The sequence below is a fragment of the Corynebacterium pseudogenitalium genome, assembly GCF_024453815.1.
Classification (GTDB): Bacteria; Actinomycetota; Actinomycetes; order Mycobacteriales; family Mycobacteriaceae; genus Corynebacterium; species Corynebacterium pseudogenitalium.
Genome location: NZ_CP072934.1, coordinates 631143 through 686686, shown reverse-complemented (window position 1 = coordinate 686686; position 55544 = coordinate 631143). Strand labels below are relative to the sequence as shown.

Sequence of the window (55544 nt, the reverse complement as noted above, 5' to 3'; positions counted from 1 at the left end):
GCTCACTGACGTGAAGGAACACGCGCGGACGCTGTGGATTTGGGTAGCGGTGGCCGTCGCTGTCGTTGTTGCGATCGGCATCCCACTTGGGCTTGCACAGCTGGGTATCCTGCCTGCGTCGACAGCGGCATTTTGGTCAATTTTGAACCAGAGCTTCGGGATGCTCACCGGACCAGGCATCTTGGCTGCGTTCGCGCTGGCAACGCAGCACTGGAACCAGCAGCCACCGCGCTGGACGTTGCCGATGATCGCCCTGGGCAAGCGCTCCATGTCCGGCTACCTTCTGCAGACGTTCGTGTTGCTTCCGACCGCGGTACTGATCGGCTACTCGTGGCTGCCGGGCCTCGGGGAGCTCCGCCCGATATTGCTCGGGACCGCGGTGTGGCTGTTGTCGGTGGCGCTCGCGGCCCTGCTTGAGCGCATGGGCAAGCAGGGCCCGTTCGAGTCGCTGCACCGCCGCCTCTCATACGGCCCGACGCGCCGCATCGAACCATACTCAGGCCCTGCGACCGGAAAGGCCCTCCCGCAATGAGCGCACACCGAATCCAAGTAGCACCGCTTTCGGAGCTCACCTCGCTCGAGGCGTTCGAACTATTCAAGCTCCGCGTCGACGTCTTCGTCGCCGAGCAGCACTGCCCTTACCGTGAGCTCGACGAGCAGGACACGTACCCGGACACGCTGCACCTGCTCGCGTGGAACGGTGCGGTGTTGGAGGGCTGCGCCCGCGTCTTTCCCACCGCAACGGGTTCCCAGTTTGGCCGTTTCGTCGTCGCCCCGGCCGCTCGCGGCACAGGCCTGGGCGCGCAGATCGCGCGAACGGGCATCCAGCTCACCGAGCGCTGGCCGGGCGACCTCATCGTCGAGGCACAGTCTGGCCTGGTCCCCTACTACGAGCAGTTCGGCCTTGTCGCCGAGGGCGAGGAGTTCCTTGACACTGGAGTTCCGCATCGTGTGATGCGTCTTCGTCGCTCATAAATATTTTTCTAGCTTTTCCTAAGGTTTCGCGCTAGTCTCATTCTGTCAGATCATTGATTATTTGAAAGGAAGCTCCATGCGCGCAATCTCTGCAGCTCTTGGTTCTGTTCTCGTCGCAGGGCTGGCTCTGGCCGGCTGCAGCTCCACGGATGAGCAAACCCCACAGGCACAGTCCGACTCCGCCATCACCATCGATAACTGTGGCACCGAGGTCACCGTTCAGGGACCGGTCCAGCGTGCGACCACGCTCGAGCAGGGCGCAACGGACACGCTGCTGCTGCTCGGCGCCAAGGACCAGATTGCAGGCTACGGCCACCAGAAGGACCTGCCCCCAGCAGGCTTCTCCCTCGACGGCCTGAAGGAAATCAGCCCGTCGGTCCCGAACTCTGAGCAGCTGCGTGACGCTGACACGGACTTCATCTTCTCCCCGTTCGAGCTGAACTGGCGCGCTGACGCCGCAGGTACCCGCGAGGAGTGGGCAAAGCTGGGCGTCGCCACCTTCAACCCGAACAGCGAGTGCCCGTCCTACGGCGACAACAAGGGCAAGGACTCCTTCCAGCTGATCGCGAAGGACCTCGAGGACCTGGGCAAGCTCTTCGGCCGCGAAGAAGAGGCGAAGAAGCTCATCGAGAAGCAGAACTCCGAGCTGGAGAACGCGAAGCAGGCGCCTGAGGGCACCACGTTCATGCTGCTCTACTCCTCTGTTGGCGGTTCCCCGTACGTCGCTGGTGGCCCGTCGATCGTGACCAACATGGGAGAGCGCACCGGCATGACCAACGTCTTCGCCAACCTGGATGAAGAGTGGCCGCAGGTGTCGTGGGAGGCTGTCGCTGAGGCTGACCCGGACGTGATTATCCTCGCGGACCTGCCTGGTCGCGGCGAGCCTGGCGACAAGTGGGAGGAGAAGGTCGCTGACCTCGAAGCCACCCCTGGCACCAAGGAGATGAAGGCAGTCAAGAACAACATGTACATTGTGGTTCCTGGCGTCGCCGCCTCGGCTTCCGCTCGTTCCTACGAGGTAGTGCAGAACATCTCCAAGGCAATTGACGACGGCCTCTTCGACGGAGCAACCAAGTAGCTGTGAAGAAAACCGTCACTGTTTCAGCCATCGCGTTAGTACTGCTGGTACTCGCGATGGTTTGTTCTATTCCGATTGGTTCAAGCTCCCTGAGCTTTACTGAGCTGCGCGGCATTTTCGATCCGGCCTTCCCGGCCCCTTCCCCACTGCGCATGTCCATCCTGACGGAACTTCGTATCCCGCGCATCCTGATGGCTGCGATGGTGGGCGGCATCCTCGCGGTCTCCGGTGTGGCGATGCAGGCCATCACGCATAATGACCTCGCCGAGCCGTACCTGCTGGGTATTTCCTCGGGCGCGTCAACAGGTGCCGTGGTGGCGATCCTGTTTTCCACCTGGCAGTACGGCATCATCGCCGGTGCTGCGGTGGGCGCACTCGTGTCCTTCGGCATGTTGATGCTGCTGCTGCGCAACAGCGCTGCCGATGCCGCGCGTGTGGTGCTCACCGGTGTGCTGATTGGGTTCCTGTTCCAGTCGCTGACCTCGCTGATTGTCACCGCGTCCGGTAACGCTGAGTCGACCCGCGGCATCATGTTCTGGCTGCTTGGCGTGCTTAGCGCCGCGCGCTGGTACACCGTGATTGCGGTGTTCATCGTCGGCACCATCGGCACGGTGGCGTTGTGGATGATGTCACGCTACCTGGATGCGCTCTCCCTCGGTGATGCGACCGCGTCCACGATGGGGATTCCCGTTGTGGCGCTGCGCTACGCGGTGCTGGTTGCGGTGTCGCTGATGACGGCGGCCACGGTCGCGTCCGTCGGCGCGATCGGGTTTGTGGGCTTGATTGTTCCGCACGCCGTGCGCATGATTTCCGGGCCGCGGCACGCCAGCTTGATCCCGATTTCCGCGGTGGTCGGCGCGATCACCCTCGTAGTTGCCGACGCCATCGCCCGCGCGCTGTTCGCCCCGCAGGAACTGCCTGTCGGCGTGATCACCGCGCTCATCGGTGTCCCGGCATTCTTCTTGATCCTGCGGAGGAAGCACTGATGTTAGAAGTCAAGAACCTCGAAACGGGCTTCCCAGGCACGACTATCCTGAGCGGCATCTCGTTTGAGCTCGACGCCCCGTCGGTCATTGGGCTCGTGGGCCCGAACGGCTGCGGCAAATCGACGTTGCTCAAATCCATCGCCGGGGTGCACCCATTCACTGGCGATGTGCTCTTCGACGGCAAACCGCTCCGCGACTACCCTCGCACCGAGCGCGTCCACGTACTGTCCTACGTTGCGCAGCACTCTGGCGACAAGATTCCACTGACCGTGCGCGAGGTGATCCAGCTGGGCCGCAGCGCCGGCCGTGGACCGTTCGCGCAAGCCCAGCCGGAGGACGAGGAGATTATCCTTCACGCCCTGCGTCACGCGGACCTCGAGGGCATCGTGGACCAGAAGATGTCGGAGCTCTCCGGCGGCCAGATCCAACGCGCCATGGTTGCGCGCGCGATGGCGCAGCGTTCAAAGGTGATGCTGCTGGACGAGCCGACAAACCACCTCGACCTGCATCACCAGTACAAGCTCATGAACATGCTTCGCCACCTGTCCCGTGAGCACAACACGGTCATCGTGCTGGCGATTCATGACCTGGCGCTCGCCGCGCGCTACTGCGACCGCCTCCTGCTGCTGCACGATAAGCAGCTCAAGGGCAACGGTGCGCCAGACGATGTGCTTACTCCGGCGGTCCTTGAGAATGTTTTCGGTGTGAGCGGTAACCTAGACCGAGATAGCCAGGACATCCCGGTGCTGCATATTTCCCATCCGGTGTAGTGAATTTTAGGATTCCAGAAAGGTTTCAGTAGTGGCTCAGTCAGTAGATTTCCCCCATTGGGCCGGGATTTTCAAGATCCTCGGGGATCAAACCCGGTTGACGCTGCTTGCTGCGATCCACCACGCCGGCCAGCACAAGCTGACCGTGACCGAGCTCGCAGAGGTCACCGAGCTTCGTATCGCAACCGCGTCCGCCGCGCTGCGCGCGATGGAGAACAACGGCACGGTGTCCTCGAAACGAGACGGCCGCAGCATCTATTACGCCATCGCGGACAATGACATCCACGAGCTGTTGCACTGGATAGGTGCGGGCCATGCCCACGAACATGGACATGGCCCGGATTCGGCCGATAGCAAGTAACTAGTACTGGCGCAGGTCGATCGGCCCCTGGCCGCGCGTCTCGGCGCGAACGACGTTCGCCGCAGCCTTGATGATGCGCATCAGGTCCTCCGTCCAGTCAGCAACACCGCGAAGCACAAAGCCAGGAACTTCGGTCTCTGTGACCGAAGCGCTCGCAGTGCCCTTGCCCTCCAGGGAGTTGCGCACTGCATCCCGGACCTTCTCCAGCAGCTCCGGCGTCATGTTCGGGTCGATGCAGATCGCCATTGCGAAGTGGGTGTGCTGCCCCAGGAAGGACTCCTTCACGTCGTTGAAGAGTTCCTTCGTCGGCTCGATGCGCACGTTGTCCACGACGGCCAGCTTGCCGTCGACACGAACGACGTTACGCAGGTGCGCCTGCTCGTACAGGAACTGGCGACCATCCGGCGACCAGCCCGGCGTGACGATGTCCGACATGAACAGCTGCGACTCCGCGTCCATGTTGACGGTAATTTGCTGGCGGAAGTCCGCCTCCCGGTACAGGATCAGCTGATCCGGGATGTACTCCATCACGGCGTTGCCGTGCAGGGTGAACTCCACGTTCTGCACGACGTAGTCGTTCGGCGTGCGGTACACCTTCGCCGCGGACTGGTCCGTCAGGAGCACGGAGGCATCCGGCTCTACTTCAACGTCCATCCGGTACACGTCCCCACCGACGTAGCCCCCGCCGGGGTTCGCGATGGTGTAGTAGACCTGCCCGGAGTCATCCAAGTAGTGCGGGCGGATGATCTTGAACGCACCCTCGTGGTACTGCCGTTTCGCTACCGACTTGGTACCGCCAATGCCGATGCCGAGCTCCAGTACACCAGTTTCCTCATGCGGCGGTTCGTGGGTGAACACCGCGCGTGACTCGCCCCACATCAAGCTACGCCTTGGTGTCGAGATCTTGCATGAGCACATCTCGACGGATCCACTCGATGACCTGGTCAAGGCCCTCGTCGGTCTTGAGGTTGGTCAGCACGAACGGCTTGTCACCGCGGAACTTCTTCGAGTCATCCGCCATGACCTGCAGGTCAGCACCGACGTACGGGGCAAGGTCCGTCTTGTTGATCACGAACAGATCGGACTTGATCATGCCCTGGCCTGCCTTGCGCGGAATCTTCTCGCCCTGCGCAACGTCGATGATGTAAATCGAGAAGTCGACGAGCTCCGGGGAGAACGTCGCGGACAGGTTGTCGCCGCCGGACTCCATGAACACCAGCTCCAGGTCCGGGTGCCGGTTCAGAAGCTCCTCGTAGGCGGCCTCGTTCATCGAGGTGTCTTCGCGAATAGCGGTGTGCGGGCAGCCACCGGTCTCAACACCAATGATGCGGTCCTCCGGCAGCACGCCGTCGCGAGCCAGGATGCGGGCATCCTCGGTGGTGTAAATGTCGTTGGTAATCGCGGCCATGGAGATCTCTCCCTCCAGGGCGCGCGTAATACGCTCAATGAGCTGCGTCTTGCCGGAGCCGACAGGGCCACCGACGCCAATCTTGATTACTGACATACTTCTATCTTCCTTCCAAGTTTTAAGACATAAACATTCGCGAGTGCAGGAACTCGTGTTCCATCTGCGCAATTTCCATATCCGGCGCCGCCACACCCAAGTCGTGGATCGTGTGCTCCATGGTCACCGCGGCGTAGCGCGATACCCAGTCATACACTCCGACGAGCAGTCGCTGCCCAGCGTCCTGGCCGAGCGGGATCGCACGGATGGCGTTCTGCACCATCGAGGTCGCAAGCTGCATCAGGTACGCCTCAACGGCGGTGTACTCCTCCACACCAGCTGCGCCGAGCACCAGTCCGAACGCGATGCCGGGGTTGCCCTTGTACTCACGGGCAGCAAGCCCGCGGTCGTACTCGGTGACGAGCGCGTCGCTGGCGTCGACAATCTTGGCGACCTTCGACATACGCCGACCCATCGACTGCATCGCGGCGCGTAGCTCCTTCGGCGTCTGCGTCGCGTGCACCAGAGCATCGAGCTCTGCGAGCTTTTCGACGCGCTCCGCCTCCGACAGGCCAGACTGCTGCAGCTCGATGGCGAACCTGGCCGCCAGGGCGTCATTAAACGTGGCCTGGTACAGGTAGCCGCGCAGCCACGTCGCGAACGTGTCGGCGTCGCGGATGACGTCACGCTGCAGGTACGTTTCCATGCCCGCGGAGTGCGCAAAGCCACCAGTTGGCAGGGCGGAGTCGGTGAGGTGCCAGACGACGAGCTGGCTGCGATTAGTGGGTGTGCTCTGCATGACGGAACGCCTTTGGCATCACGTATTCACCGCGGTGGTAGGACACACCGGTGTGCTGGATATGGTGCTCGACGGTGTGGTCGTACCGCACAACCATAACGTCCTTGTCGAATGCATTCTCGCCTGCGGCGAAGAACTGTGCCTGGAGGTGGCGGTTACCGAGCGCGTGCGCAACCTCGAGCGCCTCGCGGATCGTTGCAGGTTCGATCACCAGGACATCGGAAGCCGCGATTTTCGCGACGATCAGCTTGTCCCCCTCGCGGGCAAGAATGTCACCGTCGACGAACTCGCGGAAGTCGTTGTCGAGACGGATGCCGAGCTCGGTGCCTTGCTCGGTGGTCAGGCGCTGAATGCGCTTGACGCGGGATTCGTTGTCGAACACGACGTAGTCGCAGTTCGACGCATCAATACCCTCGGTTGTATTCACGTTGCCGAGAATCTCAGTAACGATCATTTTACGATAAGTACCTTTCAATAGTTTTTGTCGCAGAAAGAGAAAAAGCGAGCGTAGGCAGCGTCTGCTGCCCCCGCTCGCTTCTGCTACACGTCCACCTTAGAACAGGAAGTAGCGCTGTGCCATAGCCAGTTCTTCAGCTGGCTCGGAGTGGATTTCCTCACCGTTGACGGTCAGCACGTAGGTCTCCGGATCGACCTTGATGTCAGGCGTCTCGGAGTTGTACTTCATGTCTGCCTTGGAGAGGTTGCGGATGCCCTTCGCCTCAACAAACCTGCGGTTCGTGTTCAGCTGATCCGGCACGCCGGCCTCGAATGCGGCCGTCGGCAGGAAGGTGACGCTGGTGCGACGAACTGCATCGCCGTATGCCGCGTAGGAGTAACGCATCGTACGTGGCTGTGGCGTCGGAATGGATGCGTTGGAGTCACCCATCTCTGCGCGTGCAACGTAGCCGGACTTGAGCACGAGCAGCGGCTTGACGCCGAAGTGTGCCGGCTCCCAGACCACCAGGTCAGCAAGCTTGCCCTCTTCAACGGAACCGACTGCGTGCGCGATACCGTGAGCGATCGCTGGGTTGATGGTGTACTTGGACACGTAACGCTTGATGCGCTCGTTGTCGTTGCCCTCGGAGTCACCCTCGAGCGGACCACGCTGCTGCTTCATACGGTCAGCGACCTGCCAGGTGCGCAGCACGACCTCGCCGACGCGGCCCATTGCCTGGGAGTCGGAGGAGGTGATGGAGAGGATGCCCATGTCGTGCAGGACGTCCTCCGCCGCGATGGTCTCCTTGCGGATACGGGAGTCTGCGAACGCCACGTCCTCCGGAAGATCCGGGTTCAGGTGGTGGCAGACCATGATCATGTCAAGGTGCTCTTCCAGCGTGTTGTGGGTGTACGGCAGCGTCGGGTTGGTCGACGCTGGCAGCACGTTGGAGTGGCCAGCCAGCTCAATGATGTCCGGCGCGTGACCGCCGCCAGCACCCTCGGTGTGGAAGGTGTGGATGACGCGGCCGTCAATTGCCTTGATGGTGTTGTCCACGAAGCCACCCTCGTTGAGGGTGTCGGTGTGGATCGCGATCTGGACGTCCATCTCGTCCGCGACCTTGAGCGCGTTGTCGATGGTGTTCGCGGTTGCGCCCCAGTCCTCGTGAATCTTCAGGCCGATAGCGCCGGCCTTGATCTGCTCACGCAGCGGGTTGAGCGCGGACGCGTGGCCCTTGCCCAGGAATCCAACGTTGACCGGGAAGTCAACCGAAGCCTCGATCATGTGCTTGATGTTGGTCGCACCAGCGGAGACGGTGGTTGCGTTGGTGGAATCAACCGGGCCAACGCCGCCACCGATGAGCGTGGTGGTGCCGTTGTCCAGCGCAGCCAGGACCTGCTCTGGGGAAATGAAGTGAATGTGGGTATCCACTGCACCAGCGGTGACGATCTTGCCCTCGCCGCCGATGACCTCGGTTGCGACGCCGACAACGATGTCGATGCCGTCCTGGATATCTGGGTTACCTGCACGGCCGATCTTGAGGATCTTGCCGTCCTTGATGCCGATGTCAGCAACGTAGATACCGGTGTAGTCAATAATGATCGGGCCGGTAATGACGAGGTCCGGAATCAGTTCTTCACCAGTAACACGGGAGTTCTGACCCATGCCGTCGCGGATAACCTTGCCGCCACCGAAGTTGACTTCTTCGCCTGGCTTCAGCAGGTTCTTCTCAACGCGTGCGATCAGCGAGGTGTCCGCGAGGCGGACGCCGTCACCGGTGTGTGGGCCGTAAAGCTCGGCGTACTGACGCCTATCCATCTCAAATGCCATTTTGTTCCCTTCCTTAAAGGTTTCGTAATCCGTTTACTTGACTGGGCCGTTGACCTGGCCGTTGAAGCCGTGAACTTCGCGCTTGCCGCCGAAGTCGATCAGCTCAACAGTGCGGGAATCGCCTGGCTCGAGACGGGCTGCGGTGCCCGACGGGATGTCGAGGCGCTTGCCCATCGCAGCTTCACGGTCGAACTCGAGGGCGCTGTTTGCCTCTGCGAAGTGGAAGTGGGAACCGACCTGGATCGGGCGGTCGCCGGTGTTCTTCACCTCAAGCGTGATTGGCTCGCTGCCTTCGTTCAGGATGACCTTGCCTTCAGTGATGAAGTACTCGCCTGGAATCATGGATAGTCTCCTTTTATCGGATTGGGTTGTGGACAGTGACAAGCTTGGTGCCGTCAGGGAAGGTTGCCTCAACCTGAACGTCAGAGATCATCTCTGGAACGCCTTCCATGACATCGTCACGGGTAAGCACCTGGATGCCCTCGGACATCAGCTGCGCTACCGTCTTGCCATCGCGGGCGCCTTCCATGAGGTAATCCGTGATGAGGGCTACCGACTCTGGGTAGTTCAGCTTCACGCCGCGTTCCTTGCGGCGACGTGCCACATCAGCAGCAACCACGATGAGCAGCTTTTCCTGTTCGCGTTGGGTCAGCTTCATTTCTTCTCCTTGCTCGTTGACGATTGATATTCGATTATTTGCCGACGCCCCGTCTGTGCCTTCTGGAACAGACGGGGTTCAGTTTTCACTCATTGTGTGAAATTTTTTCGGTTCGCCCCGAACCTACTCCGAATTAGTGGTGATGGTGATGCTTCTTCGGGTTATCCGAGGCTTCTTCCGGTGAGTGTCCGGGCGCTAATCCCTCTCTGATGAGTTGTTCATCGAGTGAGTGGTCCGGATTCTCATGGTCGGTTTTCATCTTCGATTTTGTAAACATTGAGAACAGTCCGTTCTGGTATGCCACTGTACCCAGAATCAGGAAGATACCGATGATCTGGAGTACCGATGGGATCTCGCCGAACAGCGGAGCTGCAATGATGACGGAGGTCACCGGCGAGAGCAGCAGGATACCTGCGGACAGGGTCGGGTCGAGCCAAACCGTGCCGTACTGGACGAAGGTCCATGCCAGCGCCTGGCCGAGGATAGCCAAGCAGATCAGGTTGAACCAGTTCCAAGTGGTCAGCGCGTCACCGACGGTGTGCTCAGGATCAACCAGCGGGAGCTGGCCGTCGATCAGAACACCGTTCACGAAGTCGAATCCCTTACGCGGGGAGATGAAGAATGCCACGATTGTTGGCGGGACTGCCTGCGCCATCATCGTGTACATCATCGGTTGGACGTACAGGTCCTTACGTGCGGAGGTACCAGCCTTACGGGAGAGGTACAGGTAGAACGAGTAGCACACGCCCGAGGTCAGGCCGAAGATGGTACCCAGGGTTGCAGTCTTAATGCCGTAGATGGACTCCGGTCCACCAGATGCCTCAGAGGCCTCGAAGACGCCACCGGTCAGCATCACACCGACGGCCATGATCGGGACAAGGATCAGGAAGACCGGCGGAATCTTGTACTTATCAAAGACTGCCGTAAGCATCGGCACGATGATGACCTGCAGGTTCAGCAGAATTGCGGCAATGCCGGCGCCTACGTAGAAAATGGAGTAGTTCCAGCAGGTAAAGTCCACGCCCAGGAAGAGGCCGGAGGCAATGGAGAGCATGATGCCCTTCTTGCTCAGCGACGCCTTCTTGCGGATTTCCATAACACCGAACGGGATCAACACGAGGCAACCGATCACGACGCGCAGGAAGGCCTGCGTCGCTGGATCCATGTTTGTCGCCTTTACCCACAGCGGGGTGCCGGCAAGGAATGCTGTACCAAGCGCAAGGAACAAAACCGCCTTGCCGTGGCTCACTGGTTTGATTGGCGGACCCTTGATGTCCGCTGCCGTAGTGGCGCTAGAAGTATTTGACATGCCAAACACAATACATTCCGAAACACATTTCAGAATTCCCTAAGGCACTATTTGCATAACTTTCAAACTATTGCATATATAATCCCCCTCCGAGCGACTTTATAAAAGCCCCATTCATATTTTTATACATTTCGACTACCCCCGTATTGGGGTGTGTTTAAACAGTACAAATGTACTGTCAGCTGCATTTTTCCCAAAAATGTCCCGAAAATTGTGCCAAAAATAGAAACCCTCTACCCCTTTATTGAATATCCGAGATTCGATGGTTCGATTGAATTACATACTGTTGTTTTTTCATTATTTTATAAATCAACATTCAAAAGTTTCCTGGGAGCTTTTTAAGGTCCAACTTTCAACCTTTCCCGGTTCGCCTGGTCCCATACCCCTCCCCGACCGCACTGTTAACATATTGCAGGTCAGATATAGGGAGGCGGAAAGCAGACATGCCTTTGTCCGAAATCAATGCTGAACGTAAACGAGAACAGCGGCTCCTCGAACGGTTTATGTGGCTCTCCATCACAGCGTCCGTCATCACCATTGCTTTGAAGATGGCAGCGGCCGGCATTACGGGATCAGTCGGTTTCCTCTCAGACGCCATCGAGTCCGTGATCAACCTGGTTGCTGCCCTCGTCGGCCTGTGGGCACTGAAACTTTCCGCTAAGCCCGCAGACGAAAACCACAACTTTGGCCACGCGAAGGCCGAGTACTTCTCCGCGCAGGTGGAGGGCTCGCTGATTCTGGTGGCGTCCGTGGCCATTATCTATACGTCCGTGCAGCGCATTATTCACCCGCAGCCCGTTGAGCAGATCGGTATCGGCCTGGCGTTCTCTGTTGCCGCCACGGCACTAAACCTCGCGGTGGGCGTCGCGCTGGTGAAGGCTGGGAAGAAGTACCGCTCTTCAACGCTGGACGCCGACGGCCACCACCTGCTCACTGACGTGTGGACGACGGTTGGCGTGATCGTGGGCATCGCGGCGGTCTGGATTACGGACTGGCAGCTGCTCGACCCGATCATCGCGCTGTGCGTCGGCTTCAACGTCCTGTTCACCGGCTACCGCCTGCTCAAAGGCGCCATTCTTGGGCTGCTCTCGGAAGCGCTGCCGCAAGATGAGCTGGAGAAGCTGCACGGCTTCCTTAATAGCTACGCCGCCGAGCACGGCGTCGAGTTCACGTCGGTGCGCACGGCTGCGTTTGGCCGCGATCGACTCATCAGCCTCGTGGTACAGGTGCCCGGCGGCTGGACAGTGGCGTACTCCCACGAACACGCCGACGCCATCGAGGACGGCATCACCGAAGCTATCGGCGAATCGGAAACCATCGTGCACGTGGAGCCCGCGGGGTACCACACGCGCACCGGCCCACTCTGGGCTTAAGACCCGTCTTCGGTTACGGACGCGTACTGCTCGCTGAGCTTGTCCGCCTCCGTGACGTAAAACATTGCGCGCTTCCCCATCGACTCGTCGCGCTTGTCGGTGCGGGCCTGTAAATCTTCGATCTCGGACTCGGGCACGCCGATGCCCCGCATCTCGTCTGTCTTTGACCAGATGGCAATGATGGCGTCTTCGAAGGCGGGCTCGTCCATCACGCCTGGATCGGCATCGGGCGCGGTCTCTGCTTCCTGCGAAGCCGGTGCGGCGGGTGTTTGCTCGAATGGGAGGGGCTGGGTGGTGCACGAAGTGGCCGTCGATACGCAGGCGGCGGCGAGTGCTGCGACGAAAAGCTTTGAGTGTTTCATTCTGCTTATTCTAACCACCGAAATTCGCTGGTCATACGATTAAGATACAGAGGTATGGCTGTACAGCATGGAACGATTCCACCACCGGCGCTCCAGCAGCGCGCCCCCTCCCTTTCGAAAAAGCAGTGGGCGGGCCTCATTCTTGGCGCCGTGCTCTTCGCGCTCCCCTTCTTTTTCAACATCCCTGGCCTCGAGGCGCCCGGCCAGCGGATGCTTTCTATTTTCCTGTTGGCGATTGTCTTCTGGATCCTCGAGCCGATTCCGCTGACCGCGACCGCGGTGCTAGTGATCTTCCTCGAGGTCATACTGCTTTCGAAGGGCGCCATCGTTGACCCGACGGGTGGCGTCGAGGCGCTGAAGGAGACGGTGCTGCCGGCGTCCGACTACTTTGCGGCGCTGGCGAACCCGGTGATCATCCTGTTCTTGGGCGGGTTCATGATTGCGCATGGCGCGGAGAAGTTCGGGCTGGACAAGAACCTGGCGGCGATTATGCTGCGGCCCTTCCCGGATAAGGCGCGGCTGACGGTGCTGGGGCTCATGCTGATTACTGCACTGCTGAGCATGTTTATGTCGAATACGGCGACGACGGCCACGATGTTCGCGGTGGTCATCCCGATTTTGCGCACGCTGCCGCCGGGTAAGGTGCGCGCGGGTGTGGCGCTGTCGATTCCGCTGGCAGCGAACGTAGGCGGCATAGGCACCCCGGTCGGGACACCACCAAACGCGATCGCGATTGGTGCGCTGGCGGAGTACGGCATCAAGGTGTCCTTCGCGCAGTGGATGCTGCTTGCCGTCCCGTTCATGCTGGTTGTGCTGGTGTTTGCGTGGCTGTTCCTGTGCATTGCGTTCATCCCCTCGGAGACGCGGATCTCGATTGCAATGGATGCGTCCTGGGATACGTCGTCGAACGCGAAGCTGTTTTACGCCGTCGCGGGGCTGACGATTGCGCTGTGGATGAGCGAGCCACTTCACGGGATCTCCTCGAATATTGTCGGTTTCTTCCCCGTCGTCGCGCTGCTGAGCCTGAAAGTGATGAAGGGCAAAGACGTCCAGGCGCTGGACTGGCCGGTGTTGTGGCTGGTCTCCGGCGGTATTGCGCTGGGCACGGGCGTGGGTGCGACGGGGCTCGATGACTGGTTGGTCGGCTCCGTGAACTGGAAGGTGCTCGGCCCGATGATGATCCTGGCGCTACTGGGCCTGATCGGGTTTGCCATGGCGAACGTCATTTCCCACTCGGCGGCGGCGAACCTGCTGGTGCCGCTGGCGGTCTCGCTGGCGATCACGCTGTCCGAGCCGAGCCCGATGCTCATCGCGGTGATTGTGGCAATCGCCTGCTCGCTGGGTATGGCGCTGCCGATCTCCACCCCGCCGAACGCGATTGCGTACGCCACGAAGGAGATCACCATCCCACAGATGGCGCAGGTCGGCCTGGTGGTGGGTACGGTGGCAACGCTGCTGCTGATCTTCGTGATGCCGTCAGTGTGGACGCTGTTGGGGTTGCTGTAGATGATTCCACACTCAACAATCGCGGTCATCGGTGCGTCGGAGGCGTCGCGCACCATCCAGACCATCGTGCGCGACGCGTTCGGCGGCACCCACACGGTGCTCACCTACCCGTCGCTGACGGACTTGCCGCGCACGGACGACCTCGCGCTCGTCACCGTCACGGTGCACGAGCACGGGCTCACCGCCGATCACCCGCTGGTCAAATTTCTTGACGACGCCCACTACGAACACACCCGCATCATCGTCTTGACCACGGCGCCCTCGGTGTCGGGCCTGGACCGACTCAGCGAGCTGGGCAGGCTCGACATGCTGGTGTACACGCCGGAGATCCACGACGAGGCCCTGGCACGGAACCTGCAGCAGCAGCTCACCCGCTATTGGGCGTCGCGCTACCACGACAACCCCGAGTTGGCGTCGAAGTACGACCAGCCGGCGGCGCCGGCGCTGGACGTGGAGCTCAGCGACGAGGAGATCATCAGGCACATTATTGACGCCGCCGACCGGCACCTCGGGCGCCAGCCCCGCCTGGTGTTCCCTCCCGGGGTGAACCTGACCACGGAGGGCAAGGAGGTTGAGGAGGTCATCTTGACTATCTCGGGCGAGGTGGTGCTGCAGCGCAACACGGACGCTGGCGACATCACGATGCACCGTGGATCGACGGGCCTTGTCATCGGGTTGTTGGCACTGGCGGGCACGCGCATCGGCTTCTTCACGGCGCGGACCACGACAGAGGTCACCGCGGTGCAGCTGCCGATGGACCAGCTCAACTACCTGCTCGACATCGCCCCTGGCCTGGACCGCATGCTCGCCGTGTTGCTGGTGCGTTCCTACGACCGGCGCCTACGGCGCTCCGAGGACAGCCAGGTGCACCAGCACGAGATGACCGTGGAGCTCGAGCAGGAGCGGGCGCGGCTGAGCACCGCCCTGCGCAATCTGGAGGAGGCCCGCCGCGAGTTGATGAGCCAGGCCCGGTTCGCCTCGCTCGGCGAGCTGGCCGCGGGGGTGGCGCATGAGCTGAACAACCCGATGGCCGCGATTGAGCGTACGGCGGCGCATCTCGGAGAGGACGTCGATACGCTGCTGGCGTCAAGCCCGAACCGGAAGTGGCGCGAGGGCGTCCTGAAAGCCCTTGAGCAGGCGAAACTAGCTCCCTCGGTGAGTACGAAGGAGGCACGCAGGTTGCGGCGTGAGCTCACGGAGGTCATCGGCGACCGGGCGCTTGCGCAGCGCTGGGTGCTCGCCGGGCTTCACGACGCCGCCTTTGCCAAGCAGGTGGCTCGCTCCCGCAGGCTCGACTTCGAAACCATTGAGCGTGCCGCGGCGATCGGCACTGGGGTGCGCAATCTCTCAACCGCGGCGACCCGTATTACGGAGCTCGTCGCCTCGCTGCGCTCGTACGCGCGCCCTGACGGCGACCCCGTCACCGACGTGAACATCCACGAAGGTGTCGACGACACCCTCCGCCTCATCTCACACCGACTCGACAACGTCGAGGTCATTCGCGATTATGCGGAGCTGCCCAACATCACGTGCATGCCTGGCCAGCTGGCCCAGGTGTGGACGAACCTGCTGACCAACGCCGCTGAAGCGATGCAGGACACGGGCGTTGGCGGCACAGTCACGATCCGCACGAGTGCGCCTGAGCCGGGCTGGATCGAAGTCGACATTATCGACGACGGCCCCGGCATCCCCGGCGAGCGCCTCGAGCGACTCTTCGAACCCCGATTCACCACGAAGAACGGCCAGGTGCGCTTCGGGATGGGCATCGGCCTGAGTGTGTGCCGAAGCATCATCAATAAGCACCACGGAACCATCACGCTGGAGTCCTCCCCGCGGGGCACCAAAGCCAGCGTTCGCCTACGTATCAACGGACCAAGGAGACACCATGAACCTCACCATTCTGATTCTTGAAGATGAAGCCGAAGTGCGCGCCGCCCTTGAGCGCGACCTCCTCTCGTTTGCGGACACCGTCCGCCTGGAGGTGGCCTCCAGCGCCGACGAAGCCTGGGAAGTGATCGACGAGCTCAGCGACGACGGCGACCTCCTCGCGCTCGCGCTGTGTGACCACCGCATGCCAGGCACCACCGGCGTGGAGTTTTTGGTGCAGATGGCGCAGGACCCGCGCACCGCAGCGACCCGCAAGGTGCTGGTTACCGGGCAGGCGCAGCTCAAGGACACCGTGCACGCGGTCAACGAAGCGAACCTGGATTACTACATTGCCAAGCCGTGGGACGTTGAGAACCTGCACGGGGTGGTGCGTGACATGTTGACGGACTACGTGGAGGCGCTAGACATCGACCCGCTGCCCTACTTCGAGGTGCTTGACCAGCAGCGGGCGCTGAAGCTTACCCGCCACCGGGACTAATGAATGGAGGTTGGGGTGTGCTCGGACGGGATCTTCGGGTGGTCTAACAGGTCGAACCCGAAGAGGATCCGGTCCTTGACTCCCGCCAGAATCGCCTCGACGGAGTAGACGTCACGGAACGTTTGCTTGGTAAACACCTCGGCGGGTGAGCCTTCGGCGTAGATTTTGCCTTCGTGGAGCACGATGATGTGGTCCGCGAAGCGCTCGATCAGGTCGATTTGGTGCAGGCTTACTACCGTCGTGATGTTTCGTTCAACCGTGAGCGCCTTGATTTGGTGCAGGATTCTGTACTGGTTTTCGATGTCGAGTGCGGACGTGGGTTCGTCGAAAAGCAGGATGTCTGGCCGTTTGACCATGGCCTGCCCGATGAAGACTTTTTGGCGCTGGCCACCGGACAAGTTGCGGATGGCGACGTCGCGCAGGGGCTGCAGCTCAAGCATGTCGAGCACCTCGTTGACATCGTCGACATCCTCTTGCGTGGTGCGGATCCCGAGCTTGGCTACTTTTCCGATCATCACCGTTTCAAACACGGTAAAGGGTAGGTCGCCTTCCGTGTGCTGGTTCAGGTAGGAAATGTTGCCGGTGGTTGTAACCTCGCCGGTGATTTTCTTGCCGCGCCCAGGCTTGCCTGAGCGGGCTATCGATGTCATCAGTGTGGTTTTGCCTGCGCCGTTTCGGCCCATCAACACGGTGACCTCGCCGGGTTTGGCTTGGAAGCTGATGTCCTTGATGATCTGACGCTCGCCGTAGTCGAACGAGAAGTTCGTGACGCGAATCATGCGCTACACCGTCCTTTGACGGCGCTGGCTGGTAAGCGCGTAGACCAGGAATGGGATACCGATGATCGAGCTGATGATGCCGATTGGCACCACAACCCCCGGGACGATCAGCTTCGAGAGGATCGAGGACACCAGCAGAATCATCGCACCAAGAATGGCGGAGCTGGTCAGGTAGAACCGTTGGTCCTCGGAGACCAGTCGGCGCGCCAGGTGCGGCGCGGCCAGGCCGATGAAGCCGATCTTGCCGCAGAAACTCACCGCCAGCGCAGTCAGGATCGAGGCCAGGACGAGGGAGAGGATCTTCACGCGCCCGACCTTGACGCCGAGCGCTTCTGCGCGTGCCTCGCCGAACTTCAGCGCAGTCAGGTTCCACGCGTTGCGCAGCAGCACCGCGAAGACTACGACGAACGTGGAGAGCAGAATCCACGCTTGCGGGTAGGAAGCGCGGGTCAGCCCGCCCATCGTCCAGAAGACGATGTACGACAGGCTCTCTTCTGACGCGCGGTACTGGATCAGGGACAGGAAGGCGTCGAAGAGGAAGTTCAGCGCGATGCCCGCAAGCACCAGTGAGGAGTTACTCATCTCGATGTACTTGCCCACCGCGAAGATCACCAGCACAGAGAGCAGTGCGAGCACCAGAGCACCGCCGGTAACAAATACCATCGGCAGCGCCATCACGAACACGATGGCAGCACCAAGGCTCGCCGCCGAGGACACGCCAAGCGTGAACGGGCTGGCAAGCGGGTTATTCAGGATCGTCTGCATCACGGCACCCGCCAACCCCAGACTCATCCCCACCCCAACTGCCATGAGGGCAGCCGGCATGCGCATGCGGAAGAACGCAACGTGCTCAACCGAATCAGGATCTAGCACGGCGGAGAAGTTCGAGAGCTTGATGTTGGCGGGGCCGACGCAAAGATCCACCACGAAAAGGACTACGACCGCCAAAATGGCAAATGCGACCAGTAGTCCTTTCGGGAGGCTTTTTGTTCTTGCCTTACTCATACTTGATGAACCAGGTTCCCTCGTATGGGATCGGCATGTACTTATCGAAGTACTCCTTGATCAGCGCTTCCGGATCCAGGTCCGCGAACTCCTCCGGGTGGAAAAGCTTGGCAAGCTGCGCGTAGGAGTAGAAGTCCAGCATTTCGCGGGTCATAGGGTGACCAATCGCGTACAGCTCGTTGTTCTGGATTGCCTTAAGCTTGTCCCAGCCCTCGCGCTGGCGGAACGGCTCCATCGAGGCCAGCGCCTCCTCATTGGAGACAGAGAAGCCCATCTTGACCGAGTCCGGCTGGTTCGCCCACAGGGAACCCGAGAGCACGATTTTGTCCGGGTTGCTGACCAAGACCTGTTCGGCGGAGAGCGCCTCGGCGTCGTCCGCAGCCATAAAGTGCGTCGCAATGTTGTCCGCGCCGACGGCGTCCAGGATGGCGCCCCACATGATGCCGGCGCCGTAGGTGTTGCCGAATTCGGTCGGGCCGTTCGAGGTCGTCTCAAAGTAGACCGACGTGGTGTGGTCCAGCTTCGAAGCGCGCTCCTCGATGTCGCCGACGACGTCCTCGTAGAACTTCGTGATCTCGTCGACGTTCTTCGTCAGCCCAGTGGCTTCAGCGATGATCTTGGTGGACTGAATATGGTTTTCCAGCTTTTGGCTGTGGTAATCGATGTAGATTACCGGGATGCCAGTCTGTTCAGCGATGACATCCATCTTTGCTTTCTGGCGAACCGGAGCAATGACTCCGTCGACACCCATCGTCAAAAGTTGTTCGGCGGAGATCTGATCCTTCGTCGCATCACCAATCTTCGGGATATCAGCAAGCTCCGGGTTCGCCTCAAGCAAAAGGTCCCACAGGTCCTGTCGGTTGGACTCGAGGCCCTTATCCATCGCAGCGATCTTAGACGTGTAGTTGTCCCGGTCAAGGGCCGCCATCGTCAAAAGCGGCCCGCCAGAACCAGAAAGCTGAATGGCTGCGTGCTCGAGTGGCTTCTCCAGCTGAATCGTGTTCCCGGTGATGTCCGTGATGGTCACTGCATGCGAGGCGTCTGCGGCAGTCTGGCTCGTTTCCGAGGCAGGCTCGTTGTCCGCAGGGCTGCTGCATCCAGTCACTGTCCACATCATCGCGGCACAGAGCACTACAGCTGGGAGGGATTTCTTCGCGGAGAAGGCCATGATTATCGACTTTCACTGTGGTTTGGTTGCACCGATTCCGAGCAAGGAATGTGAAGGCGCAAGGGTGGATGGCTCCACCCCACTAGCAAATGTTCAATTAATGAATTGAACAATCAAATTACAGCACATGTGAAAGCGATACGTCAAGCCTGTCAAATTATTGTGAGACCTCTTCTGAGGCCTCCGCAATCGCGGCCGCGAGGCGCCGGGCCGCCTGTGCGATCTCCTCGTCGCTGATCACCAGTGGCGGCGTCAGGCGAATCACGTCATCCGCCGGCGCGTTCAGGATCACGCCCTGCTCAAGTCCCAGCGTGACGACGCGCTTCGCCACCGGCTGCTCCAAGACCACGCCGAGCATGAGCCCACGCCCGCGGACTTCCTTCACACCCGGGATCTTCGAGGTGGCGTCGTAAAGCACCTGGCCTTTGCGACGCACCTCCGCGAGGAAGGCGTCGTCGATGGTGGCCAGCACTGCCGTGGCCGCCGCGCACGAGACGGGGTTGCCGCCGAACGTGGTGCCGTGGCTGCCCGGCGTAAATAGCTTCGCTGCCTCGCCGCGGGCTATGGTCGCGCCGATTGGCATGCCGCCGCCGAGGCCCTTGGCCATGGTGATCACGTCCGGGAGCACGCCCTCGTGCTGGAAGGCGAAGAAGTCGCCGGTGCGGCCGACGCCGGTCTGTACCTCGTCGGCGATGAAGAGGATGCCGTGCTTATCGCACAGCTCGCGCACCTGGGTGAGGAAACCCTCCGGGGCTGGGATGATACCGGTCTCGCCCTGGATGGGCTCCATGATGATGGCCGCGGTGTCCGAGGGGTTCTGCTCCACGAGTGCGGTGAGCGCCTCGATGTCGCCGTAGGGGTAGAACTCCACGCCGGCGGGCATGGGTTCGAACGGTTTTTGCTTGTCGGGCTGGCCGGTCATCGCGAGCGCACCCATGGTGCGGCCGTGGAAGCCGTGCTGCGCTGCGAGGATGCGGCGGCGACCCGTCAGGCGCGCGAGTTTGAAGGCTGCCTCGTTGGCCTCGGTGCCGGAGTTGCCGAAGTAGACGCGGGCGGTGTCATCACCGACGTGCTCGCGGAGTGCCTCGGCGACCTTGACCACGGGTGCAGAGCCGAACAGGTTCGAGACGTGGCCGAGCGTCGATAGCTGGTTGGTGACCGCCTCGACCACTGCCGGATGCGCATGGCCGAGCGCGTTGACCGCGATGCCAGCCAGCATGTCGATGTACTGCTTGTCATCGGCGTCAGTCACGGTGGAGCCGGAACCTTCGACGAGTTCGACTGGCGGAACCGGGTAGTTATCTAGAAGCGCGCCCGCCCAACGCTGCGTAAAGTCCTTCATGCGTCATCCTTTCTAAAAATGGTGCCGTCCGGGTACTGGGAACGGTCGTAATCATCTGGCAGAACCATGGTGCCCACACCGCCCATCGTGAGCAGCTCAAGAAGTACGGAGTGCGCGACGCGCCCGTCGATGACGTGGGCGGCTTTCACCCCACCCCGCACCGCGGTCAGGCACGCCTCCATCTTGGGGATCATCCCCGAGTCCAGCGCTGGCAGCATCTGCTCGAGATCCCCGGCCTCGATTTTAGACAGCAGCGAGTCCCTATTCGGCCAGTCTGTATAGAGGCCCTCCACGTTGGTGAGCACCACGAGGCGCTCCGCGCCGATCGCCGCGGCGAGCGCGCCCGCGGCCTCGTCGGCGTTGATGTTGTACACCTCACCGTTCTCTCCCGGCGCGATGCCGGAGACCACCGGGATGCGGCCGGCCTCGATGATGTCCATGACGGCGGCGGGGTTCACGTCGGTGATCGTGCCGACGAGCCCGATGTCGCGGGTTTCGCCGTCGACTTCGACGGTGCGGCGCTTCGCGGTGAACAGCCCGGCGTCCTCACCGGAGGTGCCCACCGCGTACGGCCCGTGGGAGTTGATCTTGCCCAGCAGGTCACGCCCGACCTGGCCGAAGAGCACCATGCGCACCACGTCCAGGATCTCGGGTGTGGTGACGCGGAAGCCACCGACAAACTCGCCGCCGTCCAGGCCGAGGCGGGAGAGCATCGCGCTGATCTGCGGGCCGCCGCCGTGGACGACGACGGGCTTCGCGCCGACGGTGCGCAGGAAGACCATGTCGGCGGCGAATGCGGCCTTGAGGTCTTCATCGATCATGGCGTTGCCGCCGTACTTGACCACCACAATTTTGTCGCGGTAGTGCTGCAGCCATGGCAGTGCCTCTGCCAGGACGGTTGCCCGCTGCTCGCTGCTGAGATTCGCTAACACGGTGCCTCCTAGCTGCTGTATGCGGAGTTGATTTCGACGTAGGCGTGCGACAGGTCGGTGGTGCGCACGGTGGCGCTGCCCTGCCCGCCGGTGCCGAGGTTGACGACGACCTCGATGTCCGCACCGCTCAAGTCCACTTCGCGCGCGCCCGGCGCGCCCGCGGACTGCGCGCACACGGTGTGCCCGTTGAAGGTGACGGAGATGTTCTCGGCGTCCATCTCGGCCTCGGCCATGCCGACGGCGGCGAGCACGCGGCCCCAGTTCGGGTCGGAGCCGAACATCGCGGTCTTGACCAGGTTGTCGCGCCCGATTGTCCGGGCTGCGTTGAGCGCCTGGGCGTCGTCGGCCGCACCTTCGACGGTGATGGCCACGCGTTTGGTTACGCCTTCGGCGTCGGATTGCATCATGGCGGCGAGCTGCGAGCAGGCGTCCTGCATCGCGGCGTCGAGTTCCTCTTGCGTCGGGGTGACGCCGCTTGCGCCGCTGGCCATGGCGATGACGGTGTCGTTGGTGGAGGTGGAGCCGTCGATATCGAGGGTGTTGAAGGTGGTGGCGACGGCGCGGTCGAGCGCAGCCTGCAGCGCTTGGCTTTCGACGTCCGCGTCCGTGGTGATGCACACCAGCATCGTGGCCAGCGACGGCGCCATCATGCCCGCGCCCTTACCCATCCCGCCGAGCGCCCAACCGTCGCCCTTGACGACGACCTCTTTCGCCACCGTATCCGTGGTTTTGATGGCGACGGCGGCGTCCGCGCCATGGTCGCCGAGCTGTTTCACAACGACCCCGATGCCGTGCTCTATCTTGTCCATCGGCAGCAGGTCACCAATGATGCCGGTGGAGCACACCGCGATCTGCGAGGCGTCCACCCCGATACCCTCGGCGGTCAGCTGCTGCATCGCCTTGGCGTCCTCGACGCCCTGCGCGCCGGTGCAGGCGTTGGCGTTGCCGGAGTTAAACACGACGGCGGAAATAGCGCCGCCCCTGATTACTTCGCGGCTGACCTTGACCGGAGCCGCGAAGACCTTGTTGCGGGTAAACACGGCTGCAGCCGCGTTCTTTGGCCCTTCGTTGACCACGACGGCCATATCCGGCTTGCCGGATGCCTTGATGCCGGCCCAGGTTGCTGCGGCGCTGAATCCCTTGGGGGCGGTAACACCAGTAGTGCTCATGATGAAAATGTCCTTTACAGTCCGTTATGAGAAGAAGTAGAGATGGAGTGAGGCTGGCGGTTACGGAGCCACCCCGGCTCGCGAGAGCCCCGCGGTCTCTTCGAGCCCGAGCGCGAGGTTCATGCACTGCACGGCACCGCCGCCGGTGCCTTTGGTGAGGTTGTCGATGGCGCTGGTGACCACCAGTTTCTTGGCCGATTCGTCGACTTCTACCTGCACGTGGCACATGTTTGAGCCGACCACGTGCTGCGTCTGTGGCTGCTGCCCTGCCGGAAGTAGGGTGACGAAGGCTTCGCCCGCGTAGGCGGATTCGTACGCCGCGCGGACAGCGGCAGCATCCACGCCCTGGGCAAGCGACGCCACCACGGTGGTGAGGATGCCGCGCGGCAGCGGTGCGAGCACCGGCGTGAAGCTGATGCCGACCGGAGACTGCGCTACTTCCTGCAAGTTCTGATGGATCTCCGGGGTGTGCCGGTGGGTGCCGCCAGCGCTGTAGGCCTTCAGCGAGCCCATCGTTTCCGCGCCCAGCATGGCAACGCTCGCCTTCTTGCCTGCGCCGGACACGCCGGTGACGGAGACGATAGTCAGGTCCGGCTCGACCAGGCCGGATGCCACCGCGGGCCACGCCGCGAGCGTAGCGCCCGTCGGGAAGCAGCCGGGCACCGCGATCCGCGTGGCTGCCGCGATCTGCTCGCGGTGGCCGGGCAGCTCCGGCAGGCCGTACGGCCAGGACCCGGCGTGTTCGGAGCCGTAGTAGTGCTGCCAGGCATCGGCGCTGCGCAGGCGGAAGTCCGCAGCACAGTCGATGACCGTGACTTCTGGCGGCAGCGCCGCGCCGATCTTCGCGGAGTGCCCGTGTGGCAAGCCGAGGAAGACGACGTCGTGGCCCGCGAGCACCTCTACCGTGGTGGGTTCGATGACGCGGTCGGCAAGCTCGGGCAGGTGCGGCATGAGCTCCCCGACCGAGGCTCCCGCGTTGGAGGCCCCGGTGAGCGCACCGATCTCGAGCTCGCCCGCGAGGTATGCCGGGTGGCCGAGTAGCAGGCGGAGGATCTCACCGCCGGCGTACCCGGTAGCGCCCGCGACTGCTACGTTCAACACTTTTTGCTCTGACATACACGGGAGTGTAACAGATATGCGGCCCGGTGTATGTTATTCAGGAAAATTTCTTTCCTCCTACCCCCGGAAACACGTCTGCCCACCACCGAACCGGCCTTAAGCCAGTGTCGGCAGTGGGCAACCGAGCGTATTTTATGCCATCAACGCATATTCATATATCCCTAGATGACGCCCTGCGCCAGCATCGCGTCAGCGACCTTCTTGAAGCCCGCGATGTTCGCGCCGGCAACGTAGTCACCCTCCATGTCGTACTCCTTCGCGGTCGAATCGACCGTCTTGAAGATGTTCGACATGATTTCGTGAAGGCGCTGGTCGGTGTACTCGAAGGACCAGGAGTCCCGCGAGGCGTTCTGCTGCATCTCCAGCGCGGAGGTGGCCACGCCACCCGCGTTGGCGGCCTTGCCCGGCGCGAACGCGATCCCCTTCTGCTGGAAGTAGTGGGCAGCCGCAGGGGTGCACGGCATGTTTGCGCCCTCGGCGACGTAGCGCACACCGTTGTCCACGAGGAGTTTGGCGTCGTCACCATCGAGCTCGTTCTGGGTGGCGCACGGCAGGGCAACATCCGCCTGGACCTCCCACACGTTGCCGTCCCGGTGGTACTCGACGCCCTCCCCGGCCTCAGCCGCGTAGGTGGAGATACGCCCACGGCGCACTTCCTTGACGTCCTTGAGCAGTTCGATGTCCACACCGTTCGGGGTGGTGACGTAGCCGGAGGAGTCCGACATGGCCACAACCACGCCGCCGAGCTGCTGCACCTTCTCCGCAGCGTAGATGGCTACGTTGCCGGAGCCGGAGACGATCACCTTGGAGCCTTCGAAGGACTCGCCGTGCGTCTGCATCATCTCGGAGGCGAGGTAGACCAGGCCGTAGCCGGTTGCCTCGGTGCGGACGAGGGAGCCGCCCCACTTCAGGCCCTTGCCGGTGATCACGCCGGACTCGTGGCTGTTTTCCAGGCGACGGTACTGGCCGAAGAGGTAGCCGATCTCGCGGGCGCCAACGCCGATGTCACCGGCCGGCACGTCGCGATATTCGCCGATGTGGGTGTGCAGCTCCGTCATGAAGGACTGGCAGAAGCGCATGATCTCGGCGTCGGACTTGCCTTTCGGGTCAAAGTCGGAGCCGCCTTTCGCACCGCCGATTGGCAGGCCGGTCAGGGAGTTCTTGAAGATCTGCTCAAAGCCCAGGAACTTGATGATGCCCAGGTTCACGCTCGGGTGGAATCGCAGCCCGCCCTTGTAGGGGCCGAGTGCGGAGTTGAACTGTACGCGGAAGCCGCGGTTGACCTGGATTTGCCCGTTGTCATCGACCCATGGGACGCGGAACACAAGTTGGCGCTCTGGCTCGCAGAGACGCTCAATGAGGCCGTAGTCAGCGTAGTGAGGATCCTTATTGAGGACGATCTTGAGGGAGTCAAGCACTTCCGCGAGCGCCTGGTGGAACTCTGGTTCCCCCGCGTTCCTCATCTGCAATTTGCCGTAATAGTCAGAGATCTGTTGATCGATAGACATGTGAATCCTTTCTTCGTGGCGCCCCTTCCGTGGCGAGCACTTCATTGGCTGGACCCCTGTTAGTTTTCCCTCATTGCAAAGGTGTCGCAGGAAAAAATCCACCGAATTTTTGCGACATAGGTCACATTTTTGGCGCTATTTCGCCAGCGTTTCCACGAAGTAGAACAGTCCAATGCCCAGGAAGATGATCCCCGGCAAGTACTGCAGGCCCGGGATGTTGCGCAGCTGCGTCTTCGCCGCCACCCGAATCAGCACGGACATCGCACTAAACACCAGCAACGTCACCCCCAGCAGCAGCCCCAGCATGCTGAGCTTTTCCGCCAGCCCGTCATAGTGGCTCATCATCGGCGTGAAGAAGGAGGTGAAGAACACCAGCGCCTTCGGGTTCGAGATGTTGGTGACGTACCCCAGCCGCACCGAGGCACCCGCCGTGCGCGCAGCCACGCTCACCACTTCTTGCTCTTCATTACTTTTCGACGTCCCCTTCGCCGCCTTCACGCTCCCCCACAGACCGAACGCGCCGAGCAGCATCAGCGCCACCGACCCCGCCAGCGGCAACACCACCGACAGCGCGGGCACGACGTGCAGGAGCGCCTCAATCCCGAGCAGCGCGAGTATCGACCACGTTGCCACCCCAAGCATCGCCCCGAGCGCCGTCCAGAACCCTGCCCGCTGCCCGTAGCGTGACGTCTGCGTGCCGATCGCCTCAATGTCCGGACCCGGAATCGCCATCACCGTTGCCCAGGTGAGCACGTCTACGAGCACGGGCATGCCTCCTCCGCAACATCTCTCGAGCCAATGATTTCAGTAGGTGCCAGGATATGCGTTGTTTGTGGTGTCCGGGGGCGATTCTCAACCCGAACATATCTGCGACCGCCATCGAGCTGGCTCGGTGCCATGTCGGACCCGTTCGGTACATTGCGGCAACACCTACAACGCCGAAGGAGTCCAATCATGGCAACGCCCACAGTGCGGTTCCACGGCTACCCGAAACGCCCCGTCCCCGATATTTTCGGCGGCTCCGACTGGGACCTCCCGATGACCGACCGCGATAGCGACTCTATCTTTTTCCTCGTGGAGTACCTGAAAATCACCGACCCGGAGAACGCGAACGAGCCGACGGCCTACAAATTACTTCGCGAGCTTCACAGCGAACACCGCGCAATGAAGCAGAGAGTATTTCACCAACTGTGTGAGCCACCAGGCATCCAGGAGGAGAAGGACCAGGCGTTTTACCGGGTGATGTTCCAGTTCCTGCAGTACCAAGCCGGGCAGCTCGTAGCCAAAGCCCTGGAAGCTACCGACGGCAACCCGTACAAGGTGGTTGGGATGATGCGCTACCACCACCCATCGATCGAACGCGCAGCAGCTGTCGATGCCGTCATGAAAACCACCGTGGAGGAAGCACTGAAAACGCTCGGGAGGGACCACAGTCCGCAGGCCGTCGAGGAACTCTGGTTGGAGCTCAACCAGGAAGCGGACCTGTTCGCGCAAACGAAGAAGGTGCTGCGCCTCGCCGGGTGGGCAAAGGACATCGCCGACATCCCGCGCAGCAGAAACGCGATGGAACAGATCTTCCTACAGGACCAGCGCGAAGCCGCCTGGACCGTGATTGACCAGCACCTCACGGAGCCAATCAACGCCCTCATGAACCAGCAAGAAGAGGAAGACCCCTGGGCGGTGGACTGAGACAGCTAGGCCTTGTCCCCTGCTTGTTCACTGGTCATCTTCGCGTAGTTTGCGAAGAGCGCGCTCCCTGACGCTGGCGTGCTCAAACAGGTCCATGCGTGAGGCGGTAATGCCGAAACATGCGAGGAGTTCTGCCCAATATGACTGTGCGTATTTGCGTTCTAGTGCGCCTTCGTGGAGTGAGCGCCACCCGTCGAGACGTTCGTTCCAACGGTGTTTGAAGCCGTCGAGGTTGCGGCGCATGGTGGCGCGATCAAGGCGCGGAGCAGTTGTCACAGAACTCATACAGGTAGCTTAACGGAGGCGCCCGACATGCGAGCGGGCGAACGTCGAAAAGAAGCGCGGGCCGAGAAGATCCCGGTCCCGCGCTCCAGCGTGGTTCTAAGCGAACATGCCCTCGCCAACAAAGCCAGTATCACCTACACCTGGAGGGATGAGGTAGGTGCCGGTTTTGGTGGTCTTGAGGTATTCCAGGAGCATCTCGTCACGCGACATCGACTGGTGTACTTTGGCGAACCGATCAACGGTGCGGGTAAACGCAATGAAGAACAGGCCCGCGTCGAGGCGTCCCTGCTCGTTCGAGCCATCGACGTAGTTGAACGCTCGGCGCAGGATGCGGATGCCATCGTTCTGGTCAGGGTGCACGTTGAATACGTGGGAGGCATGGTCGATAACAGGGCGGCCGCGTTCATTGGTGGCGGCAAAATCCGGTTCGTCGAACTCATCAGTGCCAGTGAGCGGCGCACCTTCGACCTTGTCACGCCCCGTGACGCGCTCCTGCTCCTTCAACTGAAGCGTGTCCCACACCTCAATATTCATGGCGATACGCCGCGCCGTCAGGTACGACCCACCCGCAGCCCAAGGCTGCGAAGAGTCCGCCGGAATCCACACGTGCTCATCCAACGCTTCGGTGTCCTCTGCTCGAATGTTCCTAGTGCCGTCTTTCTGCCCGAAGAGGTTGCGTGGAGTCGGTTCTTCACGGGTGGTCACGGCGGCCTTACCAAAGCCAATCTGCGTCCAACGCAGCACTGCATCTGGCACGGCCAGACGCGTCAGATTGCGTATGGCGTGGGTGGCAACCTGGGGGTCGTTCGCGCAGGCCTGGATGCAGATGTCGCCGTCGGACTGCTCACGGTTCAGGAAGTCGTTGGTCATAGGCGGCATCGCGGTAAACTCATCCGGCAGCTTGTCAGCTAAACCGAACTGGTCACGAAATAGGCTTCGGCCAAAGCCAATCGTGATGGTCAAAGCGGAAGGTCCCAAGTCAAAGGCTTCGCCAGAATCGTCAGGTGGGAAATCCTCACCACCACCGAATGCGCCTTTCGCGCTCACCTCACCACCGAGCGTCAATCGCCGTGCAGCATTCGTCCAGCGCTGCAGGAGGTCGATGAGGTCGTCGCGAGAGGCCTTCTCGTCCATGTCGAACGCCGCGAAGTGGAGGCTGTTCTGCATCGGGCTGACAATCCCAGCTTGGTGCTCGCCAGCGAAGTCGATGATCAGCTGGTTGTTCGTGCCGTCGGCGTTATCGCTCGCATCCTCACGAGATTCATCCCGCGAACAAGCAGCGGCGACGGCACCGGCAGCACCCAGGCCGCCGAATGTTAAAAACGTGCGTCGGTCAAACCCAGTCATGTTAGGACTCCGCCTCCGTATCAACGTTGAGTCCCAGCACGGTACCAGTCAGGTTCGACAGCGGCTCACGCAGCGCATCCAGCGCACGGGTCAGCTTCGCCTGCTGGCCAGCGTCGACCTCGTCGTAGTCGACGTACCCGGTCTCCAGGCTGCCGTACTGATCGAGGAGCGCTTGTATGTCGTCGAAGCGCGACTCGATCTCGCTGACCAACTTGGCACCTTCCTCACCGCGCTCTGCGGCAATGCCCTTGACCATGTCGAACGCGATGCGCGAGCCCTGGATGTTGGCCTGGAAGTCATAGAGATCCTTGTGCGACCACCAGTTTTCCTCACCAGTGACCTTGGTGGTGGCTACCTCTTCGAGCAGCCCCATCGCACCGTTGGAGACGGTGTCCACAGTGATGTCGTTCTCCGCGGCGAAGTCGTCGGCCTGCACGGTGTCGTGCAGCGCCTCGACGTCAGCGACGAGGGTGTCAGCGATCTCGCGGCGCTTCTCCGGGGAGGACGGCTCCCAGCCTTCGCGGGCAGGTGCGCCGTCGGCGTTCTTGGTGTCGGCAGCTGGTGGCCACAGGTCCTTTTCCATACGGTGGAACCCGAGCCATTCGGTGAAGGTCGGGTCATCTTCCTTGAGCTGGTCCGCCTCGGCGATGTAGTCCACTTCGCGGTAGTCAATGCGAGCGTCGAGAACACCGAGCGCCTCAGCGATCGGCTCGATGCGCTCGTAGTGGACACGGGTGGTGGCGTAAAGATCCTTGGCCTTGGCATCGTCGCCTGCGGCGTATGCTGCGGCGAACTCCTCGACCTTTGGCAGCAGCTCTGCGACTTCGTTCTTCACAAAGTTGACGTAGTTGTCGCGAGCCTCGTTGAAGCGCACCTCATCAGATTCGTCGTACTGAATCGGTTCACCAGTCACAGTGAATTCAGCCTGGCCGATGTTCGGTCCGCGCAAGCCTGGCTTGCAGGCGGTGAAGTAGGAACCCGGTTCAAGCTGGACGGTGAGGTCTGCGGTGCTGCCAGGGGTGATGTTCTCGCGTTCGGCGATGACGCGCAGTCCGTCGTCGGCCAGCAGGTAGAACTCGGTGACACGCTCACCGGAGTTGGTGATGGAGAAGGTGCTGGTGCCGGATTCCACCGAGTCTACGGCGACCGTGCAGGCGTCCTCTTTCGCCTGCACTTCGATAGTGTCACCGGCACTGTTTTCCACGCACCCCGCAAGCGGGAGCGCGAGAGCGAGGGTGGCGACAAAGACAGGAGAGCGTTTCATTATGAGACCTTTCGTGTGTTCTCGGTGTGTGCTGAAGAAGTTTCGTTATTCAGTTTCTTGGCGTCGCTACGCTTCTTCCCTCGCACGTGTCCCACAAAGATCGGGACAATGATGGCAAGGTAAGCGCCCCAAGCAATGACCTGCAGCCACGACATTTGAGGCATAAACCCGGTAAACGCTTGCAGCAGCGTGGCGACGATGCCTGCGGGATCAATAAACTCGTCCAGGTTAAACGCCCAACCGAATGGGAACGACGCCATCCAGAATGGGTACGAGGCGAAACCCGTGAGCACCTCGCCTGTACGCGGATGCGTCGGAGCAATCGGCGCGCCGGAGAACGGGCCAGGGAGGAACTGTGCCTCCTGCAAATCATGAACGGCGTACGCGAGAATGCCAGCCGCGACAACGATGAGCAACGCACTCGACCACGTGAAGAACGTGCCCAAATCCAGTCGAAGAGCACCCCGGTAGATCAACCAGCCCATCACGATGGCGACGCCGATGCCGGCGAACGCACCAATGACAGCACTGGGCGTGGTCATCCACCCCCACAGCAGGAGTGTGAGCTCGATGCCTTCACGGGCGACGGCGACAAACGCGAGCCAAAACATCGCCTGCTTGCCTTTCGTCAGCGCAACGCCTGTTTTGTCCTCAAGCATGGTGCGCAGTTTGCCACCCTGATTGCTTAACGAGAGAACCATTCCGGTGATCATGGCTACCGCAATCAGGGACATAAAACCACCGATGGCTTCTTGGGCGCGGAACGACAACCCATAGCGCCCGAACGTGAACAGTGCGCCGAGCGCAGTGCAGATTGCTGCTGCCAAGACCACTCCCACCCACACGGTGCGGGCGGCGGTGTTCAGGTGGCCCTCTCCGGTGTTTGAGCTGGTGCGGCGTTGGATCGCAGCGAACAACATCCCGACAATAAGGGATGCTTCCAATCCTTCGCGGAGACCGACAAGGAAAGCGGCGATGAACATATGTAGAACTTTCTCGTGTGTAACCTGGCCTGCCAATGCGCACTAGCCCACGAAGCTAAGGCTTCCCTTGGCAAGGCAAGTCTAATCTTAAGTGCTCGCCAGCGAGAAAGTAAGAGTTTCGCTAGTTATATGCTTAACCGGGGGGTAAAAACGGGGCTTCTTCCCCGCTGTTTCACCGCCGCCCGCCTTACACTTAGACGACCAACCCAGCCCGTTTGACCAGAGCGTAGCGCGGCCAGGCCAAGGTTCGAAGCAGTTGTCACAGAAGTCATTCCGGTAGCGTGCTGCAAGCGTCCGACACGTGCGTGGGCAATCGTCGATACGCTTATGTCGGCGACAAGATTTCAACCGCTCGAATGCGTGTAAAGGGGTACCTGGCCAGGAATTCCAGCACGGGATCCGCACATAGCACGAGGCCTCAGCGTCCTCCGCTCATCAAAATTAGTACTGAAACTGGTCTGCCCAAGCTGTTGTTGCCGCCTTACTCCCGCCCTTCACTGAAGTAGTACCCAATGATGCGCCAAAGGACACTGATGATGACTGCGGTAATTAAGTACGCGCTGAACGCATAGCTAAAGTTCCCGCTGCCCTCATAGTTAGACATGACCCTACACATCGCGACATTTCGCACGTCATATACGAGATAAACGGGTGCTATTAAAACCATCACTACTAAGAACCTGTATGGAGAAAGCACTTTTCGCTTCACTGAAAAGGGGTCTAGGAAGAATTGGATTAGGAACCCAATTATCACGATGAATAAAGCGCTGAACAGCGCGACCACAGCACCGAGCACCACAAGGATCATGCCCTAGCCTCCTCCGAGCGCGACCTCTCTTCCGCAAGTCGCCGTTCAACTTTCACGCTGGACGTATAGAGCGCCTCCGTAAAGGCGAGATTCCCGCCTTCCATAATCTCTCGTGCAGACTCGGCGACAATGAGCATCGAGCCGTTCTCCGTCCGGACCCCGAGACCAAACGAGAGGTAGAGGGCTGGCTTGTCCACAAGCATGGGGACGAAATCCCAAACACCATCAACCTGATCCATATACCAGCACCCCAACAGGTATGTGATTGCTTTCTGACGCTCCTCTTCGCCGAGGTCCGAATCGCGGATCCTCTCCACTGAGCTCCGCGGGAAAGCGGCCCCACGGAGATTCGTGACATCCATATCCGGCGAGACGAGAGGCGGCTGTAAAGTCTGGTATTCGGTAAGCAGGGCGCGCGACTCTTCGTCAATCTTCTTCAGGCGCGGCCCGTAGGAATCAGCAAGGAAATAGCTGGAGTGTACGTCGGTGCTCATGAGGCTGCTCCTTGTAGGTTTCATGCCGGTACTGGTACCACTTTAATCACGCACCCATATTCGATTCAGCCCATACGCAAAACCCAGCAAATCGCTCCACGTTGTGGGAACGAAACGTTTCGTATCAACTCTCATCCAAGTGATACGATCCGGATCCTCAAAACTGAGTGTTTGAAGAAACAAATCGCCAGCAATTTCGTACGCCCACAAATCATGGACATTCTCATACTCGACCGAATATTCTCGGAACGTTCCCTCGGGCTGAAAGAGGGTTTCAAACCCCACGAAGGTTTTCCCGCTCGACGTTTTTACTTCCAAAACGAGATATAAAAATGTATCAATCCAAGCGGCAGCCCCATGAAACTTCGGCAAAGAACCGGCACCTTCAACCCTAGAGTTGCTTTCGCTCAACGCATCCTTATTGAGGATGTCCGCCAAATAGTTTGCAGCGGCCTTTAAATCGAATTGATGCTCTGGGGCTTTTGCCATTTCCGTAAATCCAAAGTGAGAACTTCTGTAGGGTCTACGCCCGCCCGTCACCAGATGCTAACACGCGCCTTACCGACTACGCGTCCCCCAGCAAGGAAACGTGGTCCAGGTCGGCGTGCTCGCGACGCGAAGGTCTGACTTCAGACGTCCCCTACGACACGTTGCCACGCGATACACACTGACGAGGAAACTCGAGCACACACCAGCCCGTTCCGGTCGAGGTGCTTAAAGCGTGCGACGCTGGTCGTCGAAAATCAGCCGGGCTGGCCGAAAAAAGCGCGACCTGCATCGCACTCCTTAAGCACCTCGACACGAGCAAACCCCTGCAGATCAATCGAGCTACAGCACCTTTTGGCCCCAAGCAAGAATCGGAACGCCCAGTGAAATCCCCTTGCCCACTGATATGTACAAGATGTACATTTACGATATGGAAATAAAATCAGTGGCATCCAGCGAGTTCCGCAATTCGCAGAGCCAGCTATTAGAGGAAGCGCAGCGCACACCTGTCGTTATCACCAGCCGGGGCAGCCGCGCTCGCGCAGTTGTCGTCTCTCCTACATTCTTTGCCCGCGCTGTCGAAGCTCTCGAGGACCTGGAAGACATCCGCGCCGCCGAAATTGCTCGGCAAGAGAGCGAGGAAATCTCGTTTGAGGACCTCAAAAAGGAACTCGGCTTCGCGTAAAGCTCGGTTATGTCAAACGCCACTTATCGCATCACCTTCAAATCTTCTGCTGCGAAGGAACTAGGCAAACTCGACAAGCAGACCCAGAAGCGTATCCGCGTCGAGCATCACCGCGTTGTATACGAGATCGCAGACGCTAGATGCTCGGCCTCAGTGCAACCCAGCCCGTGCGGCCAGCACCTGGGCCGTCACCGAGCGCGAATCCGGGTCCACGCCCTGCTGAGCGACTGCCGCCGGCGTCCCTGTGGCCAGGATCTGACCACCTTCGTCGCCGGCGCCTGGGCCGACGTCGATAATGTGATCGGCCTGCGCGACCACCCGCAGGTCGTGCTCGACGACGACCACCGTGGCGCCGTCGTCGACAAGGCGACGCAGCTGGGCGAGCAACAGATCAACGTCCGCCGGGTGCAGGCCGGTCGTCGGCTCGTCAAGGAGGTACAGGCTGTGCTTGCGGCTGGAGCCGCGCTGCATCTCGGAGGCCAGCTTGATGCGCTGCGCCTCCCCGCCCGAAAGCTCCGGGGACCCCTGCCCCAGCCGCAGGTAGCCCAGGCCGAGCGCGTGCAGGAATTCGACGGAGCGCAGCACCTTCGGCTCCTCCGCGAAGACCTCCAGCGCCTCGTCCACGGTCAGGGCCAAGATATCCGCGATGCTGCGGCCGTTCCACTGCACCTCAAGGATCTCCGGTTTGTAGCGCTTGCCGTGGCAGGCCGGGCAGGTGGTGTACGTGCCCGGCAGGAACACCAGCTCGACCTCGATGCTGCCCGCACCGTCGCACTCCGGGCAGCGGCCCTTCGTCGTGTTATAGGAAAAGTCCGACACCGACATGCCCCGCCGCTTGGCCTCTGGGGTCGCGGCGAAGAGCTTGCGGACGTGATCGAACAGCCCCGTGTACGTCGCGACGGTGGAGCGTACCGTGCGCCCAATCGGCTTCTGAGTGATGTGCACCAGCCGACGAATCTTCTCGACGCCCTCTACGTTGTCCACCCGGAAGTCCTGGGACTGATCGGCTCCTGCCGTGAGCTCGGCATCCGCATCCTCTCCCGATGTCTCGTCGGCGCCGACCACCTGCTTTGCCGAGCGGGACACCACATCCGCCAGCACCCCGATGACCAGGGTGGACTTGCCCGAACCAGATACTCCCGTGACTGCGGTGAGCGCACCCAACGGGAAGTCCACGTCGGTGCCGTCGAAGGCGCGTGCGTGCACGCCGCGCAGGCTGATGGAGTCACCGGTGCCTGCAGGGGTGTCCGTCAGCTTGGGGAAGGCCTCGTTGAGCGCGGTCGCGGTGGGCGAACCTAGCTGTTCGGCGTTGGCGCGGAACTGGTCAAGAGGCCCAGAGAACACCAGCTCCCCGCCACGCTCACCAGCGCGAGGGCCGATGTCCACAATCCAATCGCACCCCGCCACTAGGGACATATCGTGCTCCACCAGCAGCACCGAATTACCAGCGTCGATGAAGCGCTGGAGCAGCTCGGAGACCGCCTTGCGCTCCACCACGTGCAGGCCGACAGAGGGCTCATCCAGCACGTAGGTCGTACCGAACAGGCTCGAGTTCAACTGGGAGGCCAGCCGCAGGCGCTGGTGCTCGCCCGCGGACAAGGTCCGTGCCGGGCGGGAAAGGCTTAAGTGTCCCAGACCCAGCTCATTCGCCGCCCGTACCGTGGGCAGCACCTGATTCAGCAGCAGCTCTTCGGCCTCGTCGTGCTCGTTCCACTGCTGCTCCGCGATGCTCTCCAGGCGCTGAAGGCGCTCCTCCAACACAGCCAGCACGTCCTTCAACGCCAAGTCGTTGAACTCGTCGATGGCGTACCCGGCGTAGGTGACCTGCAAGGTATCCGGCTGGAAACCGCGGCCCTGGCATGTCGGGCACGTCGATGAATGCATAAACGAGAGCACCCGGCGACGGTTCTTATCCGACTCCGTCTCCGCCAACGTGTCAGTCAGGTAGGTAGCAACCGAGCGCCACTTGCCCTTATACGACCCATGCACGGCGTTTTCGTCTCGCACCGGGTGGACGGTCACCACCGGCTGCTCGTCCGTGAACAGGATCCAGTCGCGGTCCTTCTGCGGAAGATCCCGCCACGGGACGTCCAGCGGGTAGCCGAGGGTGCCCAGGATGTCCCGGAAGTTCTTCCCCAACCACGCCCCCGGCCATGCGGCGATCGCGCCGTCCCAGATGGACAGGCTGGGATCCGGCACCATCGACTCCTCCGTCGGCTGGTGCACGGTACCAGTGCCCTGGCACTCGGGGCACATGCCGGCCGTGGTGTTGGGAGAGAAGGCGTCGGAGTCGAGCCTGCCGTATTCCAGCCGCTCGCGCATGCCGTCCGGGTAGCTGCCGGAGCGGGAAAAGAGCAGCCGGATACTATTCGACATATTCGAGATCGTGCCCACGGAAGAGCGCGCTCCACCCAGGGTGGTGGACTGCTGCAGCGCCACTGTCGGCGGCAGCCCCGCGACCGAGCCGACGCGCGGGTTGACCGCGCCACCGATCAGACGCCGCGCAAACGGCGAGACGGACTCCAGGTAGCGGCGCTGTGCCTCCCCATGAATCGTGCCGAAGGCCAGACTGGACTTGCCCGACCCCGACACACCGGTGACCGCCACGAGGGTATCCCGAGGCAGGTCGACGTCGATGTGTTTCAGGTTGTGCAGGTGCGCATCACGCACCCGAATCATTGGATCGTGACCCGCACGCGCCGAAACGTGCGCAGCCGGGGACTCGGACGTGGAGTGAATCATGGTGGCCACCCTACCGTGTGGGCTGCTCCCCTATCTGGCGAGGTAGCTGATCGCTTTGGACGCGGCCCGGGACGATCTTCCAGGTATAACAGCCTCTTCGGAAAACCTCCGCCGAAGCAATCACTGGCCATATAAAGAAAAGTCGCAAATCTTTGCGATAGAAAACACGCTGAGATACCCCTCTGACCAGCGCTGACTCAAACACAGAATGCCAATATGCCGTCCCGTCAGCATAACTCCATGCCGTCATGTCGGCATGCCTGCATAGCATTACCCAAAAAGTAGAAGGGAGTAACGATGACCACACCACAGATTCAATTTCACGGTTACCCGAAGCGACCAGTACCAGACATCCTGGGAGGATCGGATTGGGACGTTCCGATGGTCGATCGCGACAGCGACTCGATCTTTCTGCTCGTGGAGTACCTGAAGATAACCGATCCGGAGAACGCGAACGAGCCGACCGCGTACAAGATGGTGTCCCAACTCAACCAGGAGCACACAGAATTGGAGCGCAAAGCGATCGACGTACTGCGCTCGACACCGGGCATTCAACAGGACAAGGATCAATCCCTGTACCGAATAATGTTCCAGTTTTTGCAGTACCAAGTAGGACAGCTCGTGATTAAAGCCTTGGAAGCGACGGGAGGGAACGCAACGAGGCTGGTAGGAATGATGCGCTGGCACAATCCAGGGATCGCACCAGCAGAAACGAACGACGCAGTGATGAAGACTACCGTGGAGGAAGCACTGAAAACGTTGGGCAAAGACCACAGCCCGCAGGCTGTCGAGGAACTTTGGCGGCAGCTGAACCAACAGGTCGATCTGTTGTCGCAGACTCGGAGAGCGCAGCGATTAGCGGGATGGGCGGAGGACATCCAGAGCCTTCCGGACAGCAGCGACGAGATGAAACGAATCTTCCTGCAGGATCAGAACGAAGCCGCCTGGACGGTAATCGACCAACATCTGACGGAGCCGATCAACGCGCTGATGGAGCAGCAGGAAGAAGAGGATCCCTGGGCGGTGGACTGGGACAGTTAAGCGGGGTTGTCGATACCGCAACTCGTTCTGGCACACCGGTTCGGTTTGACCGGTCAAGCTTGGAACGGGTTGCGTCCTCGCCGCGAGCGCGCGTCGAAGCCAACATTGAGGCAATACGTCCCGCGCAGCACGGAATACACGGTGCGCTCAATATCGTGTGCGCTCATGACTGCCCTGCTTCAAATTGCTCGAACGCGTGTTTTGCCTCAATAAGATGGATACGACGAACCGCCTCCTCAACGACTTCGCCTACAACGCTCCTAACATCGCCCGTGCCCAGGAGAGCGTTGACAGCATCAATCTGTTCATCCGTCACTTCGTCGTCGACACCCGCAGGAACCTGGTAATACTTGGCCAACAAGTACCTAGAAAGGTCTTCTGTCAACGCGTTCAATCGCTGAAACTGCGCTCCAAGGGTTTCCGGCCCCAAAAGCCGCACTGCTTGGTCAATGCCAAAGACCTGCCACCCGCTTGCATCCGCCTTGCTGTCATCTCCTCCCCATGTTGCCGCGCACTCGGCGATATGTGATACGAGCAATTCTTTGGTTCGGTGCTTAATCAGGCTCCATGCCCGTGGCGACACACCGTTAAAAGCCCTGCTCATTGACACAATGTGTTCATTAATCGTGGTTGTTTTCATCATGGCAATACTCCATCTGCGAATGCTTGTCTATATTTAGACGCTGGAGACCGCGTCTCGGTTCCCAACGCTATTGCTCGAAGATCGAGTGTGGGCGTAAGCGACATTTTGTGTGTATATGTCTATCTGGTTTCCCGGGATGGCCTCGGCCAACAACCAGATATGGTTTTCAAAACAGTTCCATTTGCCCGTTTTGAGAAATCAACACCGAATGACGTCTGGTGTGTGGTATGGAGTCTGCGGGCAGCACAGGAACCCCAGCGAGATCAAGGACTCTAAGGAACTAGAACCAGCCGCCTGTGCGTTGGGCGGTCGCATATAGCCAGGGGGACGAGCAAAGCCCTTGACGTGCACAATTCTGGTCGCATAGAGGTATCGGGGGTTCCGGTCGACCTCATTGCATCGACCAACCCAGGTCAGCGGTGATTTGGATGATTTTGGGGCTATTTTGCCGATTTTGCGCTGACCTGCGTTGGTAAACCGGAGTAGGTCGACGGGAAGAGGTCGACGGGCCGAAAGAATTCGATACCGGCATTGATCATCAGTGGAACCCCAGCTTAGGCGTGAGAAAAGGGTGGGCTGGACGCAGCTAAACACACACAAAATGTCCCTTATCGCGACACACCGTAAAAACACACAAAATGTCCCTTAAGCCCCTAACAGGATGTCGCCAGGGTCAGTGTCCAGCGACAGCGCTAAAACCGCTCTAATTCAGCGAAAATCGAAGAATTAGAGCGGTGTTTTTTGAAGCGTCCTGGGTTCAGATTCAGGTAACTCAAGGATGAGTGTGAATCCGGGGTTTGTGTCTTTGAGAAGGCCCTTTAGAAGCCTTCAAGTACTTCGTAGAGGGCGGTGGCTAGGGTTAGTCGCCGTCGCTAGCTGTGCTTGGCTGTTAATGTCATGTCGACCAACTGCAGGAAGCGTATAACGTAGTCTTTGACAAAGCCTGCGGTGCCTTCATTGAGATGGCCGGAGTCTTCGAAGAGGGTGGGGGATTGGCCAAGGAATACCTCGGGCTGACCAGGAAGCGGCATATCGAAGTAGGACAGGGCGAGCCGGAGGTTCTTCTGTGAACTGTAGCCGCCCATGCGGCCTACAGAGTGACTGATGATACCTGCGGGAAGGTTCTTCCAAGCCACATCCGAGTTGGGCTTGGAACCGATGTCCACTGCATTCTTGAGACAGGCAGGGATAGTACGGTTATTTTCCGGGGTAACAAAGAGGACGCCGCTCGAGTTCTTGATGGTGTCGCGGAAAGTGGTGTACTCAGCTGGAATGGGCTTGTCCGTGACCGAGGGGTCATCGTAGTCGAAGTCATAGAGCGGCAAGTCACGGATTTCAACGATGTCTGCCTGGTAGTTTTCAGGGATCATTGTGAGCACTTCGTGTGCAATCTTGCGCGCAAATGAGCCGCGGCGCAGGCTGCCGACGATAACACTAATGCGTGGGGTGGTCATAGGAAGTCCTTTCTTCTTAGTTGGGCGTAGGTACGTGCGATCAAGGGAGAAAAGGCTTGCAGCCAAAGGCAGGCGGTGGCCCGGCGGCGTGGGCGGCAGTAAGAAAGTTATCCACTTTGTCTTCTTCATGGCGGAAGTACAGTTCGATGAGTCCTAACAGTCCCCCGAGGACGGCCTCCCGTGCGGCGGACGTATCCAAAAGCCGCATGGCTGCTGGTTGGTTTCCTTCGCGGATGGCTTCAAACAGCGCGATGGTCTCAAGCCAGCTTCCTTGGTCTGGTCGTGGAAACGGTTTAGAAATCCCAGTCATCATCACTCGTTTCTTCAGCGGTGCCAATGACATAGGAGGAACCGGAGCCGGAGAAGAAGTCATGGTTTTCATCTGCTCCAGGTGCTAGGGCAGCGAGGATTTCCGGGTTCACTTCCGTTTCTTCAGGTGGGAAGTAGTCCGGGTAGCCCAAATTCATGAGCGCCTTATTGGCGTTATAGCGAACGAATACAGCTACATCATCCATGAGCCCCAACGGCTCATATAGCTCGCCGGAATAATCCAGCTCTAGGGCATAAAGCTCTTCGAGCAAGGAAATAGTGAAATCATGCATCTCCTGTTGCCGTTGTGGAGCAGACGTTTCCAGTCCGCGCTGGTACTTGTAGCCTGAGTAGTAACCGTGCACTGCCTTGTCACGCAGAATGAGGCGAATCATGTCTGCCGTATTTGTCAGGGTGGCGTGGACGGAAAAATGCAGGGGAAGATAGAAACCCGCGTAGAGAAGCAGCGAGGAAAGCAGCGTCGATGACACTTTGCGCTTGAGTGGATCGGGCCCAAAATAATGAGTGAGCACTTTTTTGGCGCGTGCCTGGAGAAGGTCATTATTCACCGCCCAGCGGTATGCCTCATCAATTTCTTTCGTACTGCTCAAAGTAGAAAACACTGAAGAGTAAGAACGGGCATGGACTGATTGCATGAAGGCGATGTTGGTATACACGGCCTCCTCGTGCTCGGTGCGGGCATCTTGGATCTGACAGATTTCGCCCACAGTGGCCTGGACGGTGTCCAGGGTGGTGAGTCCCGTGAACACCCGCATGGTGAGGTTGCGTTCCTCCGGTGTCATCCTCTGCCACGCCGGGAGATCGTTTGAAAGTGGAACCTTTTCTGGCAACCAAAAGTTGGCGGTGAGGCGGTTCCACACTTCAAGATCCTTCTCATCGCTCACCCGATTCCAATTGATGGCGCGGATGCGGGCTGAAGGGTCATGCCGGTAACTTGGCGGCGTAACTGAGATGCTGGTTAGCTCAGCAGTGTTTGATGTTGAAGACATAGCTTCTTTCTTTCTTGATGGATGGTTGTGAATGAAGGAAGGACCGTGTTCCTACAGAGCACAGGAAACGCAGCCTTCGACCTCGGTTCCCTGGAGTGCAGGTTGGCGTAAACGGATGTAGTACAAGGTCTTGATTCCGGCTTTCCAGGCATAGATTTGTGCCTTGTTGATGTCCCGCGTAGTGGTGTCAGCGGTGAAGAACAAAGTCAGGGAAAGCCCTTGGTCCACGTGTTGGGTGGCCATAGCGTAGGTGTCGATGATTTTTTTGTACCCCACGGTGTAGGAGTCATCGAAATACTCCAAGTTGTCGTTGGTCATTTCCGGTGCGGGGTAGTACACGCGCCCCAAGCGGCCTTCCTTGCGTATTTCAATCTTGGAGGCAATCGGGTGTATGGACGCGGTGGAGTCATTGATGTAGGAAATTGATCCAGTGGGTGGAACTGCCTGCAAGTAGGCGTTGTAGATGCCGTCTTGCATCACTTGGTTCTTGAGCCGTAGCCAATCCTCGCGTTGAGGAATCTGCACGCCAGCCTCATGGAATAGCTGTTTTACGTGGTCAGTGGCCGGCGCCCAGTCTTGGTCGATGTACTTGTCGAAGTAGACGCCAGTGGCATAGGTGGATTCTTCAAAGCCAGTGAATCGTTGACCTTTCTCAACCGCTAGCGCATGGGATGCACGGAGCGCATGATAGGTCACGGTCAGGAAATAGATATTTGTAAAGTCCAGTGCTTCGGCGCAGCCATAAGGAATACGCTTGGAAGCCAGGAAACCGTGGAGATTCATTTGGCCCAACCCGATGGCATGCATGGATGCATTACCGTGAGCGATGGAAGGAACAGCTTCGATATTTGTTAGGTCTGAGACCTTCGTGAGAGCGCGCACCGCGGTTTCAACAGTTTCCCCAAAGTCCGGTGATTCAAAAGCTTTAGCGATGTTGAGCGACCCTAGATTGCAGGAAATGTCCTGGCCAACGGTGGTGTAGTTACCTGAGGCGCCGTAGGTGGATGGCGTGTTGACCTGGAGGATCTCACTACACAGATTGGACATATTGATATGTCCTTTGAGGGGATTAGCGCGGTTGACCGTATCCTCAAAGAGTATGTAGGGGTATCCAGATTCAAACTGAAGCTCAGCCAGCGTGGTGAAAAACTCGCGGGCCTTGATAGTCGTATGAGAAATTCGCGGATTGGAAACCAGCTCGTCGTAATACTCGGTGATAGACATGTCAGACATGGCTACGCCGTACTCGCGAGCGATGTCATACGGGCTAAAAAGATGCATATCCTTGTTCTCTTTGGCCAGCTGGAAGGTTATATCTGGAATAACAACTCCCAGCGAAAGAGTCTTAATGCGGACTTTCTCATCGGCATTTTCCCGCTTGGTATCCAGGAAACGAAGAATATCTGGATGGTGCGCATGTAGGTAGACGGCTCCAGCGCCCTGTCGAGCGCCCAATTGGTTGGCATAGCTGAAGCTATCTTCCAGAATTTTCATAACTGGGACTACGCCGGAAGCTTGGTTCTCAATCCTTTTGATTGGGGCTCCGGATTCGCGCAGATTGCTCAGTAACAAGGCCACACCACCGCCGCGTTTTGAAAGCTGCAGTGCAGAGTTCACGCTGCGGCCAATGCTTTCCAAATTGTCTTCGATGCGAAGGAGGAAGCAGGAGACCATTTCGCCACGCTGGGCTTTTCCTGCGTTGAGAAAAGTAGGGGTGGCGGGCTGGAAGCGTCCGGTCATGATGTCATCCACCAGCTTCTCCGCAAGCTCTTCATCGCCCTGTGCAAGGTACAAAGCTGTGGTGGCGACGCGTTCTTCGTAGCCTTCCAGAAATCGCGAGCCATCAAAGGTTTTCAGTGCGTATGAAGTAAAGAACTTAAATGCGCCGAGGAAAGTGCGGAACTGATGCTTGGCTCGGTGGGCTCTGTCGTACATAGTGCACAGAAAATCGTCATCATAAAGCTCAAGGAATTCCCGCTCGTAGTATTCGTTATCAACCAACCACTCCAAGCGCTGCTTGGTGGATTCAAACTGATGCATGCGGGGAGTGACATGGTGCGCTAAAAAGTCTTGTGTTGCCTCAATGTCCTTGTCGAACTGGATTCTTCCCGAATCGTCGAATAGGTTCAGCTGCGCGTTGAGTGCATGGTAGCTCTTGCGCTTACCGACACCGCCGGCATCGTCTGCTGAAGCGGTGCGGGGCGTAGGGCCAATGGGCTGTGTGGGGGTGGCCTTAAGTGGCGGCATTGTGGTTTCCAATCTGTGTGTTGCGGATGTGGTCTTCATTTTGTGGGAAATCAATGGGGTGTAATTGTTAGTTGCTTTGCTGCTCCCAAAACTTGTGAAGGCCCTGCTTTACAGCGGCAACGTCCTTCTGCGTGCCGAGTAGCTCGAAGTGATACAGCTCTGGAACGTGGCACTTAGCGGAAATGATGCGGCCGGCGACGCAGTAAGCGCTTCCGAAGTTGGTATTGCCTGAGGTAATCACGCCCCGGATAAAGGAACGGTTGATTGGGTCATTGAGGAAGTCGATGACCTGTTTGGGGACTGCGCGTTTGAGCGAGCCACCGCCGTAGGTTGGAACGATGAGTACGTACGGGTGTGAAACCTGGATCATTCCGGTTTTCTTGGGCCGCAGTGGAATGCGCACTGCGGGTCTATCTAAGCGTTCGACGAATCTTTTTGTGTTTTCAGAAACGCTAGAAAAGTACACCAAATCTGGTGAGTCTGACATGACAATCCTGCTCATCCTGGCCTTAGCCATAAGTGGGATAGGTGATGATCGAAAAGATTAACTACGTACTACCGTAGTTGCAAACTACGCCGCACCGTAGTTTTTAAAAGGGCAGGTAGGGACAGGATTAATGAGAAAGGGAAAGACTACAGGCTGTGGTGTGCTACAAACACTGCGTCCGTAGCTGGGCGCCCAAGTACTACCCACTGAGTACTGTCGGCTACCTGTACTTCGAGCGATTCTGAAAAGGGCGTTCCTTCGCGCGTGGTAAGAACAGCCCCAATGACGATGCCTTGCTCTTTGAGGAAGGCCAGCAGTTGTGGGTCGGAATCAGAAATGCGTTCCACGGTCACCTGCGGTTGTGCGCCGCTGTCGGTGAGACGGTGCGCACTGGGGATAGTGACCTGTCCATCAACCGTAGGGATAGGGTCGCCGTGTGGATCCCTAGTGGGGTAATTGAGGAACTTATCCACGCGCTCTATGAGCATGTCAGACACCGCGTGTTCAAGATTTTCGGCTTCATCATGGACCTCGTCCCACGTATAATCCAATGCTTGAACCAAAAAAGACTCAAGCAATCGGTGGCGGCGCACCATGACCAATGCGTACTGCCTGCCAAGTTCGGTTAACTCCACAGAGCCATAGGGCGTGTGTGACACGAGCCCTTGCTTCGACATTTTGCGCACTGCATCGGAGACCGAGGAGAGCTTGAGTCCCAGCTGTTTCGCTATAAGTGTGGCGGTAACGGGCTCGGATGACCATTCCTTTAGCCCCCAGATAGCTTTCAAATAGTTCTGGGTACTGGTGGACAGCTCAGAAACAGACATGAGTAAATGTTAACCCAGCTTCCGTATGCGCCTTAGGCGCTGTGCCCCAACGCTCATAGCGAACAGAGGCCAAGTTTGAGAGGAATGCCGGTAAGGTGGGGCCAGTTAAAGCATTCTTCACTTGAAGGAGAACCACTAATGTCTGAGAAGATTTCAATGAACTTGAAGTGCGCCAGCGTAGTGCGTAATGGAATGGCTAGTACACAGTGCAGTAAAACAGCGCATGTAATGGCTCATGTAATGCACTGTGTAGAGACAGAGCGTCTGGAGCAGGAGTATCAGCGCTCCCGTACTGGACGGCGACGGCGTTATGCGCGGTCTGTGCTGAAAAAATAACCCCGCAGGTTTCCCTGCGGGGTGTTGTTGCAACTAGAACGGCACTTCTTCAGAGTCATTAGCAGCAGCGTTATCTGCGCTGTTCTCGCGGCGTGCTGCTCGTGCCTCAGACTCCTTCTTGGAGTCGATCAGCTGCACAGTGTCGATGCGCGCTACCAGCGGATAGTGCTTGTTGCCGTCCTTATCGGTGTAGTTGTCAGTCTTCAGCGAGTAGCTCACTGCAACGCGATCACCAGCGCCGATGCATCCGAAGACGCCGAGGTTCTTGGCGTCAGCCACGTAGCCAGTGAGTTCGACAATCTCTGATTCCACCTTGCCTGTGGACTTGTTCTTGAACGTATTACGTGCGTAGACGTTGAGCTTCACCGTCGCACCGCCGTTTGCGTGCTCAAAGATCTTCGGCTCGCGTGCTGCGTTGCCAACGATGGTGCCATTGTTAAACGGGTTGGACATTGTGATTTCTCCTTATATGAGTGAGTGTGTGATTGTCTTTCAATTGTGTGTTTGAGCAGCGGCTTTGCTGCTGCTGTAAGTGCTGTTACAGCACTGCCCAGGGCAGATGTGCCCCTGCTGCTTCCAGGTCGCGTAGCTCTTGTGCGGCACCCGGATCGGCGTCTTCGCCATCCATGCCGTCAGACATGAGGTAGAGCAGCTCTAGGTCTTCGTGGGTGTAGTGGTACATGGCGTGCCTCCGTGTCGTGGATTGATTCTCAATCCGTTCTTTGAGACAGCTCTGCTGTCTAGAGACCTCTCCCCTGCTCGGTGGAGATTTCCTTCTTCCCTGGTCACGGCGTGGGTAGAAAAGAAAAACCCCGCTACAGCAACTGCTGCAACGGGGTGTGAAGTACTAGTTTTCGAACAACTGCACGCGAGCCTGAGCACCGCCCTCGTGAACCACTTCTGCGAGACGACTGCCCTCGCCAATGTCGATTAACTTCGCCACCAGCGACGGGAACGTCTCTTTGCTGCTGATCTCGGTGGCCCTGTGTGCGGCAACGCCAGCCAGACCCGTCTGGCCGGTTGCCTGGGCCAGCACGGCGACAGTGGCCGTAAGCTGTGCCCTCATCCCAGGCCAGTGAGCCGGTACAGCGCGCATCACCTGCTCAGCGAACTTGAGACCTGCTTGTGGCTCCTCAAGCAGCGCAGCAAGCAATGGATCACGCAAGCGCGGTGTCGTGAAGCACTTCAGCGCAGATCGGATAGCACGCGCACTCGGCTGCGTCATCCCCGCCGCTGCCTGCTCGTACTCACGCTGCAGTACGTCTCGGAAGATGGGTGGAACATACGCCAGCGCGTCTTCGATGATGTCTTCATGCTCTGCGGCGTCGATGTCGTGCTCGGTGCTGTTCAGCCTGTTCTCAATCTCTTCACGCGAGAGCGCTGGGAGATCGCCGGTCTGCTCAAGCAACTGCTGTAGCGCTGCTGAGGCGTGGATGTTGCTGATTCTGCCCGCCTGTGGCTCACATGAGTTTGGGTGCAAGTACATCGCACACCAGGCAGTACCAGCGGTGATTTCTGACGTTTGAATGACCGCCAGTACCTCACTGCGCAGCGGGGAATCCTCGCTACAGAGGAAGTGCGCCGCTGCATCTGCTTCAACCATGTCGTCGGTGATGACGTACGCCGCAACAGCGTCGAGATCCAGCGTCTCAGTCCATGCTGCGAACTTCTCACGATCCTCGGTGAGCTGTTGGATCGCTCCGTCGAGATCAAGCCGGGCAAGTGGCCCGAGGCTCAGGCTGTGCGTGTCGCTGTCTTGTTTGAAAAACGCGAACACCAGCGAGTCCTGCGGGTAGAAGCCCAGGATGCCGGGGATGTTTGCGAGAATCTCGCCGTGAGAGGTAAGTGTCTGCGAATAGTTGGACATGAAACACTCCTTGCCAAATACGGGATGTGTAAGGTCAGTCCCGTATTTGGTCCCGGCTCTGCCGGGCGGTGTTACCACCGCCCGGCAGCACCCCAGCGTGCTCAGTGCGTCGCTAGTGCTCACCTGGTGCTTGCTTGCAGGACACAAGCACTAGCGGCGCAGCCTGTGCTTAAGCGTCTGCTTCGATACGCTCAATAGCGCGGTAAATCGTTGGCCTGGACACGTTGAACGTCCTCGCCACTGCACTCACGGACTTACCACCATCGATGAGTTCTTTTGCGACTTGTGCCTGTTCGTCGCTGAGCTTGGGCTTCGGCCCGGCTACCCTGCCCTGCGCACGGGCGTGAGCCACGCCTTCACGGGTGCGCTGAACAAGCAGGTCACGCTCCCACTCAGCCAAGCTGGCCATGACGTTGATAACCACTTTGTCGGTGGGCTTCGACGTGTCCAGCGCTGGCTCCAACACCTTGACGTTGATTTTGCGTGCAGCCAGGTCGGCGATGGTGTTCACGGTATCTGCGAGGCTGCGGCCGAGCCTGTCGAGGCGCGTAACAACGAGCGTGTCGTCGGGGCGCATGTATGCGAGAGCATCGTCGAGGCCAGGTCGCTGCCAGTTGGTGCCGGAGATGGTGTCTGAGTAGATGTGGTCCGGGTCGCAGCCAGCGTCGATGAGCGCCTCGCGCTGGGTATCAAGTGACTGCCCCTGCTTGGACGTTGAGACACGGGCGTAGCCGATGAGCATGGTTAATCACCGACTTTAAGCGTTGCCCTTGGCACGGTTGTGCGACTTGCAGAGCAGCTCACAGTTGCTCTCCTCGGTCGATCCACCCTTGGACCACGCAGTGACGTGATCAGCGTCCATTTCTTTAAGCGCCCAGATCTTTGCTTTCTTCTCATCGTGACCGATAGCGCAATACGAGCAGTTGGAGACACCCTTCTGTTTTGCAGCATCAGTCTGGCGCTTGTAGACGCGCTTCTTCACCGCTTCAGTGAAGACACGTACGTTAAGTAGTTTGGTGTCTGTCTTGCCGCCAAGCAGGTACTCGTAGATACCCTTCTTGGACTGAATTTGCGGGTCAGACAGCAGCTCCTTTGCAGCAGCCGTCATCTCAGTCGCGTTGTAGCCCTGGCCGCCGTACTGCTCATACAGAGTGTTCCATTCGATGCCTCGCATGGACGTGTCTGTCATTTTGAACACACTTGCTGCCCAGTCGATAACTGCAGTGAAGTAAGTCTGTAGTTCGTTGCAGTTATCGTCTTCACGGTGCTTTGCCATGTAGCTGTCGATGGTGGTGCCTTCACGCTGAGCGATCCAGTCAAGGGCTACCTCAAGCACCTCCTGGCGAGCAGGGTCGCCTTTTACGAAGTTCGACCATTTCGACATGACCGCAGAGCCGGAGTTGGAAAAGACCTTCTTAGCAGCATCAACGAATGGGCCAGAGTACACGGCGTTACGCAGCTCTTGGGCTGTCAGCGGCACACCAACGATGTTAATGGTCTTGAACCACTCCTTGATCTCAGACTCAGTGCCATTGCAGTCGTAGATAAGCAGCTCAGTCTCAAGGATCTGCTCTTGCTGGTGCTCACTCAGCGACGAGAAGTACTGTTCGTTGCCGTCGGTATCTTTGACGACGAACAAGTCCTTGAAGAAACGGCCGATAGAGGTAATACGCTGCTGGCCGTCAAGGATCTCGAACTTGTCTTCGTCCTGCTTGGGCTGGTTGAAGTAAATCAGCCCCAGCGGATAGCCCTTGAGCAGCGAGTCAATGACGGCAACATCTTTCTTACCGTCGTTGTAGATGTAGTTGCGCTGGTACTCAGGCTGGATGGTGAGGTTGCCAGCCAAACCGTACAGACCTTTGCCTTCGAGTTCGTTGTAGTGGAATCCGTCAACGATGTCACGGGTCTTGCGGGGGTTGAGTTTTGCTTCCATGGCTTAAGACTCCTTGACATTGGGGTTGCGGTGGCGGATAAGAACTCTGCAATACGGTTTAGTAAAGAATTGTCCGTCGACCTCGTAGTACGTCACGTCTTGAGGCTCTGTGTCATGCGGTATGGCGGCACCGTCATTAAGCTTGCCCACCCGAGATCTAACGCCGTTCTTGCTGACCTGAATCTGGGTTGGATAGTTCTTGAGCTTCAACCCCGAATGATCGTCCCATGCCTGCGTGATCCCAAGGATTTCAAACTGGTCTGGGCTGTACTTATCGAGGAACGAGATGGGAACACCCATCATGTCGTTGTAATCGTTGGGGATTGCTTTGGTCTCCGGTACTTCTATCGCGTCGTAATTGTCGTACTTTGGATACCTCACGTTTCGGACCGTCTTTGAACCGTAGATCAGGTTGTCCTCCATCGACATGAGCACGAGCTGTTCATGTCGGCGTCCATGCTCAATGTTGGTAAACCATCTAACACCCTTTACACGGACGAATTTATTCCCCTGTTCATCCACACGCTGACCTGCAGCGGTAAGCGGGTAACTTTCGGGTACACGAAATTCGCGATCACCACTTGAGATTGAGGGGCCGTACCAAACCTTGTTGTCTTTGAAAAGCGGGAATACCTCTTTATAGGTAACTGCGTTCATGTTCCCGATAACGGAGAACTGGACGTCGCCATCAATCAGCCACGCAAGGAACTCGCGGAATAGGGAGAACGGTGGGTTGGTGATAACGATGTCGGCTTCATCGCGGAGTTTCGTGACCTCTTCAGAACGGAAATCGCCGTCGCCTTCAAGATAATCCCACTGGAGGTCTTCTTTGTTAAGGCGCCCGTCATCGTTAAGGTCCTTGCCCTGTTCCATGACGTAAATGCGTCCCCGGAGCCAAGTGTCGTCTTCGTTGAACTTCTCGTCCTGGTCCTCACCAAGTGCGAAGTCCAGCAGCATCTGCCCCTTCTCAGTCACGGCTGGGTTTGATGCTGGCACATAAGACGTAGAGACCAGCTTCTTCAAGCCGAACTTCTCAAAGTTCAGTGCAAAGTACTTGGTGAAGTTACTTGCCCCGGGTCGTCACACGGCAGCAGAACTGTCTTACCTCTGAATACGTCGGGGTCGTATTCGAGATAGGCTTGCATCTCGTTTTCAATGTCATTCCACTGCGTGTAGAACTCGTCCTTCTTGGCAGTCTTGGCTGTGCCTAAGTTAGTATTGCCGCCCATTGCCTACATCACCTTGTAGATTGATTCAGTCTTCATCCGGCAGTGAAGAATGAGAGAACCCGGGTGAAGCAAGGTTCTCAGATAGCGGAAGACCCCGGGGAGCAGGGGGGATTGCTCGACCCAGGGCCTTCGGACGCCTGCGGAGCAGGAACCCACCCCAGCGTCATCACGAAACTATCATTTGTACAAGCAGCGTGCAGGTCTTACGCGTTAGGGATGACTACTACGTCAGTCAATTTGTCGATTTTGCTGATGAGCTCTTCCTCAATTTTGTAAATCTGGCGGTATCTTTTTGCGAGAGCCTTTTGGCGGTCCAGGAGGTGTGCCCAATTGGATTACAAGTACCTACACACTTGATCGGTGCTGCACGTTTCAGGGTCCGGGTGTGCGGCGTCCTGTCTGAGGTCCGCGATAGTGTCGCGCAGCACGGAGAGCTGCGCGATCTGCTGCTCGATCTCAGCGAGGCGCACGTCAAGCAGGTCGCGCACGTGCTCGCAGGGCGCCTGGCCGCCGTCGCGGATGTCGAGGATCTGGCGGATCTGGGCGAGGGTCAGCCCGGCGGCCTGGCCCCGGTGGATGAACCCGACCCGACCCACGGCATCCTCGGCGTAGTCCCGATAGCCGGAGGCCAATCGCTCGGCCGGAGGGAGCAGCCCCGACTCCTCGTAGAACCGCAGGGTCTTGGTCGTGGTTCCGGTTGCTTCCGCAAGCTGTCCGATCCTCATGTTCGCCGATTCCCTTCCAATGGCCACCACACTTGACTTGACCTTCCATTGTACTGGAAGGTTCACAATGGTTCCATAGGAGCTTTTGAACCACAGGGAAGAGACATCTGGAATGACAAACGAAAAGTTCGATCTGGCGATTATTGGTTCCGGCGGCGGAGCGTTTGCGGCCGCGATCCGGGCCACCGAGCTGGGCAAGCACGTCGTGATGGTGGAGCGCGGCACCGTGGGCGGGACATGCGTGAACACGGGCTGCGTCCCGTCGAAGGCGCTCCTGGCTGCCGCGGAGGCCCGCCATGTGGCGTTGGATTCGGCCCGCTTCCCTGGGGTGGCGGCCTCGGCGGGCCCGGTGGACATGCCGGCCCTGATTCAGGGCAAGGCCGCGCTGGTTGAAAGCATGCGCACGGAGAAGTACGTCGATCTGGCCGCGGACTACGGGTGGACGATGATCTCGGGGGACGCGTCGTTCACCGGAACCCAGGACGCACCGCTGCTCCGGGTGATCTCCCCGGATGGTGCAGTGAGAACGATCGAGGCCGGGCACTACCTCGTGGCCACTGGCTCCGCACCCTACGTGCCCCCCGTTCCCGGACTGGCCGAGGCCGGGTACCTGACCTCGACGACGGCGATGGAACTGGACGAGGTGCCCGAATCAATGCTGATCCTGGGCGGAGGCTATGTTGCCCTGGAGATGGCACAGCTTTTCTCCCGGCTGGGCTCCCGGGTGACCATGCTGGTCCGTTCCCGGTTGGCCTCGCAGGAGGAACCGGAGGCGTCCAAGGCGTTAGCGGGGGTGTTCGCCGACGAGGGGATCCGGGTGGTCCGGCGGGCCATGGCCGACTCCGTGGCCTCCGGCCCGGACGGGGTCTCGGTGACGGCAAACGTGGCCGGGGGCGAGGAGGTGTTCCGCGCTTCCCACATCCTCGTGGCACTGGGCCGCCGCCCGGTGACCGAGGGACTGGACCTTGACGCCGTCGGGGTGAAGACCGGCGCATCCGGCGAGATCGTGGTCGATTCCCGCCTGGCCACGTCCAACCCGCGGGTTTGGGCCGCCGGGGACGCGACCGGCCATCGGGAGTTCGTTTACGTCGCAGCGGCCCACGGCGCCCTGGCCGTGGACAATGCGTTCACCGATGCCCTGGCCGAGGTCGACTACCGGCACCTGCCCCGGGTCACCTTCACCAGTCCCGCCATCGGGGCGGTCGGGATGACGGAAAAGGAAGCTGTCGCCGCCGGGATCAGCTGCGAGTGCCGGGTCCTCCCCCTGGAGTACGTGCCGCGAGCCGTGGTCAACCGCGACACCCGCGGCTTCATCAAGGTTGTCGCGGACCGCGACACCGGACGGATCCTGGGCCTCTCCGCGGTGGCCAAGGACGCCGGGGAAATCGCCGCCGCCGGCGTCTACATCCTCGAAGCGGGCATGACCACCGCGCAGGTCGCCGCCGCCTGGAGCCCCTACCTGACGATGGCCGAGGGCATCAGGATCGCCGCCAAGGCCTTCAACACCGACGTCTCCAAGCTCTCCTGCTGCGCCTGAGCTGCAGCCCCCACTACCGAAGCAAAGGAATGCCATGACCGCCACCGACCAGGCCCTCACCTATCTGTTGTCCCCCGCGCGCTCCGGAATAGACCCGGAATTGTTCGTGCCGCTGCTGCGGCTCCTGGCCGAGGGCGAGCCCGTCACGGTCGCCGAACTGGCCACCGCCAGTGGCCGGAGCGAAGACACGGTCCGGCAGGGACTGGCCGCCGTCCCGGACACCGAGTACGACGACGAGGGCCGCATCATCGGCCTGGCCCTGACGATGCGGCCCACCCCGCATCGCTTCACCCTGGCCGGGGAACAGCTCTACACCTGGTGCGCCCTGGACACTCTCTTCTTCCCGGCCCTGATCGGGAAGGCCGCAACCATTGAGTCGACCTCCCCGGGTAGCGGGACCCTCATCCGGGTGATGACGGGCGCGGACGGCACGGTGACCTCCGTACAGCCGGCCACCGCCGTCGTGTCCATCATCAGCCACCCGGGCACGGGGCCGGTGCGGTCATCGTTCTGCAACCAGGTCCACTACTTCGCCTCCCGCGAGGACGCCCAGCCGTGGTTGGATTCCCATCCCGACGGCGAAGTCCTGGACATCGAGGCGGCACACCGGGCCGGTGCCGCCATGGCCGCCGCCCTCCTCGCCGCGGCCGCCACGCGGGCCCCCGCGGCGCAGGACTCCTGCTGCTGAGCTTTAAAAGGACATGACATGACCCAACACCCAGAACAGCCAGACACCGGCCATCAACCCGTCCGGCAGACCGGTCGCCCCGGGCGATACCACACACTGGCCGCAGGAATCGGCATAGCAGCGGCCATGATCCTGTGCTGCGCAGGACCCATCCTCATCGCCGCCGGAGCCCTCGGCGCGATCGCCGGATTCTTCTCAAATCCCCTCGTGTTACTCGCGGCCGCCACGGTGCTCCTGGCCGGGATCATCGCCGTCACCAGGCAGCGAAAACGCCGCAGGACCGACGACTGCTGCCCTCCCGCATCCCCCGAGCACCACCGCACCGACCACGGCACCGCCTGAGTCCCCATACCCATTCCTGGAAGGAACCACTAGACACCATGACATACCCGAGATCCCGCCGTTCTCTGTCCGTTCCCCGGCCCAGGCACCTCGCCTCCGCCCTGTTTCTGACAGCGGCCATGGCACTGACAACCGCTTGCGCCAGCTCACCGAGCGGCCCGTCGGCCGCGCCAGGCGGTTCGTCGCCCGACGCGGCCGGTGCCGTTGCTGTTACGGTCTCCGACATTGACGGCACTACCCGGACCATCCCGGACGGTAAGCCCGCAGCACTGTTCTTCTTCTCTGTCGGATGCGGTGAGTGTGTGAAAGGGGCCGATTCCCTGAACAAGGCCTCCACGGCCCTGGGAAGCTCGGCCGACTACCTCCTGGTGGACGTGGACCCCCGAGAACCGAAGGAGACCATCAACGGATTCCGCGATTACATCAAGGCCCCTGAGCTCCCTGCCGTCATCGACACCGGGGCCACACTGACCACCCGGTACAAGGTCACCTCCATAAGCACCCTGGTGGTGGTCGACGCGAAGGGTGACGTTACCTTCCGGGCCACCGACCCGTCTGCGGAAAAGATCCAAGAAGAACTCACCAAGGCCGGCGCCCAATGACAGCCCTGCTTGCCCTGGCCTTCGCCGCTGGAATGATTGCCCCGGTCAATCCCTGCGGTTTCGCCCTCCTGCCCGCCTGGATAGCCCAGACCATCGGGGACGCCCGGACGCGCCCGCTCGCGCTGCGTCTGGCCCACGGGCTCCGGGCCGGGCTCGCGCTCAGCTTCGGCTTCGCCGGGACCCTGGCAGCCTTCGGGCTGATCGTCAGCGCGGGCGCCAGGACCCTGATCAGCGCAGCGCCCTGGCTGGGAATGGCCACCGGGGTGATCCTTCTCCTGCTGGGCCTGGCCATGCTCACCGGACTCACACCACGGCTCCGTCTGCCGGCCTGGGCCACGAAACCCCGCACACAAGAAGCCGCAGGGGCAGGTCACAAAACCGGGCGCATGGTGGCCTTCGGGGTCGGATACGCCGCAGCATCCCTCGGCTGCACCCTCGGGGTGCTCCTGGCCGTGATCGCCCAAGCCCAGGCCGTCGCCAGCTACGCCGGGCTGCTCGCGGTCTTCGCCGCCTACGCCGCAGGCTCGGCCACTGTCCTGATGCTCGTTTCGGCAGGCACGGCCATCGCCGGGGCCGCCCTCGGGCGAAGAATCACCGGCCTGGCCAAGCACAGCAACCGCATCGCCGCCTTCATCCTCACCATAACCGGCGCCTACCTCAGCTGGTATTGGTATCCCGCCGCCACCGGCGGAACCGCGCAGGCCAACAGCCTCGCCGTATGGTCAGCCGCCGCCAGCGCCTGGATCAGCGACAACAGCACCCTGATCGCAGCCCTCGCCGCAGCCGTGGTGCTCGCATCGGCATTGGCCGCCCTCAACCGGCGCAGGAGACTGCGCATCAGACAGGGAACGCCGCCCACAGGCGAGGGCCCCGGGCAAAGCGGGGAACCCGACTGCTGCACACCAACTCCGGACAACAACTCGACCGAGGACCGGCCAGGCACGATCCCGTAGCTGGCCGAGGACTCCCAAAAAGCAAGGGGGAGAGGGAACCTTGCCCATCTTCTGGCAAACGAGGCGCCCGCCTATCAGGACAGGTTGGTACAGTGGCATCAGGCCGGAAGTCAATTCGTGCAGAGGACTTCGGGCAATCCGTCAGGAGCCCTCTGTGCCGCCCCATTACGAGATAAATAGGCAGACCCCCGAACTGCCGGCTCCCGTGGCGTTCCTTCGTTGCCGCCGTCCTCGCAATCAGTAAGCAATGCACCGAAAACCTGCGCCGCGTCGTTGGAGCGTCGCAGTTCCGTTTGGTGCAGGATTTTGACCCTAGTGCACCAGCTAGTGCACCAAATGGCGATCCGATCACAAAATGAAGAAGGCCCCTACCAGCGTTTCCACTGGTAGGGGCCTTATCTTAGTAGCGGGGGCTGGATTCGAACCAACGACCTCTGGGTTCTCACCCTCAAGTTCGAGCCACCTGCAGTTATTACCCTTTTACCTGCTGATTAGAGAGGTATAAGCATACTGGGCCTTACTGCGCCTTACCGCGGATTACCGACTCTTAAGTCCCGTTTTGAGTCCCACTTTCTTCACCGAGATTCAAGGCTCCCCGCATAGCGTCGACATCAGTCCAATCCGTGTAGTTGCGCGCGTTCACGTCGACGTCAAGCGCACTGACGAAGCAATTATTTATATCCAATCGTGGGCTAAAGACGAGCTGGATAAGGATAACCCGGCCGATGTAGCTCGGGCTAATGCGGCTGGCTCAGAGCTGGCGATGCGGCTGACGCAGGGCACGGGAGTTCCGTTTACCGTGGCTACGCACACCGACAGTAAAAGCGGCTGTGTCCACAACCATATCGTCTTTGCCAACCACGATACGCAGACAAAGAAGGCTGCACCTCGGGATATGCGCAACTGGTACAAGCTGCGCAATATCAACGACGAGCTGATGCGCGATTTGGGGATGCGTGTCCTGGAGCGAGAGCCGGAAATATCGCTGCTTCCTGCTGAGCGCAGGGCACGCAAGGAGGGCAAGTCCACAGACTCGACGGGCCTGGGCGTGGATGAGCTGACCGCAGCCACGTGGGCTGATTTTGCCCGCAAGCGCATGGATGAGCTGTGCGCGGATAAACAGGTGGCAGATGCTGACGACCCACTGGCGAAGGCAGTAGAGATTGCTGGCAAATACAACCTGTCTCTAAAAGTGCAGCCCAACTCAAAAACCGAGGGTGAGTCGCTAACCGTGGCCCTGGTCGACGACGACGGCGA

58 protein-coding genes and 1 pseudogene (2 of these 59 cut by a window edge) are annotated in these 55544 nt (G+C 59.9%); 19 read left to right on the top strand and 40 right to left on the bottom strand.

Annotated features, from left to right (window positions below; genetic code table 11):
- From KBP54_RS03285 to KBP54_RS03260, 6 genes are all read left to right on the top strand, one after another.
- Positions 1–532: the 3' end of a DUF418 domain-containing protein gene (locus KBP54_RS03285; RefSeq protein ID WP_256006291.1), read on the top strand. Its footprint begins 674 nt before the window's first position; only the last 532 of its 1206 coding nucleotides appear in the window; the start codon falls outside the window, past its left edge; the stop codon is at positions 530–532.
- Complete coding sequence (locus KBP54_RS03280) at positions 529–975, top strand: GNAT family N-acetyltransferase (RefSeq protein ID WP_256006289.1); 447 nt, start codon at positions 529–531, stop codon at positions 973–975. Before KBP54_RS03285 ends, KBP54_RS03280 begins: the two co-directional genes overlap by 4 nt.
- Positions 976–1051: 76 nt before the next feature.
- On the top strand, positions 1052–2053 hold the full coding sequence (locus tag KBP54_RS03275; protein ID WP_256006287.1) for an ABC transporter substrate-binding protein: 1002 nt from the start codon (positions 1052–1054) through the stop codon (positions 2051–2053).
- Positions 2054–2055: 2 nt separating this feature from the next.
- Complete coding sequence (locus tag KBP54_RS03270) at positions 2056–3039, top strand: FecCD family ABC transporter permease (RefSeq protein WP_256006285.1); 984 nt, start codon at positions 2056–2058, stop codon at positions 3037–3039.
- Positions 3039–3809 (top strand): ABC transporter ATP-binding protein, encoded by a 771-nt coding sequence (locus KBP54_RS03265; RefSeq protein WP_070362887.1) that lies wholly within the window; start codon positions 3039–3041, stop codon positions 3807–3809. The genes KBP54_RS03270 and KBP54_RS03265 overlap by 1 nt, the downstream gene beginning before the upstream one ends.
- Positions 3810–3840: 31 nt before the next feature.
- Positions 3841–4170: an ArsR/SmtB family transcription factor gene (locus KBP54_RS03260; RefSeq protein ID WP_256006283.1), complete on the top strand. Its 330-nt coding sequence runs from the start codon at positions 3841–3843 to the stop codon at positions 4168–4170.
- On the opposite strand, the gene KBP54_RS03255 is transcribed toward KBP54_RS03260, so the two are convergent.
- The 8 genes from KBP54_RS03255 to KBP54_RS03220 all read right to left on the bottom strand — a co-directional run bounded on the left by KBP54_RS03255 (position 4171) and on the right by KBP54_RS03220 (position 10646).
- Positions 4171–5049, bottom strand: coding sequence for an urease accessory protein UreD (locus KBP54_RS03255; RefSeq protein ID WP_256006281.1), 879 nt, complete (start codon positions 5047–5049; stop codon positions 4171–4173). It lies immediately after the preceding gene.
- 4 nt (positions 5050–5053) lie between these two features.
- Positions 5054–5674, bottom strand: coding sequence for an urease accessory protein UreG (gene ureG / locus KBP54_RS03250; RefSeq protein ID WP_070362890.1), 621 nt, complete (start codon positions 5672–5674; stop codon positions 5054–5056).
- Positions 5675–5696: 22 nt separating this feature from the next.
- A complete protein-coding gene (locus KBP54_RS03245) occupies positions 5697–6413 on the bottom strand; it encodes an urease accessory protein UreF (protein ID WP_256006279.1) in 717 nt (238 codons plus the stop codon).
- A complete protein-coding gene (locus tag KBP54_RS03240) occupies positions 6394–6867 on the bottom strand; it encodes an urease accessory protein UreE (protein WP_070362892.1) in 474 nt (157 codons plus the stop codon). Before KBP54_RS03240 ends, KBP54_RS03245 begins: the two co-directional genes overlap by 20 nt.
- A 99-nt stretch (positions 6868–6966) precedes the next feature.
- Entirely contained in the window at positions 6967–8679 is a 1713-nt protein-coding gene (ureC, locus tag KBP54_RS03235; protein WP_070362893.1) for an urease subunit alpha, read from the bottom strand.
- 33 nt (positions 8680–8712) lie between these two features.
- Positions 8713–9021 (bottom strand): urease subunit beta, encoded by a 309-nt coding sequence (locus KBP54_RS03230; protein WP_070476964.1) that lies wholly within the window; start codon positions 9019–9021, stop codon positions 8713–8715.
- 13 nt (positions 9022–9034) lie between these two features.
- Positions 9035–9337 (bottom strand): urease subunit gamma, encoded by a 303-nt coding sequence (locus KBP54_RS03225; RefSeq protein ID WP_070362895.1) that lies wholly within the window; start codon positions 9335–9337, stop codon positions 9035–9037.
- A gap of 133 nt (positions 9338–9470) precedes the next feature.
- Entirely contained in the window at positions 9471–10646 is a 1176-nt protein-coding gene (locus KBP54_RS03220; protein WP_070477000.1) for a DMT family transporter, read from the bottom strand.
- 443 nt (positions 10647–11089) lie between these two features.
- Between KBP54_RS03220 and KBP54_RS03215 the strand changes: the two genes are divergently transcribed.
- Entirely contained in the window at positions 11090–12019 is a 930-nt protein-coding gene (locus tag KBP54_RS03215; protein ID WP_256006276.1) for a cation diffusion facilitator family transporter, read from the top strand.
- Here the strand turns inward: KBP54_RS03215 and KBP54_RS03210 are convergent.
- On the bottom strand, positions 12016–12381 hold the full coding sequence (locus KBP54_RS03210; RefSeq protein WP_256006274.1) for a hypothetical protein: 366 nt from the start codon (positions 12379–12381) through the stop codon (positions 12016–12018). The two genes, KBP54_RS03215 and KBP54_RS03210, sit on opposite strands and share 4 nt — an antisense overlap.
- A 54-nt stretch (positions 12382–12435) precedes the next feature.
- On the opposite strand from KBP54_RS03210, the gene KBP54_RS03205 reads away from it, so the two are divergent.
- From KBP54_RS03205 to KBP54_RS03195, 3 genes are read left to right on the top strand one after another with little or no spacing between them, the layout of a single operon-like run.
- The gene (locus KBP54_RS03205; RefSeq protein WP_256006273.1) at positions 12436–13887 is read left to right on the top strand and encodes an SLC13 family permease; all 1452 of its coding nucleotides are present in this window, start codon (positions 12436–12438) and stop codon (positions 13885–13887) included.
- Positions 13888–15798, top strand: a complete 1911-nt coding sequence (locus KBP54_RS03200) for a sensor histidine kinase (protein WP_256006271.1) — start codon at positions 13888–13890, stop codon at positions 15796–15798. It begins immediately after the preceding gene.
- Positions 15773–16252 carry a response regulator gene (locus KBP54_RS03195; RefSeq protein WP_256006269.1) on the top strand — a complete coding sequence of 160 codons (480 nt, stop codon included), beginning with the start codon at positions 15773–15775 and terminating at the stop codon, positions 16250–16252. Before KBP54_RS03200 ends, KBP54_RS03195 begins: the two co-directional genes overlap by 26 nt.
- Here the strand turns inward: KBP54_RS03195 and KBP54_RS03190 are convergent.
- The 9 genes from KBP54_RS03190 to KBP54_RS03150 all read right to left on the bottom strand — a co-directional run bounded on the left by KBP54_RS03190 (position 16249) and on the right by KBP54_RS03150 (position 26045).
- Positions 16249–17031 carry an ABC transporter ATP-binding protein gene (locus KBP54_RS03190; RefSeq protein WP_256006267.1) on the bottom strand — a complete coding sequence of 261 codons (783 nt, stop codon included), beginning with the start codon at positions 17029–17031 and terminating at the stop codon, positions 16249–16251. The genes KBP54_RS03195 and KBP54_RS03190 overlap by 4 nt on opposite strands.
- A 3-nt stretch (positions 17032–17034) precedes the next feature.
- Complete coding sequence (locus KBP54_RS03185) at positions 17035–17979, bottom strand: FecCD family ABC transporter permease (protein ID WP_256006265.1); 945 nt, start codon at positions 17977–17979, stop codon at positions 17035–17037.
- A gap of 49 nt (positions 17980–18028) precedes the next feature.
- Positions 18029–19204: an ABC transporter substrate-binding protein gene (locus KBP54_RS03180; RefSeq protein WP_256006263.1), complete on the bottom strand. Its 1176-nt coding sequence runs from the start codon at positions 19202–19204 to the stop codon at positions 18029–18031.
- Between the two features lie 157 nt (positions 19205–19361).
- Positions 19362–20546, bottom strand: coding sequence for an acetylornithine transaminase (locus KBP54_RS03175; RefSeq protein ID WP_256006261.1), 1185 nt, complete (start codon positions 20544–20546; stop codon positions 19362–19364).
- Complete coding sequence (gene argB, locus KBP54_RS03170; protein WP_070476943.1) at positions 20543–21478, bottom strand: acetylglutamate kinase; 936 nt, start codon at positions 21476–21478, stop codon at positions 20543–20545. Before argB ends, KBP54_RS03175 begins: the two co-directional genes overlap by 4 nt.
- 8 nt (positions 21479–21486) lie before the next feature.
- Entirely contained in the window at positions 21487–22647 is a 1161-nt protein-coding gene (gene argJ, locus KBP54_RS03165; RefSeq protein ID WP_256006260.1) for a bifunctional glutamate N-acetyltransferase/amino-acid acetyltransferase ArgJ, read from the bottom strand.
- A 60-nt stretch (positions 22648–22707) separates the two neighbouring features.
- A complete protein-coding gene (argC, locus tag KBP54_RS03160) occupies positions 22708–23763 on the bottom strand; it encodes an N-acetyl-gamma-glutamyl-phosphate reductase (RefSeq protein WP_256006259.1) in 1056 nt (351 codons plus the stop codon).
- A 164-nt stretch (positions 23764–23927) separates the two neighbouring features.
- Positions 23928–25274, bottom strand: coding sequence for an NADP-specific glutamate dehydrogenase (gene gdhA, locus KBP54_RS03155; RefSeq protein ID WP_256006258.1), 1347 nt, complete (start codon positions 25272–25274; stop codon positions 23928–23930).
- 135 nt (positions 25275–25409) lie between these two features.
- Positions 25410–26045, bottom strand: coding sequence for a LysE family translocator (locus tag KBP54_RS03150; protein WP_256006257.1), 636 nt, complete (start codon positions 26043–26045; stop codon positions 25410–25412).
- Between the two features lie 183 nt (positions 26046–26228).
- Between KBP54_RS03150 and KBP54_RS03145 the strand changes: the two genes are divergently transcribed.
- Positions 26229–26963 (top strand): hypothetical protein, encoded by a 735-nt coding sequence (locus tag KBP54_RS03145; RefSeq protein ID WP_256006256.1) that lies wholly within the window; start codon positions 26229–26231, stop codon positions 26961–26963.
- 27 nt (positions 26964–26990) lie between these two features.
- Here KBP54_RS03145 and KBP54_RS03140 read toward each other — a convergent pair whose 3' ends face one another.
- The 7 genes from KBP54_RS03140 to KBP54_RS03110 form a co-directional block, all read right to left on the bottom strand.
- Complete coding sequence (locus KBP54_RS03140; RefSeq protein WP_256006255.1) at positions 26991–27248, bottom strand: hypothetical protein; 258 nt, start codon at positions 27246–27248, stop codon at positions 26991–26993.
- 96 nt (positions 27249–27344) lie between these two features.
- A complete protein-coding gene (gene efeB / locus KBP54_RS03135; RefSeq protein WP_256006254.1) occupies positions 27345–28595 on the bottom strand; it encodes an iron uptake transporter deferrochelatase/peroxidase subunit in 1251 nt (416 codons plus the stop codon).
- Between the two features lies 1 nt (position 28596).
- Positions 28597–29859, bottom strand: coding sequence for an iron uptake system protein EfeO (efeO, locus tag KBP54_RS03130; protein ID WP_256006253.1), 1263 nt, complete (start codon positions 29857–29859; stop codon positions 28597–28599).
- Positions 29859–30842 (bottom strand): FTR1 family iron permease, encoded by a 984-nt coding sequence (locus KBP54_RS03125; protein ID WP_256006252.1) that lies wholly within the window; start codon positions 30840–30842, stop codon positions 29859–29861. The genes efeO and KBP54_RS03125 overlap by 1 nt, the downstream gene beginning before the upstream one ends.
- Before the next feature lie 481 nt (positions 30843–31323).
- Positions 31324–31650 (bottom strand): hypothetical protein, encoded by a 327-nt coding sequence (locus KBP54_RS03120; protein ID WP_256006251.1) that lies wholly within the window; start codon positions 31648–31650, stop codon positions 31324–31326.
- Positions 31647–32144 (bottom strand): hypothetical protein, encoded by a 498-nt coding sequence (locus KBP54_RS03115; RefSeq protein ID WP_256006250.1) that lies wholly within the window; start codon positions 32142–32144, stop codon positions 31647–31649. Before KBP54_RS03115 ends, KBP54_RS03120 begins: the two co-directional genes overlap by 4 nt.
- 42 nt (positions 32145–32186) lie before the next feature.
- Positions 32187–32633 (bottom strand): hypothetical protein, encoded by a 447-nt coding sequence (locus KBP54_RS03110; RefSeq protein ID WP_256006249.1) that lies wholly within the window; start codon positions 32631–32633, stop codon positions 32187–32189.
- Positions 32634–33060: 427 nt separating this feature from the next.
- On the opposite strand from KBP54_RS03110, the gene KBP54_RS03105 reads away from it, so the two are divergent.
- Positions 33061–33315, top strand: a complete 255-nt coding sequence (locus tag KBP54_RS03105) for a type II toxin-antitoxin system prevent-host-death family antitoxin (protein ID WP_070363564.1) — start codon at positions 33061–33063, stop codon at positions 33313–33315.
- Between the two features lie 150 nt (positions 33316–33465).
- Here KBP54_RS03105 and KBP54_RS03100 read toward each other — a convergent pair whose 3' ends face one another.
- Positions 33466–36057, bottom strand: coding sequence for an excinuclease ABC subunit UvrA (locus tag KBP54_RS03100; protein WP_256006248.1), 2592 nt, complete (start codon positions 36055–36057; stop codon positions 33466–33468).
- A gap of 297 nt (positions 36058–36354) precedes the next feature.
- On the opposite strand from KBP54_RS03100, the gene KBP54_RS03095 reads away from it, so the two are divergent.
- Positions 36355–37098, top strand: coding sequence for a hypothetical protein (locus KBP54_RS03095; protein WP_145945261.1), 744 nt, complete (start codon positions 36355–36357; stop codon positions 37096–37098).
- A gap of 163 nt (positions 37099–37261) precedes the next feature.
- On the opposite strand, the gene KBP54_RS03090 is transcribed toward KBP54_RS03095, so the two are convergent.
- From KBP54_RS03090 to KBP54_RS03015, 14 genes and pseudogenes are all read right to left on the bottom strand, one after another.
- Positions 37262–37741, bottom strand: coding sequence for a hypothetical protein (locus KBP54_RS03090; protein ID WP_071572895.1), 480 nt, complete (start codon positions 37739–37741; stop codon positions 37262–37264).
- Positions 37742–38613: 872 nt separating this feature from the next.
- Positions 38614–39195: an NADPH-dependent FMN reductase gene (locus KBP54_RS03085; protein WP_022862715.1), complete on the bottom strand. Its 582-nt coding sequence runs from the start codon at positions 39193–39195 to the stop codon at positions 38614–38616.
- 40 nt (positions 39196–39235) lie between these two features.
- Complete coding sequence (locus KBP54_RS03080; protein WP_133065267.1) at positions 39236–39508, bottom strand: hypothetical protein; 273 nt, start codon at positions 39506–39508, stop codon at positions 39236–39238.
- Entirely contained in the window at positions 39489–40514 is a 1026-nt protein-coding gene (nrdF, locus tag KBP54_RS03075; protein ID WP_034666259.1) for a class 1b ribonucleoside-diphosphate reductase subunit beta, read from the bottom strand. The genes KBP54_RS03080 and nrdF overlap by 20 nt, the downstream gene beginning before the upstream one ends.
- 51 nt (positions 40515–40565) lie before the next feature.
- The gene (nrdE, locus tag KBP54_RS03070; RefSeq protein ID WP_070362917.1) at positions 40566–42761 is read right to left on the bottom strand and encodes a class 1b ribonucleoside-diphosphate reductase subunit alpha; all 2196 of its coding nucleotides are present in this window, start codon (positions 42759–42761) and stop codon (positions 40566–40568) included.
- Between the two features lie 67 nt (positions 42762–42828).
- Positions 42829–43248 carry a class Ib ribonucleoside-diphosphate reductase assembly flavoprotein NrdI gene (gene nrdI / locus KBP54_RS03065; RefSeq protein ID WP_033399510.1) on the bottom strand — a complete coding sequence of 140 codons (420 nt, stop codon included), beginning with the start codon at positions 43246–43248 and terminating at the stop codon, positions 42829–42831.
- 146 nt (positions 43249–43394) lie between these two features.
- Positions 43395–44075: a metal-dependent transcriptional regulator gene (locus KBP54_RS11220; RefSeq protein WP_022862719.1), complete on the bottom strand. Its 681-nt coding sequence runs from the start codon at positions 44073–44075 to the stop codon at positions 43395–43397.
- A 369-nt stretch (positions 44076–44444) separates the two neighbouring features.
- The gene (locus KBP54_RS03045) at positions 44445–44864 is read right to left on the bottom strand and encodes a single-stranded DNA-binding protein (RefSeq protein WP_070362918.1); all 420 of its coding nucleotides are present in this window, start codon (positions 44862–44864) and stop codon (positions 44445–44447) included.
- Between the two features lie 85 nt (positions 44865–44949).
- Positions 44950–45093: a hypothetical protein gene (locus KBP54_RS03040; RefSeq protein ID WP_165482993.1), complete on the bottom strand. Its 144-nt coding sequence runs from the start codon at positions 45091–45093 to the stop codon at positions 44950–44952.
- A gap of 165 nt (positions 45094–45258) precedes the next feature.
- Positions 45259–46278 carry a DUF4192 family protein gene (locus KBP54_RS03035; protein WP_070362919.1) on the bottom strand — a complete coding sequence of 340 codons (1020 nt, stop codon included), beginning with the start codon at positions 46276–46278 and terminating at the stop codon, positions 45259–45261.
- Between the two features lie 169 nt (positions 46279–46447).
- On the bottom strand, positions 46448–47020 hold the full coding sequence (locus tag KBP54_RS03030; protein ID WP_070362920.1) for a recombinase family protein: 573 nt from the start codon (positions 47018–47020) through the stop codon (positions 46448–46450).
- Positions 47021–47035: 15 nt separating this feature from the next.
- A complete protein-coding gene (locus tag KBP54_RS03025) occupies positions 47036–48211 on the bottom strand; it encodes an HNH endonuclease family protein (RefSeq protein ID WP_070362921.1) in 1176 nt (391 codons plus the stop codon).
- Between the two features lie 3 nt (positions 48212–48214).
- Positions 48215–49440: pseudogene (locus KBP54_RS03020) on the bottom strand (adenine-specific methyltransferase EcoRI family protein).
- Positions 49441–49775: 335 nt separating this feature from the next.
- A complete protein-coding gene (locus KBP54_RS03015) occupies positions 49776–50165 on the bottom strand; it encodes a heavy metal-responsive transcriptional regulator (RefSeq protein WP_004601215.1) in 390 nt (129 codons plus the stop codon).
- A gap of 112 nt (positions 50166–50277) precedes the next feature.
- Here KBP54_RS03015 and merA point away from each other — a divergent pair, with 112 nt between their 5' ends.
- The 6 genes from merA to KBP54_RS02985 all read left to right on the top strand — a co-directional run.
- Positions 50278–51702 (top strand): mercury(II) reductase, encoded by a 1425-nt coding sequence (gene merA / locus KBP54_RS03010; protein ID WP_070362922.1) that lies wholly within the window; start codon positions 50278–50280, stop codon positions 51700–51702.
- A gap of 34 nt (positions 51703–51736) precedes the next feature.
- Positions 51737–52390 carry an organomercurial lyase MerB gene (merB, locus tag KBP54_RS03005; protein ID WP_070362923.1) on the top strand — a complete coding sequence of 218 codons (654 nt, stop codon included), beginning with the start codon at positions 51737–51739 and terminating at the stop codon, positions 52388–52390.
- Positions 52391–52408: 18 nt separating this feature from the next.
- Positions 52409–52732: a hypothetical protein gene (locus KBP54_RS03000; RefSeq protein WP_228496498.1), complete on the top strand. Its 324-nt coding sequence runs from the start codon at positions 52409–52411 to the stop codon at positions 52730–52732.
- Between the two features lie 38 nt (positions 52733–52770).
- The gene (locus KBP54_RS02995) at positions 52771–53334 is read left to right on the top strand and encodes a TlpA family protein disulfide reductase (RefSeq protein ID WP_256006247.1); all 564 of its coding nucleotides are present in this window, start codon (positions 52771–52773) and stop codon (positions 53332–53334) included.
- Entirely contained in the window at positions 53331–54287 is a 957-nt protein-coding gene (locus tag KBP54_RS02990) for a cytochrome c biogenesis CcdA family protein (protein ID WP_071572892.1), read from the top strand. Before KBP54_RS02995 ends, KBP54_RS02990 begins: the two co-directional genes overlap by 4 nt.
- A gap of 559 nt (positions 54288–54846) precedes the next feature.
- Positions 54847–55544, top strand: the start of a protein-coding gene (locus KBP54_RS02985) for a relaxase/mobilization nuclease domain-containing protein (RefSeq protein ID WP_255365784.1). The gene runs 781 nt beyond the window's last position; 698 of the gene's 1479 nt are visible here — the first part of the coding sequence; its start codon is at positions 54847–54849; its stop codon lies beyond the right edge, outside the window.

What these genes read in the sequence shown, in the direction of transcription:
- KBP54_RS03095 (WP_145945261.1), top strand. Translation starts at nt 36,355, where the DNA reads ATGACCACACCACAGATTCAATTTCACGGTTACCCGAAGCGACCAGTA.
- efeO (WP_256006253.1), bottom strand. Translation starts at nt 29,859, where the DNA reads ATGAAACGCTCTCCTGTCTTTGTCGCCACCCTCGCTCTCGCGCTCCCG.
- argJ (WP_256006260.1), bottom strand. Translation starts at nt 22,647, where the DNA reads ATGAGCACTACTGGTGTTACCGCCCCCAAGGGATTCAGCGCCGCAGCA.
- KBP54_RS03080 (WP_133065267.1), bottom strand. Translation starts at nt 39,508, where the DNA reads ATGATGACTGGGATTTCTAAACCGTTTCCACGACCAGACCAAGGAAGC.
- KBP54_RS03205 (WP_256006273.1), top strand. Translation starts at nt 12,436, where the DNA reads ATGGCTGTACAGCATGGAACGATTCCACCACCGGCGCTCCAGCAGCGC.
- KBP54_RS02990 (WP_071572892.1), top strand. Translation starts at nt 53,331, where the DNA reads ATGACAGCCCTGCTTGCCCTGGCCTTCGCCGCTGGAATGATTGCCCCG.
- merA (WP_070362922.1), top strand. Translation starts at nt 50,278, where the DNA reads ATGACAAACGAAAAGTTCGATCTGGCGATTATTGGTTCCGGCGGCGGA.
- KBP54_RS03220 (WP_070477000.1), bottom strand. Translation starts at nt 10,646, where the DNA reads ATGTCAAATACTTCTAGCGCCACTACGGCAGCGGACATCAAGGGTCCG.
- KBP54_RS03265 (WP_070362887.1), top strand. Translation starts at nt 3,039, where the DNA reads ATGTTAGAAGTCAAGAACCTCGAAACGGGCTTCCCAGGCACGACTATC.
- KBP54_RS11220 (WP_022862719.1), bottom strand. Translation starts at nt 44,075, where the DNA reads ATGTCTGTTTCTGAGCTGTCCACCAGTACCCAGAACTATTTGAAAGCT.
- KBP54_RS03145 (WP_256006256.1), top strand. Translation starts at nt 26,229, where the DNA reads ATGGCAACGCCCACAGTGCGGTTCCACGGCTACCCGAAACGCCCCGTC.
- KBP54_RS03175 (WP_256006261.1), bottom strand. Translation starts at nt 20,546, where the DNA reads ATGAAGGACTTTACGCAGCGTTGGGCGGGCGCGCTTCTAGATAACTAC.
- KBP54_RS03225 (WP_070362895.1), bottom strand. Translation starts at nt 9,337, where the DNA reads ATGAAGCTGACCCAACGCGAACAGGAAAAGCTGCTCATCGTGGTTGCT.
- KBP54_RS03035 (WP_070362919.1), bottom strand. Translation starts at nt 46,278, where the DNA reads ATGTCCAACTATTCGCAGACACTTACCTCTCACGGCGAGATTCTCGCA.
- KBP54_RS03190 (WP_256006267.1), bottom strand. Translation starts at nt 17,031, where the DNA reads ATGATTCGCGTCACGAACTTCTCGTTCGACTACGGCGAGCGTCAGATC.
- KBP54_RS03180 (WP_256006263.1), bottom strand. Translation starts at nt 19,204, where the DNA reads ATGGCCTTCTCCGCGAAGAAATCCCTCCCAGCTGTAGTGCTCTGTGCC.
- KBP54_RS03045 (WP_070362918.1), bottom strand. Translation starts at nt 44,864, where the DNA reads ATGTCCAACCCGTTTAACAATGGCACCATCGTTGGCAACGCAGCACGC.
- KBP54_RS03215 (WP_256006276.1), top strand. Translation starts at nt 11,090, where the DNA reads ATGCCTTTGTCCGAAATCAATGCTGAACGTAAACGAGAACAGCGGCTC.
- gdhA (WP_256006258.1), bottom strand. Translation starts at nt 25,274, where the DNA reads ATGTCTATCGATCAACAGATCTCTGACTATTACGGCAAATTGCAGATG.
- KBP54_RS03125 (WP_256006252.1), bottom strand. Translation starts at nt 30,842, where the DNA reads ATGTTCATCGCCGCTTTCCTTGTCGGTCTCCGCGAAGGATTGGAAGCA.
- KBP54_RS03085 (WP_022862715.1), bottom strand. Translation starts at nt 39,195, where the DNA reads ATGACCACCCCACGCATTAGTGTTATCGTCGGCAGCCTGCGCCGCGGC.
- efeB (WP_256006254.1), bottom strand. Translation starts at nt 28,595, where the DNA reads ATGACTGGGTTTGACCGACGCACGTTTTTAACATTCGGCGGCCTGGGT.
- nrdE (WP_070362917.1), bottom strand. Translation starts at nt 42,761, where the DNA reads ATGCCGCCACTTAAGGCCACCCCCACACAGCCCATTGGCCCTACGCCC.
- KBP54_RS03120 (WP_256006251.1), bottom strand. Translation starts at nt 31,650, where the DNA reads ATGATCCTTGTGGTGCTCGGTGCTGTGGTCGCGCTGTTCAGCGCTTTA.
- KBP54_RS03255 (WP_256006281.1), bottom strand. Translation starts at nt 5,049, where the DNA reads ATGTGGGGCGAGTCACGCGCGGTGTTCACCCACGAACCGCCGCATGAG.
- KBP54_RS03150 (WP_256006257.1), bottom strand. Translation starts at nt 26,045, where the DNA reads ATGCCCGTGCTCGTAGACGTGCTCACCTGGGCAACGGTGATGGCGATT.
- KBP54_RS03100 (WP_256006248.1), bottom strand. Translation starts at nt 36,057, where the DNA reads ATGATTCACTCCACGTCCGAGTCCCCGGCTGCGCACGTTTCGGCGCGT.
- argC (WP_256006259.1), bottom strand. Translation starts at nt 23,763, where the DNA reads ATGTCAGAGCAAAAAGTGTTGAACGTAGCAGTCGCGGGCGCTACCGGG.
- KBP54_RS03200 (WP_256006271.1), top strand. Translation starts at nt 13,888, where the DNA reads ATGATTCCACACTCAACAATCGCGGTCATCGGTGCGTCGGAGGCGTCG.
- KBP54_RS03000 (WP_228496498.1), top strand. Translation starts at nt 52,409, where the DNA reads ATGACCCAACACCCAGAACAGCCAGACACCGGCCATCAACCCGTCCGG.
- KBP54_RS03110 (WP_256006249.1), bottom strand. Translation starts at nt 32,633, where the DNA reads ATGGCAAAAGCCCCAGAGCATCAATTCGATTTAAAGGCCGCTGCAAAC.
- KBP54_RS03030 (WP_070362920.1), bottom strand. Translation starts at nt 47,020, where the DNA reads ATGCTCATCGGCTACGCCCGTGTCTCAACGTCCAAGCAGGGGCAGTCA.
- nrdF (WP_034666259.1), bottom strand. Translation starts at nt 40,514, where the DNA reads ATGTCTTCAACATCAAACACTGCTGAGCTAACCAGCATCTCAGTTACG.
- ureC (WP_070362893.1), bottom strand. Translation starts at nt 8,679, where the DNA reads ATGGCATTTGAGATGGATAGGCGTCAGTACGCCGAGCTTTACGGCCCA.
- KBP54_RS03195 (WP_256006269.1), top strand. Translation starts at nt 15,773, where the DNA reads ATGAACCTCACCATTCTGATTCTTGAAGATGAAGCCGAAGTGCGCGCC.
- merB (WP_070362923.1), top strand. Translation starts at nt 51,737, where the DNA reads ATGACCGCCACCGACCAGGCCCTCACCTATCTGTTGTCCCCCGCGCGC.
- KBP54_RS03275 (WP_256006287.1), top strand. Translation starts at nt 1,052, where the DNA reads ATGCGCGCAATCTCTGCAGCTCTTGGTTCTGTTCTCGTCGCAGGGCTG.
- ureG (WP_070362890.1), bottom strand. Translation starts at nt 5,674, where the DNA reads ATGTCAGTAATCAAGATTGGCGTCGGTGGCCCTGTCGGCTCCGGCAAG.
- KBP54_RS03115 (WP_256006250.1), bottom strand. Translation starts at nt 32,144, where the DNA reads ATGAGCACCGACGTACACTCCAGCTATTTCCTTGCTGATTCCTACGGG.
- KBP54_RS03240 (WP_070362892.1), bottom strand. Translation starts at nt 6,867, where the DNA reads ATGATCGTTACTGAGATTCTCGGCAACGTGAATACAACCGAGGGTATT.
- KBP54_RS03210 (WP_256006274.1), bottom strand. Translation starts at nt 12,381, where the DNA reads ATGAAACACTCAAAGCTTTTCGTCGCAGCACTCGCCGCCGCCTGCGTA.
- KBP54_RS02995 (WP_256006247.1), top strand. Translation starts at nt 52,771, where the DNA reads ATGACATACCCGAGATCCCGCCGTTCTCTGTCCGTTCCCCGGCCCAGG.
- KBP54_RS03230 (WP_070476964.1), bottom strand. Translation starts at nt 9,021, where the DNA reads ATGATTCCAGGCGAGTACTTCATCACTGAAGGCAAGGTCATCCTGAAC.
- KBP54_RS03105 (WP_070363564.1), top strand. Translation starts at nt 33,061, where the DNA reads ATGGAAATAAAATCAGTGGCATCCAGCGAGTTCCGCAATTCGCAGAGC.
- nrdI (WP_033399510.1), bottom strand. Translation starts at nt 43,248, where the DNA reads ATGTCAGACTCACCAGATTTGGTGTACTTTTCTAGCGTTTCTGAAAAC.
- KBP54_RS03280 (WP_256006289.1), top strand. Translation starts at nt 529, where the DNA reads ATGAGCGCACACCGAATCCAAGTAGCACCGCTTTCGGAGCTCACCTCG.
- KBP54_RS03245 (WP_256006279.1), bottom strand. Translation starts at nt 6,413, where the DNA reads ATGCAGAGCACACCCACTAATCGCAGCCAGCTCGTCGTCTGGCACCTC.
- KBP54_RS03015 (WP_004601215.1), bottom strand. Translation starts at nt 50,165, where the DNA reads ATGAGGATCGGACAGCTTGCGGAAGCAACCGGAACCACGACCAAGACC.
- KBP54_RS03025 (WP_070362921.1), bottom strand. Translation starts at nt 48,211, where the DNA reads ATGGAAGCAAAACTCAACCCCCGCAAGACCCGTGACATCGTTGACGGA.
- KBP54_RS03090 (WP_071572895.1), bottom strand. Translation starts at nt 37,741, where the DNA reads ATGATGAAAACAACCACGATTAATGAACACATTGTGTCAATGAGCAGG.
- KBP54_RS03040 (WP_165482993.1), bottom strand. Translation starts at nt 45,093, where the DNA reads ATGTACCACTACACCCACGAAGACCTAGAGCTGCTCTACCTCATGTCT.
- KBP54_RS03140 (WP_256006255.1), bottom strand. Translation starts at nt 27,248, where the DNA reads ATGAGTTCTGTGACAACTGCTCCGCGCCTTGATCGCGCCACCATGCGC.